Annotated in this window: 47 protein-coding genes; 37 read left to right on the plus strand and 10 right to left on the minus strand. The window is 54.5% G+C overall.

The window, feature by feature from the left end; genetic code table 11:
* Window positions 1-172 precede the first annotated feature (172 nt).
* Window positions 173-541, plus strand: a complete 369-nt coding sequence (locus ACNQ6O_RS15420) for a PilZ domain-containing protein (RefSeq protein WP_418054073.1) — start codon at window positions 173-175, stop codon at window positions 539-541.
* 62 nt (window positions 542-603) lie between these two features.
* Here the strand turns inward: ACNQ6O_RS15420 and radA are convergent, their stop codons facing one another.
* Together radA and ettA are read right to left on the minus strand one after the other, a co-directional pair.
* Complete coding sequence (radA, locus tag ACNQ6O_RS15425; protein WP_418054074.1) at window positions 604-1,983, minus strand: DNA repair protein RadA; 1,380 nt, start codon at window positions 1,981-1,983, stop codon at window positions 604-606.
* A complete protein-coding gene (ettA, locus tag ACNQ6O_RS15430) occupies window positions 1,983-3,644 on the minus strand; it encodes an energy-dependent translational throttle protein EttA (protein WP_418054075.1) in 1,662 nt (553 codons plus the stop codon). The genes radA and ettA overlap by 1 nt, the downstream gene beginning before the upstream one ends.
* 296 nt (window positions 3,645-3,940) lie before the next feature.
* Between ettA and glyA the strand changes: the two genes are divergently transcribed.
* From glyA to ACNQ6O_RS15470, 8 genes are all read left to right on the plus strand, one after another.
* Window positions 3,941-5,194 (plus strand): serine hydroxymethyltransferase, encoded by a 1,254-nt coding sequence (gene glyA / locus ACNQ6O_RS15435; protein ID WP_418054076.1) that lies wholly within the window; start codon window positions 3,941-3,943, stop codon window positions 5,192-5,194.
* Window positions 5,195-5,266: 72 nt separating this feature from the next.
* Window positions 5,267-5,782 carry a transcriptional regulator NrdR gene (nrdR, locus tag ACNQ6O_RS15440; protein WP_114335882.1) on the plus strand — a complete coding sequence of 172 codons (516 nt, stop codon included), beginning with the start codon at window positions 5,267-5,269 and terminating at the stop codon, window positions 5,780-5,782.
* Complete coding sequence (ribD, locus tag ACNQ6O_RS15445) at window positions 5,779-6,894, plus strand: bifunctional diaminohydroxyphosphoribosylaminopyrimidine deaminase/5-amino-6-(5-phosphoribosylamino)uracil reductase RibD (RefSeq protein WP_418054077.1); 1,116 nt, start codon at window positions 5,779-5,781, stop codon at window positions 6,892-6,894. The genes nrdR and ribD overlap by 4 nt, the downstream gene beginning before the upstream one ends.
* Before the next feature lie 63 nt (window positions 6,895-6,957).
* Window positions 6,958-8,073, plus strand: coding sequence for a bifunctional 3,4-dihydroxy-2-butanone-4-phosphate synthase/GTP cyclohydrolase II (ribBA, locus tag ACNQ6O_RS15450; protein WP_418054078.1), 1,116 nt, complete (start codon window positions 6,958-6,960; stop codon window positions 8,071-8,073).
* Between the two features lie 49 nt (window positions 8,074-8,122).
* Complete coding sequence (gene ribE, locus ACNQ6O_RS15455) at window positions 8,123-8,599, plus strand: 6,7-dimethyl-8-ribityllumazine synthase (protein WP_418054079.1); 477 nt, start codon at window positions 8,123-8,125, stop codon at window positions 8,597-8,599.
* Window positions 8,599-9,075, plus strand: coding sequence for a transcription antitermination factor NusB (gene nusB, locus ACNQ6O_RS15460; protein WP_114335886.1), 477 nt, complete (start codon window positions 8,599-8,601; stop codon window positions 9,073-9,075). Before ribE ends, nusB begins: the two co-directional genes overlap by 1 nt.
* Before the next feature lie 3 nt (window positions 9,076-9,078).
* Window positions 9,079-10,029, plus strand: a complete 951-nt coding sequence (thiL, locus tag ACNQ6O_RS15465) for a thiamine-phosphate kinase (protein WP_418054080.1) — start codon at window positions 9,079-9,081, stop codon at window positions 10,027-10,029.
* Window positions 10,030-10,043: 14 nt separating this feature from the next.
* A complete protein-coding gene (locus ACNQ6O_RS15470) occupies window positions 10,044-10,553 on the plus strand; it encodes a phosphatidylglycerophosphatase A (protein WP_418054113.1) in 510 nt (169 codons plus the stop codon).
* A 34-nt stretch (window positions 10,554-10,587) separates the two neighbouring features.
* On the opposite strand, the gene ACNQ6O_RS15475 is transcribed toward ACNQ6O_RS15470, so the two are convergent.
* Entirely contained in the window at window positions 10,588-10,788 is a 201-nt protein-coding gene (locus tag ACNQ6O_RS15475; protein ID WP_418054081.1) for a DUF6316 family protein, read from the minus strand.
* Window positions 10,789-10,900: 112 nt separating this feature from the next.
* Between ACNQ6O_RS15475 and ACNQ6O_RS15480 the strand changes: the two genes are divergently transcribed.
* Window positions 10,901-11,542 (plus strand): DUF2057 family protein, encoded by a 642-nt coding sequence (locus tag ACNQ6O_RS15480; RefSeq protein ID WP_418054082.1) that lies wholly within the window; start codon window positions 10,901-10,903, stop codon window positions 11,540-11,542.
* Between the two features lie 30 nt (window positions 11,543-11,572).
* Here ACNQ6O_RS15480 and ACNQ6O_RS15485 read toward each other — a convergent pair whose 3' ends face one another.
* Window positions 11,573-13,099 carry a WS/DGAT/MGAT family O-acyltransferase gene (locus tag ACNQ6O_RS15485; protein ID WP_418054083.1) on the minus strand — a complete coding sequence of 509 codons (1,527 nt, stop codon included), beginning with the start codon at window positions 13,097-13,099 and terminating at the stop codon, window positions 11,573-11,575.
* A 155-nt stretch (window positions 13,100-13,254) separates the two neighbouring features.
* Window positions 13,255-14,223 (minus strand): octaprenyl diphosphate synthase, encoded by a 969-nt coding sequence (gene ispB / locus ACNQ6O_RS15490; protein ID WP_418054084.1) that lies wholly within the window; start codon window positions 14,221-14,223, stop codon window positions 13,255-13,257.
* Between the two features lie 241 nt (window positions 14,224-14,464).
* Here ispB and rplU point away from each other — a divergent pair, with 241 nt between their 5' ends.
* The 4 genes from rplU to proB all read left to right on the plus strand — a co-directional run bounded on the left by rplU (window position 14,465) and on the right by proB (window position 17,553).
* Window positions 14,465-14,776, plus strand: a complete 312-nt coding sequence (gene rplU / locus ACNQ6O_RS15495; RefSeq protein ID WP_114335893.1) for a 50S ribosomal protein L21 — start codon at window positions 14,465-14,467, stop codon at window positions 14,774-14,776.
* 35 nt (window positions 14,777-14,811) lie between these two features.
* The gene (rpmA, locus tag ACNQ6O_RS15500) at window positions 14,812-15,072 is read left to right on the plus strand and encodes a 50S ribosomal protein L27 (protein ID WP_305897896.1); all 261 of its coding nucleotides are present in this window, start codon (window positions 14,812-14,814) and stop codon (window positions 15,070-15,072) included.
* A gap of 135 nt (window positions 15,073-15,207) precedes the next feature.
* Window positions 15,208-16,398 carry an Obg family GTPase CgtA gene (gene cgtA, locus ACNQ6O_RS15505; protein WP_418054085.1) on the plus strand — a complete coding sequence of 397 codons (1,191 nt, stop codon included), beginning with the start codon at window positions 15,208-15,210 and terminating at the stop codon, window positions 16,396-16,398.
* Between the two features lie 30 nt (window positions 16,399-16,428).
* Window positions 16,429-17,553 (plus strand): glutamate 5-kinase, encoded by a 1,125-nt coding sequence (gene proB / locus ACNQ6O_RS15510; RefSeq protein WP_418054086.1) that lies wholly within the window; start codon window positions 16,429-16,431, stop codon window positions 17,551-17,553.
* Between the two features lie 74 nt (window positions 17,554-17,627).
* Here the strand turns inward: proB and rpsT are convergent, their stop codons facing one another.
* Entirely contained in the window at window positions 17,628-17,897 is a 270-nt protein-coding gene (rpsT, locus tag ACNQ6O_RS15515; protein WP_418054087.1) for a 30S ribosomal protein S20, read from the minus strand.
* A 265-nt stretch (window positions 17,898-18,162) separates the two neighbouring features.
* On the opposite strand from rpsT, the gene murJ reads away from it, so the two are divergent.
* From murJ to ACNQ6O_RS15580, 13 genes are all read left to right on the plus strand, one after another.
* The gene (gene murJ / locus ACNQ6O_RS15520; protein ID WP_418054088.1) at window positions 18,163-19,752 is read left to right on the plus strand and encodes a murein biosynthesis integral membrane protein MurJ; all 1,590 of its coding nucleotides are present in this window, start codon (window positions 18,163-18,165) and stop codon (window positions 19,750-19,752) included.
* Between the two features lie 117 nt (window positions 19,753-19,869).
* Window positions 19,870-20,838, plus strand: a complete 969-nt coding sequence (ribF, locus tag ACNQ6O_RS15525; RefSeq protein ID WP_418054089.1) for a bifunctional riboflavin kinase/FAD synthetase — start codon at window positions 19,870-19,872, stop codon at window positions 20,836-20,838.
* 34 nt (window positions 20,839-20,872) lie between these two features.
* Window positions 20,873-23,692, plus strand: a complete 2,820-nt coding sequence (ileS, locus tag ACNQ6O_RS15530; protein ID WP_418054090.1) for an isoleucine--tRNA ligase — start codon at window positions 20,873-20,875, stop codon at window positions 23,690-23,692.
* Window positions 23,692-24,216, plus strand: coding sequence for a signal peptidase II (lspA, locus tag ACNQ6O_RS15535; RefSeq protein ID WP_418054091.1), 525 nt, complete (start codon window positions 23,692-23,694; stop codon window positions 24,214-24,216). Before ileS ends, lspA begins: the two co-directional genes overlap by 1 nt.
* 4 nt (window positions 24,217-24,220) lie before the next feature.
* Window positions 24,221-24,673 (plus strand): FKBP-type peptidyl-prolyl cis-trans isomerase, encoded by a 453-nt coding sequence (gene fkpB, locus ACNQ6O_RS15540; RefSeq protein ID WP_418054092.1) that lies wholly within the window; start codon window positions 24,221-24,223, stop codon window positions 24,671-24,673.
* Window positions 24,674-24,684: 11 nt separating this feature from the next.
* Window positions 24,685-25,638, plus strand: coding sequence for a 4-hydroxy-3-methylbut-2-enyl diphosphate reductase (gene ispH / locus ACNQ6O_RS15545; RefSeq protein ID WP_418054093.1), 954 nt, complete (start codon window positions 24,685-24,687; stop codon window positions 25,636-25,638).
* A gap of 179 nt (window positions 25,639-25,817) precedes the next feature.
* Window positions 25,818-26,378: a GspH/FimT family pseudopilin gene (locus ACNQ6O_RS15550; protein ID WP_418054094.1), complete on the plus strand. Its 561-nt coding sequence runs from the start codon at window positions 25,818-25,820 to the stop codon at window positions 26,376-26,378.
* Window positions 26,379-26,419: 41 nt separating this feature from the next.
* Window positions 26,420-26,920 (plus strand): type IV pilus modification protein PilV, encoded by a 501-nt coding sequence (gene pilV, locus ACNQ6O_RS15555; protein WP_305897885.1) that lies wholly within the window; start codon window positions 26,420-26,422, stop codon window positions 26,918-26,920.
* Window positions 26,917-27,939 carry a PilW family protein gene (locus ACNQ6O_RS15560; protein ID WP_418054095.1) on the plus strand — a complete coding sequence of 341 codons (1,023 nt, stop codon included), beginning with the start codon at window positions 26,917-26,919 and terminating at the stop codon, window positions 27,937-27,939. The genes pilV and ACNQ6O_RS15560 overlap by 4 nt, the downstream gene beginning before the upstream one ends.
* A 17-nt stretch (window positions 27,940-27,956) precedes the next feature.
* A complete protein-coding gene (locus ACNQ6O_RS15565; RefSeq protein WP_418054096.1) occupies window positions 27,957-28,571 on the plus strand; it encodes a pilus assembly PilX family protein in 615 nt (204 codons plus the stop codon).
* A gap of 12 nt (window positions 28,572-28,583) precedes the next feature.
* Window positions 28,584-32,324 carry a pilus assembly protein gene (locus tag ACNQ6O_RS15570; protein ID WP_418054097.1) on the plus strand — a complete coding sequence of 1,247 codons (3,741 nt, stop codon included), beginning with the start codon at window positions 28,584-28,586 and terminating at the stop codon, window positions 32,322-32,324.
* Window positions 32,325-32,343: 19 nt separating this feature from the next.
* Window positions 32,344-32,871 carry a type IV pilin protein gene (locus ACNQ6O_RS15575; protein WP_418054098.1) on the plus strand — a complete coding sequence of 176 codons (528 nt, stop codon included), beginning with the start codon at window positions 32,344-32,346 and terminating at the stop codon, window positions 32,869-32,871.
* A 91-nt stretch (window positions 32,872-32,962) separates the two neighbouring features.
* Window positions 32,963-33,571 carry a GspH/FimT family pseudopilin gene (locus ACNQ6O_RS15580; RefSeq protein WP_418054099.1) on the plus strand — a complete coding sequence of 203 codons (609 nt, stop codon included), beginning with the start codon at window positions 32,963-32,965 and terminating at the stop codon, window positions 33,569-33,571.
* Between the two features lie 33 nt (window positions 33,572-33,604).
* Here ACNQ6O_RS15580 and ACNQ6O_RS15585 read toward each other — a convergent pair whose 3' ends face one another.
* Both ACNQ6O_RS15585 and ACNQ6O_RS15590 read right to left on the minus strand, forming a co-directional pair.
* On the minus strand, window positions 33,605-34,984 hold the full coding sequence (locus tag ACNQ6O_RS15585) for a sigma-54-dependent transcriptional regulator (protein ID WP_418054100.1): 1,380 nt from the start codon (window positions 34,982-34,984) through the stop codon (window positions 33,605-33,607).
* Window positions 34,985-35,036: 52 nt separating this feature from the next.
* The gene (locus ACNQ6O_RS15590; RefSeq protein WP_418054101.1) at window positions 35,037-36,680 is read right to left on the minus strand and encodes a sensor histidine kinase; all 1,644 of its coding nucleotides are present in this window, start codon (window positions 36,678-36,680) and stop codon (window positions 35,037-35,039) included.
* A gap of 93 nt (window positions 36,681-36,773) precedes the next feature.
* On the opposite strand from ACNQ6O_RS15590, the gene ACNQ6O_RS15595 reads away from it, so the two are divergent.
* On the plus strand, window positions 36,774-38,438 hold the full coding sequence (locus tag ACNQ6O_RS15595) for an NAD+ synthase (protein ID WP_418054102.1): 1,665 nt from the start codon (window positions 36,774-36,776) through the stop codon (window positions 38,436-38,438).
* Window positions 38,439-38,449: 11 nt separating this feature from the next.
* Here the strand turns inward: ACNQ6O_RS15595 and ACNQ6O_RS15600 are convergent, their stop codons facing one another.
* Entirely contained in the window at window positions 38,450-39,283 is an 834-nt protein-coding gene (locus tag ACNQ6O_RS15600; RefSeq protein WP_418054103.1) for an outer membrane protein assembly factor BamD, read from the minus strand.
* Window positions 39,284-39,454: 171 nt separating this feature from the next.
* Here ACNQ6O_RS15600 and rluD point away from each other — a divergent pair, with 171 nt between their 5' ends.
* From rluD to clpB, 3 genes are all read left to right on the plus strand, one after another.
* Complete coding sequence (gene rluD, locus ACNQ6O_RS15605) at window positions 39,455-40,432, plus strand: 23S rRNA pseudouridine(1911/1915/1917) synthase RluD (RefSeq protein WP_418054104.1); 978 nt, start codon at window positions 39,455-39,457, stop codon at window positions 40,430-40,432.
* Window positions 40,422-41,177 carry a peptidoglycan editing factor PgeF gene (gene pgeF, locus ACNQ6O_RS15610; RefSeq protein WP_418054105.1) on the plus strand — a complete coding sequence of 252 codons (756 nt, stop codon included), beginning with the start codon at window positions 40,422-40,424 and terminating at the stop codon, window positions 41,175-41,177. Before rluD ends, pgeF begins: the two co-directional genes overlap by 11 nt.
* Window positions 41,178-41,335: 158 nt before the next feature.
* The gene (clpB, locus tag ACNQ6O_RS15615) at window positions 41,336-43,912 is read left to right on the plus strand and encodes an ATP-dependent chaperone ClpB (protein WP_418054106.1); all 2,577 of its coding nucleotides are present in this window, start codon (window positions 41,336-41,338) and stop codon (window positions 43,910-43,912) included.
* Between the two features lie 94 nt (window positions 43,913-44,006).
* On the opposite strand, the gene ACNQ6O_RS15620 is transcribed toward clpB, so the two are convergent.
* The gene (locus ACNQ6O_RS15620; protein WP_418054107.1) at window positions 44,007-44,462 is read right to left on the minus strand and encodes a DUF4124 domain-containing protein; all 456 of its coding nucleotides are present in this window, start codon (window positions 44,460-44,462) and stop codon (window positions 44,007-44,009) included.
* A 471-nt stretch (window positions 44,463-44,933) separates the two neighbouring features.
* Here ACNQ6O_RS15620 and ACNQ6O_RS15625 point away from each other — a divergent pair, with 471 nt between their 5' ends.
* The 6 genes from ACNQ6O_RS15625 to ACNQ6O_RS15650 all read left to right on the plus strand — a co-directional run bounded on the left by ACNQ6O_RS15625 (window position 44,934) and on the right by ACNQ6O_RS15650 (window position 50,814).
* Window positions 44,934-46,652, plus strand: a complete 1,719-nt coding sequence (locus ACNQ6O_RS15625; protein ID WP_418054108.1) for an acetolactate synthase 3 large subunit — start codon at window positions 44,934-44,936, stop codon at window positions 46,650-46,652.
* A gap of 2 nt (window positions 46,653-46,654) precedes the next feature.
* A complete protein-coding gene (ilvN, locus tag ACNQ6O_RS15630) occupies window positions 46,655-47,146 on the plus strand; it encodes an acetolactate synthase small subunit (protein ID WP_114335918.1) in 492 nt (163 codons plus the stop codon).
* Between the two features lie 67 nt (window positions 47,147-47,213).
* The gene (gene ilvC, locus ACNQ6O_RS15635; protein ID WP_418054109.1) at window positions 47,214-48,230 is read left to right on the plus strand and encodes a ketol-acid reductoisomerase; all 1,017 of its coding nucleotides are present in this window, start codon (window positions 47,214-47,216) and stop codon (window positions 48,228-48,230) included.
* Between the two features lie 90 nt (window positions 48,231-48,320).
* On the plus strand, window positions 48,321-49,133 hold the full coding sequence (pssA, locus tag ACNQ6O_RS15640; protein WP_418054110.1) for a CDP-diacylglycerol--serine O-phosphatidyltransferase: 813 nt from the start codon (window positions 48,321-48,323) through the stop codon (window positions 49,131-49,133).
* Between the two features lie 92 nt (window positions 49,134-49,225).
* Window positions 49,226-50,197: a protein-methionine-sulfoxide reductase catalytic subunit MsrP gene (msrP, locus tag ACNQ6O_RS15645; RefSeq protein WP_418054111.1), complete on the plus strand. Its 972-nt coding sequence runs from the start codon at window positions 49,226-49,228 to the stop codon at window positions 50,195-50,197.
* Window positions 50,197-50,814 (plus strand): sulfite oxidase heme-binding subunit YedZ, encoded by a 618-nt coding sequence (locus ACNQ6O_RS15650; protein WP_418054112.1) that lies wholly within the window; start codon window positions 50,197-50,199, stop codon window positions 50,812-50,814. Before msrP ends, ACNQ6O_RS15650 begins: the two co-directional genes overlap by 1 nt.
* Window positions 50,815-50,940 lie beyond the last annotated feature (126 nt).

The raw sequence follows: 50,940 nt of genomic DNA on the forward strand, positions 1-50,940 counted from the left end.
CGGCCATCCATGGCCTCCGAAATTTTTTGGAGGCCGTCCCCCCAAGCCACTTCATGCCCCGTAGCTTTTGTCCGCCATAAGGGAATTGGTTTCTCGTGGCTCTGTGTGATGGATTCCACTTTATGTCCGGTCTATAGTCATAGCAGATCTATTCAAGACTCGGAGACATGCCTTGGCTGCCCAGAATCCCGAAAATCGCCGTTTCCACCGTATTAGCTTTGATGCTCCCTGTGAGCTGCATTGGCAGGAACAGGTGTGGTTAACGGAGGTGTTGGATATCTCCCTCAAAGGGGCGCTTGTTGAGCGGCCAGAAGGCTGGGGCGTGCCACTCGGTGAGCCCTGTGAGCTTGTTGTACAGCTGAATGGCCACGAGGCCGGTATTGTTATGGCGGTGGAGTTGGTGCACGTTGAAGGGCATCGTCTGGGCTTTAAGTGCCAGTACATCGACATCGAAAGTGCAACGCATTTGAGGCGGTTGGTGGAATTGAACCTAGGAGATCCAGAGCTTTTAGAACGGGAGCTTTCGCACCTGATTGATTGAAGATTGCTTATTTAGAGAGCCTGATTGCACCAAAGTCCGCAGGCTAGGCTGGTGGGGGTAGATTAAAGCTCCTCCAGAGCCGAAAGCGCATCCGACAGTTTTGTCACAGGAATAACCTTCATCCCGTCGATTGGCTTGCGAGGTGCATTGCCTTTCGGAACCAGCGCCCGGGTGAAGCCATGCTTGGAAGCTTCGTAAATCCGCTCTTGCCCGCTGGGCACAGGGCGAATTTCACCGGAAAGGCCGACTTCCCCGAAAATCACCAAATCCTGCGGCAAGGCTCGATTCCGGAAGGACGAAACAACCGCAGCCAGCAAAGCCAAATCAGCACTGGTTTCGGCAACTTTCACCCCACCAACCACGTTCACAAACACATCCTGATCCGCCACATGCATACCGCCATGCCGGTGCAGAACCGCTAACAACATCGCCAAACGATTCTGATCTAGGCCAACCGCAACCCGCCTTGGGTAACTGCCCTGAGCCATATCCACCAGTGCCTGAATTTCCACCAGCATCGGCCGGGTGCCTTCCCAAACCACCATAACAACACTGCCCGGAGCCGCTTCCTCGCCCCGGTTCAGGAAAATGGCGCTGGGATTCTTCACCTCTTTCAGGCCTTGTTCCAGCATGGCGAAAACGCCTAGCTCATTGACTGCACCAAAACGGTTCTTGATGCCCCGCAGGGTGCGGTAACGGCTATCGCTGGAGCCTTCCAGCAGGATCGAGCAGTCGATCATGTGCTCGAGTACTTTCGGGCCAGCCAGACTGCCGTCTTTGGTAACGTGGCCTACCAAAAATAGAATGGTGCCGGTCTGCTTGGCGAAGCGGGTCAGGTAAGCGGCGCTTTCGCGCACCTGAGAGACCGAGCCGGGTGCGGATTCAATGTCGGCAACGTGCATGACCTGAATACTGTCCACCACCAGAATGCGGGGCTTTTCAGTTTCGGCCACCTGCATGACCCGCTCGACACTGGTTTCGGACAGCATTTTCAGGTCTTTGGTGGGCAAGCCGAGGCGCTTGGCGCGCATGGCAACCTGTTGCAGCGATTCCTCGCCGGTCACATACAGGGCAGGGTGCTGGGCTGCCAGTTGGCACACGGCTTGAAGCAGCAAGGTGCTTTTACCGGCGCCCGGGTGGCCGCCCATCAACACTGCCGAGCCTTCGATCAGGCCGCCACCGAGCACGCGGTCAAACTCCTGCATGCCGGTGCTGATGCGTGCCTGTTCGGCGAGGCTGACCTCGTCAAGGCTCTTAACCTCCGACAAGCTGCCCGCGTAACCCTCAAATCGGATGCCGCGAGCGCCTTTGGTGCTGTTGCCGGATATACCACGCATTTCGCTGACGGTGTTCCACGCTTGGCAGGCCGTGCATTGCCCCTGCCATTTGGAATAATCAGCGCCGCACTCCGTGCAGACGTATGCGGTTTTGGCTTTGGCCATTACGCCAGCTTCTTATACTTCATACGCTTAGGCTGCATTGCAGAGTCGCCCTTACGTTTCTTGAAGTCGGCGTCGTATTCCGTGAAGTTGCCATCGAAATAGACCACTTCACCATCGTCTTCGAACGCCAGAATGTGTGTTGCGACACGGTCCAGGAACCAACGGTCGTGCGAGATTACCAGCGCGGAGCCCGGGAAGTTCAGTAGGGCTTCTTCCAGTGCGCGCAGGGTTTCTACGTCGAGGTCGTTGGTGGGTTCGTCCAGCAGCAACACGTTGCCGCCTTGTTTCAGCAGCTTGGCAAGGTGCAGGCGGTTACGCTCACCACCGGACAAATCGCCAACGCGTTTTTGCTGGTCTGTGCCCTTAAAGTTAAAGCGGCCCACGTAGGCGCGGGACGGGGTTTCGTAGTTGCCGACTTTGATAATGTCGTTGCCGTCGGACAGCTCTTCCCAAACGGTTTTGCTGCCATCCAGATCGCGCATCTGATCGACATACGCAAGCTCAACGGTCTCGCCAACGGTGATGGTGCCGGAGTTCGGCTGGTCCATGCCGGCGATCATCTTGAACAGCGTGGACTTACCGGCACCGTTACCACCGATAATGCCGACAATGGCTCCGGGAGGTACAGTCAGTGAAACGTTCTCGTACAGCAGGCGGTCGCCAAAGGCTTTGCTGATGCCTTCGATTTCAATCACCTTGTCGCCCAGACGCGGTCCGGGTGGGATGTACAGTTCGTTGGTTTCGTTGCGCTTCTGGAACTCTTGAGAGCTCATTTCCTCAAAGCGAGACAGGCGGGCCTTGCTCTTGGACTGGCGGCCCTTCGCATTCGAGCGAACCCATTCAAGCTCTTGCTTAACAGCCTTCTGATGAGCGGCTTCCTGTTTGGACTCCATCTCCAGACGCTTTTCTTTGTTCTCCAGCCACTGGCTGTAGTTACCTTCAAACGGAATGCCTTGGCCGCGGTCCAGTTCGAGAATCCAGCCCGCAACGTTGTCCAGGAAGTAACGGTCGTGGGTAATCGCAACCACGGTGCCTTCGTAATCGTGGAGGAAGCGCTCCAGCCAAGCGACGGACTCTGCGTCCAGGTGGTTGGTAGGCTCGTCGAGCAGCAGCATGTCCGGGCCGGATAGCAGCAGCCGGCACAGGGCTACTCGGCGGCGCTCCCCACCGGAAAGAACTTTTACTTTCTGATCCCAAGCCGGAAGGCGCAGCGCGTCGGCGGCGACTTCCATCTTGCGCTCGATGTCGTGGCCGTCGGTGGCTTGGATGATAGCTTCCAGTTGGCCTTGCTTCTTGGCCAGTTCATCAAAGTCGGCGTCGGGCTCGGCGTACGCCGCGTACACTTGATCGAGCTCGGCTAGCGCGTTGTGTACGTGGGCGACGGACTCGTCCACGATTTCTTTGACAGTTTTCTCTTCGTCCAGCTCTGGTTCCTGTGGCAGGTAGCCGACATTGATGCCGGGCTGCGGGCGGGCTTCGCCAATGTAATCCTGGTCGACGCCGGCCATGATGCGGAGCAGGGTAGATTTACCTGAGCCGTTCAGGCCGAGTACGCCAATTTTGGCGCCCGGAAAGAAGCTAAGAGAAATGTCTTTCAGGATTTCCCGCTTGGGCGGTACCACTTTGCCCACGCGGTTCATGCTGTATACGTACTGGGCCATATCGGCTGAAACCTCTGGTAAGAAATAGGTTTATGAATTCTGGTGTCGGTAACGCGGGCAGTGTGTTTCTGTGCCGCGCCCGATCTGACTGCGTAGTTTTGATTCGGTAAGGTATCGAAACCGGTCGGGGATAGCAATTGAGTGGAAACCGGGATTGCCGGCGTGTCGGTATCTGCGGACGGTATAAAGGATGATTTTTGACCCGCATTCGAGATAGAATGACGGCCCAATTTTTCAGGGGTTGCGGCATACACAACGGTAAGCCGGACCAGCCATTCAGACAGGGGCAGCACTCCATGTTTAATCGTGATATGAAAATCGCCGGTTTCGATGACGAACTGTTGAACGCAATGCAGGCGGAAGAAAAACGCCAGGAAGCGCACATCGAGCTGATCGCGTCCGAAAACTACACCAGCCCCCGGGTCATGGAAGCCCAAGGCAGCGTGCTGACCAACAAGTACGCCGAAGGCTATCCCGGTAAGCGTTACTACGGTGGCTGTGAGTTCGTAGACGTGGCGGAACAGTTGGCGATCGATCGCGCCAAAGAGCTGTTTGGTGCTGCCTACGCTAACGTGCAACCGCACTCTGGTTCTCAGGCCAACTCTGCCGTGTTCATGGCGCTGGTTCAGCCGGGCGATACCGTTCTAGGCATGAGTCTGGCTCACGGTGGTCACCTGACTCATGGTGCCAGTGTAAACTTCTCCGGCAAGATCTATAACGCCGTGCAGTACGGTCTGAACCCGGAAACTGGCCTGATCGATTACGATGAAGTGGAAGCTCTGGCGGTTGAGCACAAGCCGAAGATGATCATTGCCGGCTTCTCTGCCTACTCTCAGGAACTGGATTTCGCCCGCTTCCGTGAGATCGCAGACAAAGTAGGCGCATACCTGTTTGTCGATATGGCGCACGTAGCTGGCCTGGTTGCCGCAGGTGTATACCCGGACCCGGTTCCTCACGCTCACGTAGTGACCACCACCACTCACAAGACTCTGCGCGGCCCCCGTGGCGGCCTGATTTTGGCTTGTGATGACGAAGCCCTGCAGAAGAAGTTGAACTCTGCTGTGTTCCCGGGCGGTCAGGGTGGTCCTTTGATGCACGTGATTGCGGCTAAGGCCATCTGCTTCAAAGAAGCCATGAGTGACGAGTTCAAAGCCTACCAGCAGCAAGTGGTCAAGAATGCTGCCGCTATGGCCGAGGTGTTCATCGATCGCGGCTACGACGTGGTATCCGGTGGCACCAAGAACCACCTGTTCCTGGTTAGCCTGATCAAGCAGGACATCACCGGTAAAGATGCGGATGCAGCGCTGGGCCGTGCCCACATCACTGTAAACAAGAACGCGGTTCCTAACGATCCACGTTCTCCGTTCGTGACCTCTGGTCTGCGTGTTGGCACTCCGGCCGTGACCACTCGTGGTTTCGGTGAGCAGGAATGCCGTGATCTGGCAGGCTGGATGTGTGACATCCTCGACAACCTGGAAGACGAAGCGACCATCAACCGTGTGCGCGAGCAGGTTGAAGCCGTGTGCGCGCGTTTCCCGGTTTACGCTTGATTTGCACTGAGTGAGTCTGCCCGGAAGTCCTTTTGGGGCTTTCCGGGCCCTTTTTTTCGGAGCGTCTGAACTATGCATTGTCCTTTCTGTGGTGAAGCCGATACCAAGGTGATTGATTCGCGCCTGGTGGCCGAAGGTGATCAGGTGCGCCGCCGCAGGGAGTGCTTGTCCTGCCATGAGCGGTTTACCACGTTTGAAACGGCAGAATTGGTGATGCCGCGCGTGGTCAAGCAAGACGGTACCCGGCAACCTTTCGATGAAGAAAAGTTGCGGGCCGGTCTGATGAAAGCTCTGGAAAAACGCCCGGTCAGTATTGAATCGATCGAAGCCGCGCTCAACAGAATTAAGTACCGACTGCGCGCTACCGGCGAGCGAGAAGTGAAGTCGATGCAGTTGGGCGAAGAGGTGATGACTGAACTGCGCCAGCTGGATAAGGTGGCTTACGTGCGTTTTGCCTCGGTTTATCGCAGTTTTCAGGACATCAACGAGTTCAAAGAAGAGATTGAACGCTTATCCCAGGGTAACGGCGATGCCGCGGACGTGGCTCGCGCACTGGCTGAAACCCCTACAGGGAAAGGTAAGGTATGATTTCAGACCGCGACAGGGCAATGATGGCTCGGGCTATCCAGTTGGCCTGGCGTGGTCGTTACTCCACTCATCCGAATCCGCGAGTGGGGTGTGTGATCGCCCGAGGCAACCGTATTGTTGGCGAAGGCTGGCATGAGCGAGCGGGAGAAGCGCACGCAGAAGTGCATGCGCTGAGCCAAGCGGGTCAAGAAGCTCGTGGTGCAACGGCATACGTAACACTGGAGCCGTGCAGCCATTATGGCCGTACACCGCCTTGCGCGAAGGCTTTGATGGAGGCCGGTGTCGCGCAAGTATTTGTCGCCACGAAAGATCCGAACCCTACGGTCTCTGGCCGGGGGCTTGATATGCTGCGAGATGCGGGCATAAGGGTAACCGAAGGCGTGCTGAGTGAAGAAGCTGCGCGCCTGAATCCCGGCTTTATGAAACGCATGAATACCGGACGACCCTGGGTGCGACTGAAAATGGCCGCCAGTCTGGATGGTCGTACGGCGATGGCGTCCGGTGAAAGCCAGTGGATTACTGGCCCTGAGGCTCGCCGGGATGTACAGCGGTTGCGGGCCATGAGCGATGCTATTCTCACAGGCGTGGGTACAGTGTTGGCGGATGATCCGTCCTTGACCGTGCGCCTGGATGATATGGGTGACCTGGGGGATGCTGCGGCACCTTCGCGCCAGCCGCTAAGGGTGATTGCTGACCGTGATGCGCGAACGCCAACGTCGGCCCGAATCCTTCGCGGCGGTAATGTTCAGGTATTCTGCGCCAGTTCCACTCAGCCAACGGCACCGGCACAGGATCTGGCCGCGCTGGGTGTGAGTATTGCCGGCGTTGCCTGGAGAGATAACGGGGTAGACGTAGCTGAGTTGCTGGACGCCCTTGGCGAAAAAGGTATTAACGAATTATTGGTGGAGGCGGGGCCAACGCTGGCTGGCACCTTTATCAACGAGAATTTGGTAGATGAGCTCTGGTTATACCAAGCCCCGGTGTTTTTGGGGAGTACAGGGCGCCCAACGGCTCATCTGCCCATTGAAGTTATGGCAGACAAAGTGCAATGGAAGGTGCTGGATCGCCGTCAGGTGGGCGAAGATCAACGATTGATCCTCGCCCGCAGTTAATCATTCAATTCATTCCTCTGGGCTGTGATTGCGAACAGCCGGGGTGACAGGGTGCAGAACCGTATGGCACTGAACAGCATTGAAGACATCATCGAAGATATTCGACAGGGTAAAATGGTCATCCTGATGGATGACGAAGACCGCGAAAACGAGGGTGATCTGGTGATGGCTGCAGAACATTGCACGCCGGAAGCGATCAACTTTATGGCGCGCTTTGGCCGCGGTCTCATCTGCATGCCGATGACCCGGCAGCGCTGCGAACAACTCGGCTTGCCGCTGATGGTTCAGCAGAACGCATCAGGCTTTGGTACCAAGTTCACCTTGTCGATTGAAGCCCGTGAAGGTGTGACCACCGGCATTTCGGCAGCGGACCGTGCCCGTACCGTGCAGGCTGCGGTGGCACGCGATGCCAAAGCCGCTGATCTGGTTCAGCCGGGCCATATTTTCCCGTTGATGTCTGACCCCGGTGGCGTCTTGAGCCGAGCGGGTCATACGGAAGCTTCTTGTGACCTGGCGTCTCTGGCCGGTTGTGAGCCCGCGGGTGTCATCTGCGAAATCATGAACGATGATGGCTCGATGGCCCGTCGTGAAGATCTCGAAAAGTTCGCGGAAGAGCATGATCTCAAGATTGGCACCATTGCCGATCTGATTCACTACCGCACCATGAATGAAAAGACCGTAGCCTGCGTGGAAGAGAATGATCTGGATACCGAATACGGTGTCTTCAAGCTGCGCACCTACCGGGACAATATTCAGGGTTCAACCCACCTGGCCATGGTAATGGGTGACATCAGTGCGGATGAGCCGGTATACGTCCGTGTTCATATTACCGACACGCTGCGCGATCTGTTGGGTGCTCGTCGCAAGGATTCCCGAAGCTGGCCTCTGCATCATGCCTTGGAGAAGGTTGCCAATGAAGGCAAAGGCGTGGTCGTGCTTTTGAACAGCGCAGAAGACAGTCGCAATCTGGAAGATCGCATGCAGGAGTTTTTTGATGAAGGTCGTGGATCTTCAGGCAAAGGCAGCTCCGGTGTGTACTTTACCGTAGGCACGGGCTCTCAGATTCTGCGCGACATTGGCGTAGGCAAGATGCGTTTGCTGAGCCCGCCCGTAAAATTCTCGGCTATCTCCGGTTTCGACCTGGAAGTTGTGGAATACGTACCTTATACCCCCGAATGATAAACCTGGTTGCAGCCTGAATGTGCTGCAGCCCGAGAAGGAGCCCGAGATGGCAGATATCAAAGTAATTGAAGGTGATTTTACCCACTGCAGCGGACGTTACGCGCTGGTGGTTGGCCGTTTTAACGGTTTTGTAGTTGAGAGCCTGGTTGAAGGCGCGATCGATACACTGCGTCGCCATGGTATTTCCGAGAGCGATATCACCGTGATTCGCGTACCGGGTGCTTATGAAATGCCGCTTGCGGTTAAGCGTGTAGCAGAAACCTCTGACTACGACGCCATTATAGCGCTGGGTGCGGTGATCCGTGGTGGTACGCCGCACTTTGAGTACGTGGCTGGTGAAGCGTCCAGTGGTTTGGGCGCAGTGAGCCTGGAAACAGACGTGCCAGTAACCTTTGGTGTGCTGACCGTCGATTCTATCGAGCAGGCGATTGAGCGTTCAGGAACGAAGGCTGGCAACAAAGGCGCGGAAGCAGCAATTACTGCCCTGGAAATGGTCAGTTTGTTCAAGAAGTTGGGTGAGTAATGAGCGAAGCAGGCGATAGCAGTCCCCAACCGGGGAATACGAGTAAGCCCAAAGCCGGCGACCGTCGTCGCGCTCGGGCGTTAGCAATGCAGGGGTTGTACCAGCGGCATTTCAGCAAAACCCCTATTTCGGATATTGAAGCCGAGTTCATGGTCGATAACGACATGAGCAAAGTGGATATCATGTATTTCCGGGACGTTTTGAGAGGTGTTCATCGTGAGCAGGCCGAGCTGGATCGGCTGCTGGAACCGTTCCTGGACCGCCCCATGAAAGAGGTGGACGCGGTTGAGTTGGCTATCGTTCGCTTGGGTGCCTATGAACTGAAGCACCGTATTGATGTGCCCTACAAGGTGGTGATCAACGAAGGTGTTGAAATGGCCAAGCGCTTTGGCGGCACAGAAGGTCATAAGTTCGTGAACAGTATTCTGGACAAACTCAGTCGCCGCCTGCGGTTGGCTGAAACCCGTCCACGCTGATTTATGGGTGAATTTGAGCTGATCCGCCAGTATTTTCAGCCGCTGGCTGACAACGCACGGCAAGGTCAGCTCATTCTTGGTCCCGGTGACGACTGCGCGATTCAGCGCATCCCACCGGGACGAGATTTGGTGTTTTCAGTGGATACCCTCGTAGAGGGTGTCCACTTCCCTCCGAACTATCCCCCTGAATATCTTGGTTGGCGCTCGTTAGCGGTGGCTGTTAGTGATTTGGCTGCTATGGGAGCTGATCCTGTCTGCTTTACCTTGGCGCTATCACTTCCACGCGCGGAACCTGAGTGGCTGGCAGGCTATTCCCGAGGCTTGGCTCGGGCCAGTGACGCTTTTGGTATCGCTCTTGCGGGTGGAGACACGACACGCGGCCCACTGACGATTACACTTCAAGTGCATGGTACGGTTCAGGAAGGGTTGGCCCTGCAACGCTCTGGTGCGCGCGCAGGGGATCTTGTGTGCGTTACCGGACCGTTAGGCGATGCGGGTGCTGCTCTGGACTTCCTTGATACTGCAGCGCCCACAGACGACCAGCAGGCAGTGCTTGCACGTTACCACTATCCCGAACCCCGGTTGCAGTTAGGTGCTGTCTTGGTCGGTAAAGCCTCAGCGGCAATCGATATTTCTGATGGCTTGCTCTCTGACTTGCAGCATATTCTGGATGCGTCCGGAGTGGGGGCCGAGGTTGATGCCGGCAAGATTCCATTGTCTCCCGCCTTGGTGGCACTGAAGGGGGGCGAAGCGTTAGGCTTGGCTTTGAATGCCGGCGACGATTATCAATTGTGTCTGACCATTGCTGAAGAGGTGCTGGCGGAACTGGACTCTCATGTTCGCAGTCAGCTAACCGCTATTGGGCGCATAAGCCCTAAGCTCGGTCTAAATGTGGCAAATGCAGAAACCGTTGGCCGCCGCCAGGGGTATGATCATTTTGGGAGGTCTGTTTGACGGACAATAACGTGATGCAAGAGCCAGATAACGTGAAGGCAATTCTGCCGCCGGGCTTTTTGCGCAATCCGGTGCATTTGCTGGCTTTCGGTTTTGGCAGCGGAGCAGCACCAAAGGCGCCCGGCACTTGGGGAAGTCTTGCCGCCATTCCGTTGTGGTATGGCATTGCTTGGATGCCGCCGGTTGCCTACTGGCTGGTTGTTCTAGCGGCTTTTGTTGTCGGTATCTGGTTATGCGGAAAAACCGCCGAAGATTTGAAGGTCCACGATCATGGCGGCATCGTCTGGGACGAGTTCGTTGGCATGTGGATCGCTCTGGGCCTTTTTCCGGATCAGGTATACGGAGTGCTGATGGCGTTCATGTTATTCCGGCTGTTTGATGTGCTGAAACCTTGGCCCATCAGTTGGTTGGATGCTCGTATGCCCGGCGGCCTGGGGATTATGTTTGATGATGTCGTTGCTGGATTTATGGCGCTAGGCTGCCTGTCTGCTATAGACCGCTGGGTAATGCCGTTCATGGTTTGAGGGGTGCAGGAAAAGGATGGTGCGGAGATCGTCGTTAGTGGAGTTGTTCCTCTGGCAATAGCTTAACGACGTGAAGAAAGCGTTTCAGGCCAATTTCAGCGCGTTCTTTTGAGGCAAAGGGGCCGCTGTCGAAGCCTTCACGCGTGGTGAAGTACCATTTGCTCCCTACACAAAAGAAGCGGCTGCTTCGAAAGGGTGGGGGAGTGTTTTCGCCGGCCCGTTGTTGAGTATCCATATTTCCTCCTTCCGCTATTTTTTGGTTCGGGCATCGAATTGTTTGGCGTATCCTGTTTAGAATTAGCTTAAATGCGGCCGAATTCAATGTTTTTCTTAAAAAGGATGTATAAATGAGTATGTGTCACGTTGGTGGTTTTTTCAAATTAGCGGTGGGTGTGCTGAGTTTGTTGGTAGCAGGGTGTGCCTCCTCTTTGGCCACGATTGATACGTGGGAGGGCGATTTGCCGGCTGCGACTGAGCCTGCCGTGCTGAAAGCACCCGGTACCATTCAGGTGACTGACGTTAACGGCAAGGCTATGACCAATTTCCTTATGGACGACTTGGCGCTGGATTACGGCCTGCTTCCGGGGCGCAATGAAGTAGTATTCACCTATAAGACCATTTGGGCCAAGTCTGGTGTGGTCGATAATGGTGAATCGAAAGTTCATGTCATCGAAACTGACCCGCAGGTGGTGCGTTTTGATGCCGAGCCGGGCATGACCTATCAGTTTGCGTTTGATAAGCCCGCAACGCGCCGTGAAGCTGAAGCCTTTAGCAAAAACTTCTCCGCAGTCATTGTAAATGCCGCGGGTGACGCGGTTGCTGAGGCAGATGTCTGGACGGAACCGACCAAAATGCGGACTCCGGTTTCAGGAGTTAGCGCAAGCGCCTACGCAGCAGGTTCTGACAATACGCTTGATAAGCTGAAGCTCTTGTGGGGCGAGGCCACGGACGAAGAGAAGAAAACCTTCCTACGCTGGGCTTTTGAATAACAAGAGTGGTATTAGCGCTAGCCGAACTGGCTAGCGCTTAAAGCGAAGCGGGCGTTTTTTTAATAGACCTTCAAGGTAGCTGAAGATTTCATTGGTCAGGCCTTTTGAATTGAGGCTCGCTTCGTCATCGATGATGGCTTCCCCAGCGGCTTCTGCCCGCATTTCAATAGCTTCAAGGCTGTCATGTACCAAGCCTTCCAAGCTCTCTCCGCCCGGGACGACGTCCGGACATAGGGTGAAATTGAGCGTCACCATGCCCTCGTAGCTTACCGCAACAATCACCAGTCCCATACTGTCGAACAGCGGCGCGCTGTTGTGCTGTTGGACCAGCTTGGCACCTTGCAGGTACATGGGAACTTGTGGTCCGGGCACGTTGGTAATCGGAAGGTTGAACAGTGGTTGATACCGCTGGGCGACCCGGAATTCCGAATAAAGCCGAGCTGACAGTGCCAGTAGCGTGGAGGGTAGCAGCTCTGTCAGGCGGTCGGCGGCAATGGCTTCCCGGTAAGGTTCTGTTTCAACGGCATTGCGGTGAATGTGTCGGATCCTGAGTGCTGGATCGGCTTCGTTTGTCGCGAGGTTAAGCAGCATCGCAGACATTTGGTTACCCGTAGCATGTCGTAAGCTACTGGATCTCACTGAAATCGGGGTCATCGCTACGAGAGATTTGGTGGCTTTCGCGCCTTGCGTAATCAGGTATCTGTTCAGGGTTTCCGCGCAAATTCCAAGCACCACGTCATTCAGTGTGACGTCGCCCAACTGTGCCTTGATGGTTTTCAGGCGAGCAAGATCGACGCTGGCAGAAACAATGTTTCGATTGCCGGTGATCTGCCTGTTGAACGGAGAGTGCGGAGCCGTAAAGAGTGAGGCGGGCAGTGGGAGCTTGTGAATCTGTTTTTGAATAAGCCCGCGAGCCGTGGCTTCAGCCGTATTGTAAGCGAGGGATGCGAACTGCATCGGTGCCTTCAGTATGTTCGCGCCGGCTTGCAGGAAAACACGTTCTTCCGAAGGTTCCGGCTGCGGTTGCCATGGGCGCGGCGGGTTAATCTCTCTGGGTACCGGAGAATATTCCAGTAGCTTGCCCATGATTTCCTCGCCGCTGAAGGCGTCAATAGAAGCGTGGTGCAGTTTAACGATCAGGGCGAACCCGTCTTTGTCACCTTCTGGGGTGTCGAGTTTAAAGCCATCCACAAAGGTGATGTGCCACAGAGGGCGATCGCGTTTGAGGGGTTCTTCCAGAATCTTGGCGGCAAGGGCGTTGATGCAGGTTTGTTTGCCGCTTTCCCCAAGCGATACGTACGCGAGATGGCGCTCGATGCTGAATTCGGCATCGTCCACCCAGTAAGGTCGGCCTAAGCGTAGAGGGATCTCTTTGAGTTTCTGTCGAAATATAGGCGCAACGTGCAGACGGCTGCAGAGGTAATTGACAAAGGTGGCGTATGAAACGGGGGTTTCCAGGCCGCTGGCATCGAAAAGGTAAACGCCACCGATGTGCATCGGCGTAGTTTCTGATTCAAGGTACAGAAACGAAGCGTCCAGTTCCGACAGCTGCTGCATGCAGAGAGCTCCCTTATAGGTGGTGTGTGACCAAGTGGGCGGCAGTATAGCGCAAAGAGTATTGCACCTTGGTTGGCCCGAAGGCCAATCGTCATACTGCTTTCCGGTCAGTTCTTCAGCTCTGTATGCGCGAAGCGGGCTGCCGGTTTTTTGCTTCAGCTTACGCGCGCGACAGCAACTTCAGTGAGTAACTCCAAGGCTTCACGATAAGGTGATTCCGGCAAGCAATCTAATCGGTTGCGTGCGGTCTCTGCTTCTTCTCTTGCCTTGTTCATGGTGTACTCAATAGCACCAGACGCTTTAACAATCTCCAGAACTCTCGGGAGGTCGTCCAACCCGCCTTTGCGAATCGCCTGGCGAATCAGTTGGCGCTCGTCTTCGCCGCTGTTTGCCATGGCGTGAATGAGCGGAAGAGTGGTTTTGCCTTCAGCCAGATCGTCACCGACGTTTTTGCCCATGGTCTCGGCGTCACCTTGATAGTCGAGTACGTCATCCACCAGCTGGAATGCCAGCCCCAAGTGCTTGCCGTAATCTTTCAGTGCCGCTTCTTGTTCAGCGCTAGCGCCTGCCAGTAGAGCCCCGGTGTGGGATGAGGCCTCGAAAAGCATAGCCGTCTTGTTGTGGATGACGACCATGTACTGATCTTCCGTCAGATCAGGGTTCTTCACGTTCATCAGCTGCATCACTTCACCTTCGGCAATCACCGCGGTGGCGCGAGACAGAACGTTCATAATAGGAAGGCTTTGAAGCTCCACCATCATCTCGAAAGCGCGGGCGTAAAGGAAATCACCTACCAGCACGCTCGGAGCGTTGCCCCATTTTGCGTTGGCGGTGCTGCGGCCTCGGCGCATGTCGGACGTGTCGACAACGTCATCGTGCAAAAGCGTGGCTGTGTGCAGGAATTCGATCACGGCAGCCAGCTTCAGGTGGTCGTCCTTGGTGTAGCCCGCGGCTTGGCTGGCGAGCAAAACCAGTAAGGGTCTCAAGCGCTTACCGCCGCTCTCGATGATGTATTGGGCGATTTTCTCGACCATCGGGACATCCGAGGCAAGCCGCTGGATAATAAGGTCATTCACGCGGCTGAAGTCGTCCGCTACGGTGTCATGGATGCGCTGGGCTGTCATGGGGCTGGTAAGTCCCTTGCTGGTATGTTCGTTGAGTTTTCGGGCAGGACGCGGCAATGCTAGGTATTGCTGCCTAGAGTGTCAACTTGAGTCGTAAACTCCCTTGTATTGGTCGGCGGCTTTTCGTACAATCACGCGCCCAACTCATCCCAACCTGCGCTCCCTGCAATAGGGTTGCCAAAGCGCTTCCCTTAGAACCAGGTGGATAAGAGCAGGGATGGGTCAATCGCGGAGACAGAAAATGTACGCAGTTATTGTTAGCGGTGGCAAGCAGCACCGTGTAAAAGAAGGCGAAACACTGAAGCTGGAAAAGCTCGAAGTTGAAACTGGCGGCTCTGTTGAGTTCGATCGTGTTCTGCTGGTAGCCAATGGCGACGACGTTAAAGTCGGTGCTCCAGTTGTTGATGGTGCTAAAGTGACTGCGGAAGTGGTAAGCCACGGTCGTCACGACAAGATCAACATCATCAAGTTCCGTCGTCGTAAGCATTCCATGAAGCGTCAGGGCCACCGTCAGTGGTTTACTGAAGTCAAGATCACGGGCATTCAGGGCTAAGCTCTGAACATACCCCTTAAAGAAGGAGGCTGGTAATGGCTCATAAAAAGGCAGCAGGTAGTACCCGTAACGGTCGCGATTCCGAGTCGAAACGACTTGGTGTCAAGCGTTACGGCGGCGAGACTGTAACTGCAGGTAGCATCATCGTTCGTCAGCGCGGCACTCGTTTCCACGCTGGCAACAACGTAGGCCTTGGCAAGGACCACACCCTTTTTGCGAAAGCAGAAGGTCAGGTGAAGTTCGAAGTTAAAGGCCCGCAGAACCGCAAGTTCGTGAGCATCGTTCCAGCTGCGTAAGCAGCGGCGATCCGGTTCTGTCGAACCTTGGATTTCCTGATATGCTGATTTGATCAGTTCTCAGGTGAATCCGGAGCCCCGCAAAGCTTCCATGAGGCTGCGGGGCTTTTTAGTTTATGCAAAGGCATTTGACGTATGAAATTTGTAGACGAAGCCACCATCATTGTTGAAGCGGGAAAGGGCGGCCATGGCTGCTTGAGTTTTCGGCGTGAAAAATACGTACCCAAGGGTGGTCCCGACGGCGGTGACGGCGGGGATGGCGGTTCCGTCTATCTGGTAGCAGACGGTAACCTGAATACCTTAATTGACTATCGTTTTCAGCGCAAACATAAGGCGCCGAACGGTCAGCCAGGTTCGGGTCGGAACTGTACCGGTATCAAAGGTGATGACCTAGAGCTGCCAGTACCTGTTGGTACCACGGTGGTGGATATGGACACTCATGAGGTGTTGGGGGATCTGACCAAAGAAGGTCAGCGCCTTAAAGTGGCTCAGGGTGGTTTTCACGGCCTTGGGAATACCCGCTTTAAGTCATCGATCAACCGTGCGCCACGCCAGACCAGTAAGGGTTCTGACGGCGAAGCTCGAAACTTGCGCTTGGAGCTGAAAGTGCTGGCGGATGTGGGGCTTCTGGGTATGCCCAACGCCGGTAAGTCCACCTTTATCCGTTCAGTGTCTGCGGCGCAGCCAAAAGTGGCGGATTATCCGTTTACCACTTTGGTGCCTAATTTGGGTGTGGTGAGTGTTCAGGCCCACCAAAGCTTTGTGATCGCGGATATTCCGGGGTTGATTGAAGGTGCGGCAGAAGGTGCGGGTTTGGGGATTCGCTTCCTGAAGCACTTGGTTCGTACTCGGTTGTTGTTGCACCTCGTGGATGTAGCGCCGTACGACGGCTCTTCTCCTGTGGAGGCGGTTAAGGCGATTGCTTACGAGCTGGAAAAATTCAGTGAAACCTTGGCGAATCGTCCTCGCTGGCTGGTGCTTAACAAGGTCGATATGGTGCCTGAAGAGGATCGAGAGGCGCATTGTCAGGCGATCGTGGATGAGCTCGGCTGGGAAGGTCCGGTTTTTGTTGTGTCCGCGCTTACCGGTGAAGGTACCAAACCGTTGGTTCAGGCTGTAATGCGCTGGATTGAAGAGCAGGCCGAAGAAGAGGCTGAAAATCCTGAAATTGCCGAGCAGGAAGCAGCTCGTCGTCGCCGGATGGATGAAGAGGCGCGCGCCAAGATTGAGGCTGATCGCAATGCTCGTCGGGCTTCTCGTGAAGAAGACGACGATGACGATTTTGATGACGATGATGATGTCGAAGTGGTTTACGCTCCCGAATAACGTGCAACCCAAAGAGATTCTGCTGCTGTCATGAGTGAACGCATCCAGCTAAAGAAAGCCCGTCGATTGGTGGTGAAAATTGGCAGCGCTTTGTTAACCAATGATGGTGAAGGGCTGGATGTCTCCGCGCTGGGCCAGTGGGTTGACCAGATCGCTGCCTTGATCCGGAGCGGTGTTGAGGTTGTGGTGGTGTCTTCAGGGTCGGTAGCTGAGGGTATGAGTCGACTCGGATGGAGTGCTCGGCCTGAGCATCTGCACGAGTTACAGGCCGCGGCGGCGGTTGGTCAGATGGGGTTGGTGCAAACCTGGGAGGCCCAGTTCAAGCGCCATGGCATTCATACCGCACAAATTCTTCTGACTCATGATGATCTTTCCGATCGAAAACGCTACTTAAATGGCCGCAGTACGCTGCGCACGCTTCTGGATTACGGTGTTGTGCCAATCGTTAACGAGAACGACACCGTGGTCACCGATGAAATTCGGTTTGGCGATAACGATACGCTGGGAGCGCTGGTCGCGAACTTGGTAGAGGCGGATGGCCTCATTATTCTGACTGACCAGTTGGGCTTGTTCACCAAAGACCCGCGTAAGCACGAAGATGCTGAGCTGGTGACCGAGCGTAAAGCTGAAGATCCTGAGTTGGATGCGATGGCTGGTGGTGGTGCTGGCGCGTTAGGCCGTGGCGGTATGCTGACCAAGTTGCGGGCGTCCAGATTGGCGGCGCGTTCTGGTGCCTTCACCGTAATCGTGGGTGGTCGTATCGAGAGTGCGATTGATCGCTTGCGGCAAGGGGAGGTCATTGGCACCTTGTTGTTGCCGGAGCAGGGCAGGTTGGCGGCTCGAAAGCAGTGGATCGCCAGCCATTTGCAGACCCGTGGCACGCTGGTTTTGGATGATGGTGCAGTGAAGGTCTTGCGTCAGGGTGGGCGCAGCCTGCTGCCGGTTGGAGTTAAGGCGGTAAGCGGAAAGTTTCGTCGCGGTGAGATGGTGATGTGCGTAGATTTGGCTGGGCGTGAAATTGCTCGTGGGTTGGTCAACTACGATGCGGACGAAGCAGGCAAAATAGCCGGTCATTCCAGTGATCGTATTGCTGAACTGTTGGGGTATGTGTCCGATGAGGAGATGATTCATCGGGATAATCTGGTGGTTGTCTAGCGCCAAAGTAGGTTTTGACAAATTTCAGACATAAAAAAACCGGCTAGAAAGCCGGTTTTTTTATGTTCGCAAAATTAGGCAGTTTTCAGAGCCTTGATTTTTGCGTTCACGCGGCTCTTATGACGAGCAACTTTGTTCTTGGCGAAGATGCCTTTGTTGACCATGCTGTCCAGAATCGGCTGAGCCTGCTTCATGGCTGCTTGGGCTTCTTCGTAGTTGCCGGCCTTGATCTTGGCGTCGACCTTTTTCATGTAGGTACGTGCCATGGAACGCAGGCTGGCGTTGTGCTTGCGGTTTTTCTCGTTTTGACGAGCGCGCTTTTTGGCTTGCGGGGAATTTGCCACCGTAAAACTCCTGAATTCGTTGCTATAAAAACGGAATATGTTTAGATCGCGGGCGCGCCATAACGAGCGCGTCGATATAAATGACGCGGAACTATGCCGCCGTAAGCTTGAAATGTCAAGGTTGTCGGCGCAGTAATCCCCGCGTGCTAAAGGCCTGTGCTACACTCGCGCATCGCTGCACGGGGCATACTGCGGCGCCTAGGCCCGCCCTGTGGAATACCGAAACGCCGCTCAGGCGTGAACTCTGGATTTGGATTCTCGCAACATGTCCTCGGAACCGCAACCAACACAAGCGCTGTCCCCCAAAAAAGAGCCGCCTAAGCCGCCTGGATTGCTGAGATCGTCGGGCTTGGTCGGAGTTATGACCATGCTGTCTCGAGTGCTGGGATTGGTGCGGGACATGGTGATTGCTCGCTATTTCGGTGCCGGGACCGCTGCGGATGCGTTTTTTGTGGCATTCAAGATTCCCAATTTTCTGCGTCGGCTTTTTGCAGAGGGGGCGTTCTCTCAGGCGTTTGTGCCAGTGTTGTCATCCTACCGGGAAAATCGTGACATCTCTGACGTAAAGCGTTTGGTGGATGCGGTCGCCGGCTCACTCGGTTTGGTGCTTTTAGCGGTGACGCTGGTGGCTATGTTGGGCGCACCAGTGCTGACGACCATCTTTGCCCCCGGGTTTCTCGGGGATGAGGTGAAGTTTGCGCTGGCCAGCGACATGCTGCGAATCACCTTTCCCTATCTTCTGCTGATATCACTCACTGCGTTTGCGGGCGGTATTCTGAACAGCTATGACCGCTTTGCTGTGCCAGCGTTTACGCCAGTACTGCTGAATCTGGCCATGATCGCGGCGGCTATTTTTCTTTCGCCGTTGATGAGTGAGCCAGTCATGGCGCTGGCTTGGGGTGTGTTTATTGCGGGCGCTTTGCAGTTGTTCTTCCAGCTGCCTTTTCTCATGCGGCTTGGCTTGATGCCGCGGCCCCGGGTGGATTACCGGCATGAAGGTGTCAGTCGTATTTTGAAGTTGATGATGCCCGCGCTCTTTGGTGTGTCGGTGAGTCAGATCAACCTGTTGCTGGATACCGTACTGGCTTCGTTCCTGCAAACCGGCAGCGTGTCCTGGCTGTATTATTCCGATCGCTTGTCTGAATTACCTTTGGGCGTGTTCGGCATTGCCATTGCGACGGTTATTCTGCCGAGCCTGTCCCGCAAGCATGCGGCGGAATCAAAAGATCAGTTTGCCGCCACGTTGGATTGGGCGGTTAGGGCGGTGCTGTTGATTGGATTGCCGGCCGCGTTGGCACTGGCGCTGCTGGCCGAGCCTTTGATTGCCACGCTGTTCCATTACGGCGAAGTGACGGACCGAGATGTGGCTATGTCAGCCCAGAGTTTGCGGGCGTATTCTGCCGGGCTTTTAGCGTTTATGTTGATCAAAGTGCTGGCCCCCGGCTTTTTTGCTCGGCAGGACACCAAGACGCCGGTGAAAATTGGCATCATCGCCATGGTGGCCAATATGGCGTTTAACTTGGCGTTGATTGTGCCGCTAGCTCATGCCGGGCTGGCTTTGGCAACCTCCTTGTCGGCTTGGTTGAACGGCTACCTTTTGTGGCGCGGCTTACGCAAGGATGGTGCATGGCAGAGTCAGTCGGGTTGGCCTAAGTTCCTGATTCAATTGGCTGTAGCTAACTCGGCGTTAGCCGCTGTGGTGCTTTGGTTGAACGCCCCTGTGGCCGATTGGCTAGGCGCGGGGGGGCTGCAAAGAACGACTGATATGGCGGTGATCGTATCGGCTGGCGTAGCGGCGTATTTCGTGACTTTGGTCCTGTGCGGTGTGCGCCTTCGCCAGTTCCGACAGAAGTAAGCGTCTTCACGATTTTTACCATACTCGCGACTGGGGTATAATCGCGCGTTTTCTCACCAGTGCATGTTCCGTAGGGAGTGCACCCAAAGCCAGTTGGCAAGTAAAGGTTCGCAGTACATGCGTCTGATTCGAGGCCTCACCAATCTTAAGCGCCTGTCCGCGGAAGCGGATTCTCCGCTCGCCGGTGGCTGTGTCGCAACCATCGGGAACTTCGATGGTGTGCACTTGGGCCACAAAACGATTATCGAACAGGTGCGGCAAAAGGCTGTAGAACTGGGTGTGCCCTCTGTGGTGATGTTTTTTGAGCCCCAGCCTCGGGAATTTTTTCAGGGTAACGAAGCGCCTCCCCGGTTGATGCCATTCCGTCAGAAGTTCGAAGCGCTGTTGAGTGAAGGCATCGACATAGTGCTGTGCATCCGTTTCGATGACACCTTCCGCAGCTTTTCGGCCATGGATTTCATCGAAAACGTGCTGATCCACGGCTTGGCGGTGCGCCATCTGGTGGTGGGTGATGATTTCCGTTTCGGTTGTGATCGAGCGGGAGACTTCCGTCTACTGAAACAAGTGGGGCAGGAGCACGACTTCACCGTCGAGAATACTCGCACGGTAACGGTTGATGGTGAGCGGGTTAGCAGCACTCGGGTTCGTAAGGTTCTGAATGTGAACGGCCTTGAGGAAGCGGAGCGCCTTTTGGGGCACCCTTACCAGATTCATGGTCGAGTGGTGTACGGCCGGCAGCTCGGTCGTCAGCTGGGCGCGCCCACAGCGAACATCTTGCTGAACCGGATGCCCGCCTTGCGTGGTGTTTATGTGGTACGTGCCCGCCTTGAGACGGGTGAATGGCAAGATGGCATTGCAAACATTGGCCTTCGGCCAACGGTGGACGGGAAACGGCCAGCGCTGGAAGTGCACCTGTTCGACTTTGCTGGCACACTCTACGGCCAGCATTTGAGTGTTGTGTTCCGTCACGGCCTGCGGGACGAAGTGAAATTCGATTCTGTTGACGAGTTACGGCAACAGATCGCCCGGGATTTCGAGCATGCCCGGGCCTGGCTGGCGGACAACCCCGCCCAGCCCATCAACTGATTTAACTGACCAACCAGAGAGTGCGCACACAAACATGAGCGACTACAAGCATACCCTGAATCTGCCGGAAACCGCCTTTCCGATGCGCGGTAACCTGGCCAAGCGTGAGCCGGATATGCTCAAACGCTGGCAGGATCTCGACGTTTACGGCAACCTGCGCAAGCAGCGCGAAGGCCGGGAAAAGTTCATCCTGCACGATGGCCCTCCTTATGCGAACGGCAGCATTCATATCGGGCATGCGGTCAACAAAATTCTGAAGGACATGATCGTTAAATCCCGTAGCTTCATGGGGTACGACGCGCCCTACGTGCCGGGCTGGGACTGTCACGGTCTGCCCATCGAGCACAAGGTTGAGCAGGAAATCGGCAAAGCCGGCGTGAAAGTGGACTACAAAACCTTCCGCCAGGCCTGTCGCGATTATGCGGCGAAGCAGATCGACGGCCAGAAAGCCGACTTCATCCGTTTGGGTGTGATGGGTGAGTGGGACAAGCCCTACCTGACCATGGACCCGAAAGTAGAAGCCGGCATTGTTCGTGCTCTCGGCAAGATCGTGGCCAAAGGTCATCTGGTTCGTGGCTTCAAACCGGTTTACTGGAGTGTGGTTGGTCAGTCCGCACTGGCAGAAGCCGAGGTTGAGTATCAGGACAAAACCTCTACCCAGATTGACGTGCGTTTTACCGCGGTTGATCAGGCTGGCGTGCTCAAGTTGTTCGGTACCGACGAAGGTGAAGGTGACGTTTCAGTGGTTATCTGGACCACCACGCCGTGGACCATCCCGGCCAACCAAGCAGTTTCTCTAGGCGCTGATCTGGAATACGCCTTGGTCCAGGTGGATGCCGGCAACGGCCCGGAGCGCATGATTCTGGCTACCGATATGGTTGCAGGCATCATGGCTCGCTGGGGCGTAGAAGATTTCCGCGTGTTGGCCAACGTAACCGGCTCCGCACTCGAAAACCAACTGCTGCAGCACCCGATCTACGACAAGCAAGTGCCCGTGCTTCTGGGCGATCACGTATCGCTGGATGCCGGTACCGGTGCAGTTCACACCGCTCCAGACCACGGTATGGAAGACTTTGAAGTGGGCAAAGCCTACGGCATTGACACCATCAACCTGGTCAAAGCAGACGGCACCTATACCGATGCAGCAGGCGAATTCGCCGGTATTCACGTGTATAAAGCCGACGAGCCGGTCAGCGCTGCGCTGGAGCGTGAAGGTAAGTTGGTGCGTGCCGAGAAATTCCGCCACAGCTACCCGCACTGCTGGCGCACCAAAACACCGCTGATCTACCGTGCAACGCCGCAATGGTTCATCAGCATGGACAAGCTCAACCTGCGTGACGATGCGCTGGAAGCCATCAAAGGCATCCGCTGGGTGCCGAGCTGGGGCCAGAACCGCATTGAAGCCATGTTCCAGCAAAGCCCTGACTGGTGTATCTCCCGTCAGCGCACCTGGGGTGTTCCGATCACCTTGTTCATTCACAAGGAAACTCAGGACCTGCACCCGAACACTCAGGAACTGATCGAAAAAGTGGCGCAAGCGGTTGAAACCGATGGTATCGACGCTTGGTACGATATCGATCAAAACGAACTGCTGGGTGACGACGCTGACCAGTACGACAAGGTGCTCGACACCCTGGACGTTTGGTTCGATTCCGGTGTCACTCACGAGTCTGTACTGCGAGCACGGGAAGAATTAGGGCAGTTCCCTGCGGACCTTTACCTGGAAGGCTCTGACCAGCACCGCGGTTGGTTCCAGTCGTCACTGAAGACTTCCATCGCCATGAATGGCGTAGCGCCCTACAAGCAGGTGCTGACCCACGGCTTCACCGTGGATGCCAAAGGCTACAAGATGTCCAAATCCATGGGCAACGTGATTGCGCCTCAGGAAGTGATGAATGAGCTTGGTGCTGACATCCTGCGTTTGTGGGTATCGGCCACCGATTACAGCGGCGAGATGTCAGTCTCCAAAGACATCCTGCGCCAGACCGCAGACGGTTACCGCCGTATCCGGAACACCGCCCGCTTCCTGCTCAGCAACCTGAACGGTTTTGAGCCGGAGCAGCACATGGTGGCGCCGGAAGATATGATCGCCCTCGACCGCTGGATGGTAGATCGTGCCTTGCAGCTGCAAAACGAGCTGCAAGAAGACTACGAAAACTACGCCTTCCTGCGCATTTACCAGAAAGTGTATAACTTCTGTGAAGCGACGCTGGGTGGTTTCTATCTGGATATCATCAAAGATCGCCAGTACACGACTCAGGCCGACAGCTTGGCTCGCCGTTCCTGCCAGACCGCGCTGTACCATGTGGCAGAAGCGCTGGTGCGCTGGATTGCCCCGATCCTCAGCTTTACCGCTGACGAGATCTGGCAGCACCTGCCGGGACAGCGTGGCGAAACCGTGTTCTACGAAACCTGGTACGAAGGCCTGACCGCACTGCCGGAAGACGCAGAGCTGGGTCGCGACTACTGGCGCGAAATCTATAGCGTGAAAGAGGCCGTCAACAAATGCCTCGAAGATGTTCGTGCCCGTGGTGACATCAAAGGCTCCTTGAGTGCCGAAGTTACCTTGTACTGCGAAGGCAGTTTGGCCGAGCGCCTGAACTTCCTGGGCCAAGAGCTGCGTTTCGTGTTGATCACTTCCGAAGCTACGGTTAAGCCAGTCAGCGAAGCGGAAGGTGCCGAGCAAACCAGCCTTGAAGGCTTGATGGTGAAAGTGACTCCGGCCGCTCACGCCAAGTGCGAGCGCTGCTGGCACCACCGTGAAGACGTTGGCCAGAACGAAAACCATGCGGACCTGTGCGGCCGCTGTGTCAGCAACGTGGAAGGCCCGGGCGAAACCCGAGCCTACGCTTGATGGACACCGTCATGGTTGATGAGCGGGAAGGCAGCAAGCTGAAGTGGTTATGGCTGGCCGTCTTGGTGATTGCGGTGGACCTAGGTACCAAATACATGGCCACCGCCATGTTGACCTACGGCAACCCGGTGCCGGTGATCCCCAGCTTTAACCTGACCTTGCTGCACAATACCGGCGCGGCCTTCAGCTTTCTGGCCGACGCCGCCGGTTGGCAGCGCTGGTTCTTCGTAGCTCTGGCCTTGGTTGTCAGCGTGGTTCTGACCGGTTGGCTGAAAAAGCTCAAAGCCAACGAAACCTGGACCGCCATCGCCATTGTGCTGATATTGGGTGGGGCCATTGGTAACGTATACGACCGTGTGGTTCATGGCTACGTGGTCGATTTCCTGCATTTTTATTGGCAGGACTGGCATTTCCCCGCCTTCAATCTGGCCGACACCGCCATCACCATCGGCGCTGCCATGATGGTGCTCGACGTATTCCGCAAACCCGCTGAAGACAGCGGGGATGCCGACAGGAGTAAATGATCCTATGAACGACCTGCCAATCGACAAGGGAACTCGTGTAACCCTGCATTTCGCTCTCAAGTTTGAAGATGGCGAAACCGTGGATACCACCTTCGGCAAAGAGCCGGCTACGCTGGAAATCGGCGATGAAAACCTGCCGGAGAATTTCGAAGCTTACCTGATGGGCCTGAAAGCCGGGGACCACAAAACCTTCGAAGTGCCGCCCGAAAAAGCGTTCGGTCAACACAACCCCAATAACCTTCAGACCTTCAAGCGCCACGAATTCAGCGCCGATATGGTATTGGAGAAGGGCGTGGTGATTTCTTTCGCCGATGCCCGGCAGCAAGAACTGCCCGGCGTGATCAGTCGGGTGGAAGGTGATGAAGTTGAAGTCGACTTCAACCACCCGCTGGCAGGGCGTACACTGAGTTTTGAAGTACAGATCATCGATGTGGAGCCCGCTGGGCAAACACACTGAAGGGCAACGATATGCAAATCCGATTAGCAAATCCTCGTGGCTTCTGCGCCGGTGTAGACCGAGCGATAGAAATCGTAAACCGCGCGCTCGACGTATTCGGTGCGCCCATCTACGTGCGCCACGAAGTCGTCCACAACAAGTTTGTGGTTGATAACCTGCGCAATCGGGGAGCCGTGTTTGTTGACGAACTGCACGAAGTACCTGATGACACCTTAGTGATCTTCAGCGCCCACGGCGTATCCCAGGCCGTTCAAAACGAAGCCGCTCGCCGTGGCCTTAAAGTCTTTGACGCCACCTGCCCGCTGGTCACCAAAGTTCATATGGAAGTCATGCGCAACAGCCGGGACGGCCGTGAATGCATCCTCATCGGCCACCATGGCCACCCGGAAGTCGAAGGCACCATGGGCCAGTACGACCACAGCAACGGTGGTAACATCTACTTGGTCGAAGACGACGGGGATGTTGAAAAGCTGGAAGTGAAAGATCCTGAGCGCCTCGCCTACGTGACCCAAACCACGCTTTCCATGGATGACACCGCCCGAGTGATTGACGCACTGCGCGCCAAGTTCCCGAAAATCGAAGGCCCACGCAAAGACGACATTTGCTATGCCACCCAAAACCGCCAGGATGCGGTAAAGCAATTGGCCGGCGACTGCGACCTGATGCTGGTAGTGGGCTCCCCGAACAGTTCCAACTCCAACCGCCTGCGCGAGCTGGCGGAACGTATGGGCACCCCCGCTTTCCTGATTGATGAAGCCTCCCAAATCGACAAACAGTGGCTGGAAGGTAAAAAATCGGTGGGTGTGACTGCCGGTGCCTCTGCTCCTGAAGTGCTTGTGGCTGATGTGATTAACCGCTTGAAGGAATTAGGTGGGGAAGAGCCGCAGGAGATTGCTGGGCGGGAGGAGAATATTGTGTTCTCTATGCCTAAGGAATTGCGAATTGATGTGGTGAATGTTCAATAGCGAGCATTGGCCACCAAGGGCAAGTGATTTGTCCAGACAACAAAAAAGCGTGATTTCGATCACGCTTTTTTGTTGTCTGGTTACCGCTCACGCGCGGTTTCTCACCGTTTGTCGTTTAGCGGTAGGTGTTCTCAACAGAGTTTCGTAAGCTGAAATTGAGATAATAAGAGGTTTGCTTTATGCGTGTCCGGAGCGACAGCGGTTTTACGTTGGTTGAGTTGATGATTACTTTGGCGGTGGCGGTGATATTGGTAACCGTTGCTATCCCGAGTTTTCGGGACCTGCTCGCGCGTAACGAGTTGGTTACCGCGACGAATGCGTGGGTTGGAGCGATCAGTTCAGCCCGTGCAGAAGCCGTTAAACGCAACCAGTCGGTGGCGTTGTGCGGGGAGGATAACGCACCGACGAGCGGGATCGGCTCTGGTTGCACCGCTGCACTCGCCGGTGAAGTGCGGTATTTGCCGCGAGATGGTGGTGCTGCTGAAGCCCTCCATTCTGCGTTAGCTGATTCGATCGACCAGCCATTGGTCGTTGTTGCTTCCACAACCGTGCGTTTCCGGGGGGACGGAATGGGCTACCTGGGAGATAACATGATGACCCCGTACAACACAGCCGGTGGAGACCCGTCAGTGGTCGTGTTGTGCAGTTCTGCGCTCACGAGCGATAACGCTCGGCGTGTGGAGTTGATTGCCGGCAGTACGGTGCAGGTCGTCACCGAAACGCGAGCAAATTGTCCATGAACCGATTGATGAACGATGCCCGTCAGAGTGGAGCTATACGCATGGCCAACCTCCAAGTAAAACAACCGTTAACGGTTTTTCCGGGTCGCCAATCAGGAGTTGGCTTGATTGAAGTGTTGATCGCCGTACTGGTGCTGTCGATTGGCTTTCTCGGCATGGCTGCGCTGCAATCAAAGGCTCTCAGCAATAACAACAGTGCGATGGTGCGCAGTATCGGAACGATTGCTAGTTACTCTATTCTGGATGCTATGAGGGTTGATTTAACAGGCGTTCGAGCCGGTGATTACGATAATTTGAAGGTGACGGTGCCTAAGGACTGGGCGGCTCCGGGTGATTGTTCCGGAGCGACGAAGGGCAGCGCACTGGCCCAAGCCAATCAAAATCAGTGGTGTGATGATCTCGGCAGTTTGATGGGGCCGGGAACGCAAGGTGATATCACGGCTAATGGAGGGGGTAATTACACGATTACCATCACCTTTAACGACGAGAGGGCGACTGGCGGTATTGCCGGCCAAACCATGATCACGCGAGCGAAGTTATGATGTCTAGCAAACGATACAGTCAGATTTTGGTTCAGCCACGAGCAGCCGCCGGCTTCACGCTGGTCGAGTTAATGATTGCTCTCGTGCTGGGTCTGCTGGTTATCGCCGGGGTCGGCAGTGTATTTCTGGCTAACCAGAACGCTTACCGCAGTAATGTGGCCTTAGGAGAAGTTCAGGAGGGCGCGCGCACTTCTTTTGAGTTCCTGGCAAGGGAAATTAGGGCCGCAGGCGCTAATCCATGTGGGACGGCTAACGTGGATAGTGTGCTCAACGCCGCGGGCGATCAGATGCTTGATAACAATACGCCAATCCAAGGTTGGGACGACGCAACGACGGTTGCGGGGCTTCCCACTAGCGGCGCAGGACAGCCTGTGGCAACTGGTGCGATTCGTTTGGCGAGTGCTAGGAACACCGGGCTGGCTATTGACTCGATGGATGGTCCTCAAGCCAGTGTCACGCTCCAAAATGAAACAACGGCCATCAGCAAGGGCGATGTTCTAATGCTCTGCGATGTCGATAAGGCCACAATGTTTCAGGTGACAAATTTCAACTCAAAGAAAACGTTAGTGCACAACTCGGGAAGTTCGGAAAAACCGGGAAACCAAACAAAGTGCTTGAACCATCCCGTGCCTCAAACTCCTGCCGGTGGGTCCTGTAATACGTTTAGCCCAACGTCATATCTTGCTCTACCTACTAACTATATCTGGTACATAGGGGTCAATGATGCCGGAGGTCGCTCGCTATACCGCTTCGGTCGTGGCCAAAGCACAACTTCTGCAGCGGCGGAAATGGTGCGAGGAGTTTGGGATATGACGGTGAGATATCATGAGCAGGGTGGAAACTCTTTCGTTACAGCTGGCGGTGTGGGTAACTGGGAAAATGTGGATGCAGTTCGGTTTGCGTTAACAGTCCAGAGTGGGGGAACTCAACCAGGAGCCGCTGCAGGAACGGATAATCAGCCACTTCAGCGGGTTTTTACGTCGACGGTGGCACTTCGTAACCGGCTGAATATTAATTGAAAGTTGAGCGGTCAATCATGATGTCCGAACGAAGAAGCAGAATCGTAGAGGTGTGGAGCCAACGCCAACAGCAAGGAATGGCTCTTGTGGTTTCGCTGGTGTTGCTGATTGCAGTGACTCTTGTTGGTCTCGCCGGAATGCGAGGCACAATACTCCAAGAACGCATGGCGGGTGGTGCCTATGATCGTGAGACGGGCTTCCAGGCGGCTGAGGCAGCGTTAATCATGGGAGCGCGTGATTTCACCAGCAATCGGCAGACATGGGAAGCACTGATAGCAGCCAACTCGGCTTCGCTGGATTGCAGCGATAAAAGCTGTGCCTCCAACCCCAGTGGCCAAATTGCTAATAATTTATGGCAATCAATTCCCAATGGGACTGGCCAAACGGAATTTACTGCTATCGACTCGGCTAGCCCGCCACAGTTCGTCGTGCAACTGCTAGGTGACTGTTCATCCACAGGGGTTGGAGCGGGGTATACCGGAACCACTGATCAGAACGAAGGGGGCCCGGGAGGCACCCAGCTCACGAACCAAGGTACTTGTTACCGCATCACCGCGCGGGCGCTAGATCCCACTGCGGCGATAAACGCTGAACGCGCGCAGGTCGTCCTTCAAGCGACCTACCGGATGTAGGAGATGTCCGTTATGAAAACCTTTAACAAGAATGTGGTGGCCACTTCGGCGGAGATGGGTAAAGTTTTCCATCTGTCGCCTTCTGGGAGCAGGCGCGCCATGGTTCACCGGTTGATGGTGGCAGTGATATTGTTGTTCGTTGCGCCGATGAACGGTGTTCAAGCTGCCATCGATAGTGTGAACGTTGACCAAAGCCCGCTGATCGTTAGCGAACCCTTACCGCCAAATATCGTCCTAATGTTGGATGACTCCGGTTCGATGGCGTTTGATTACATGCCGAATTTGAGCGGAGACTCATCTAGTAAAAACTGGCGAGCACCATCAGTAAACAGAGTTTACTACGACCCTGCAGTTACGTACCTTCCGCCGTTTAAAGCTGATGGTACCCGGTATCCGATCGTAACGACATTTCCTAATGCTCCTTTAAATGGGTATGACAAATCTTCTGAAAGTAAGTTTATTCCAGCATGGCAGTCGCCCTTTAAGTCTTTCTATTTTGGCAAGTTCGGTGGTAAAAGTTGCCCTAGTGGCACAACCGAAAGTGGCTGGGACGATGACTATTGCTACTCCAGTAGCGAACGAACTGATTTGGCTCATCTCTTCTATACGACCCGTCAGGTTAACGGAAGAACTTATTATTACTATGAGAAAACAAGGTTCGGTGCTTTCGCGTATACAAAAAATAATGGAAATGAGGTTTTGGTATCGGATAAATGTTCAGAGAAGCCAAGTAGTATGAGTGGCGTTTGCGTGGATGCCAGCGATACGTCAGGGGCTGCTGCGCCATCTGGGGTGGAGGCAGGTGAGAACGTTGCGAACTGGTTTGCTTATTATCGAACAAGGGTGTTTGCATCTAAGGCTGGTGTTATGAACGCTTTTGTTACTCTCGATCCAGCATTTAGAGTGGGGTTTGGCTCAATAAATGGCGGAACCTATGGATCTAATAATAACGACGATTACCTAACCAATCCAATCTATGGTGATAGCCACGCGTACATCAGTAAAGTAAAACCTTTCGGGGATGCGGCTTCGCCCGGTAGTCGGTCGGGTTTGTATGGTTGGCTCGAGAAGCTAAGAGCAAATAGTAGTTTTTATAATGGCTCTTCGTTCGGTGGTACGCCGTTGAGAAGGGCGTTGGTTTCTGTTGGGGAGTACTTTAAAAACGAAAATCAGCCATGGGAAGTCGGCTACGATGACCAGGGAACCTATGATAGTAGCCAATATTCTTGTCGCCAATCATTCTCAATCTTGATGAGTGATGGTTACTGGAATGGGGATAGTCCAAGTGTTGGTAATCAGGATAACAGTGAATCTAAGCCGTTCAATGGGAGCGACCAGTCCAACTACTTAGCTGACGTAGCTTTAAAATACTGGAAATCGGATTTAAGGCCGAATCTGAAAGATGATGTGCCGGTGACCAGTCGAGATGGCGCCAATTGGCAGCACATGAGCACCTTCACGATTGGGTTAGGTGTCGAGCCCGTATTAGCGGACAATGGCGGAGGGAGCTTAGCGGATATCTTTAATTGGGCTCGTACCGGAAACGTGGGCTCGATTGATAAAAGCAAATTTGACTGGGGAAGCGATAAGATCGCTGACTTAGCGCACGCGGCGGTTAATGGTCGCGGCGACTTTTTCTCCGCTCGTAATCCTCAGCAATTCGCGGATGGACTTAAGAAAGCTTTAGCCGATATAGCAGCAGCACCGGGGGCGGGCGGCTCGCCTACCTTTAGTGGTGGAGAAACGTTGACCTCAAATACTAAACAATACACGTCTAGCTATATGACAGGCTCTTGGACAGGAGACCTGAAAGCAGTGGGCTATGATTCTGCTACTGATTCATTCAGCGTTGATGTATGGAGAGCATCAGAACAGCTACCTGTGGCGGCGGATAGAAATATTTGGACCGTAGATGCTAGTGGCGCTGCAGTAGAGTTCAAATCAGCAACGTTAGGCGATTATTTAGGAATATTGGGTGACAATCTTTATCCTTCAGACCCGAAAGGAGCTGCATGGGGCGCTCATATTGTCAATTATTTGCGTGGTGACCAGTCGTATGAGGACTCAGCTAAACAGCCGCTTACTTCAGCGTTGCGCAAGCGTGATACGGTATTAGGTGACATCGTAAACTCCACTCCTGTTTTGATTGGTGATCCGAAGCCCAATCTTTATAAGCATGTTCTCGACGAGACTTATTTCGATGGTTTGAGTGGTACGAATGACTATAAAAAATTTGTTACCGACAATTCGGGCCGTACGCCTGTCGCATACGTTGCAGCTAACGATGGAATGCTACACGCTTTTAATGCTGAAACAGGTAAAGAGATCTTTGCCTATATTCCTGGAGCAGTTGTTGGCGGCACAGGGGATGCGTCTTTAGCTAGGATTGCAAATCCCGAGTATGGTGTATATAACCCGGTTGATGGTACCCAACCTATTCCGCATCAGTTTTATAATGACGGTAAATTGACGACCCAAAACGTCTATATCGATGGCGCGTGGAAGACCATTTTGGTAGGGACAACCGGGCGAGGTACGTCGCGTACTGTCTATGCGTTGGATATAACAAATCCGGCCGATCTTGCAGATCCCCAAAAAGCCGACGATGCGATTCTCTGGGAACGTTCCGCGGGGGATGGAAAATCTAACGATGAGTGGATTGGCATGGCGTTGGGGCGCCCTACGATTTCTTTGATTGAGGAAAGTACTCAAGGCAACAAAGGTACGGGAAAATGGGTTGCCCACTTGGGTAATGGCCCAAATAGTGAAAACGGGCGAGCCGCTCTGTTGCAGTTCGATCTTAAAACTGGGGATCTCAAAGTCTACCCTGCAGGTACTGCGGTGGAGAATGGGCTTTCAGCGCCATACGTTATCCAAAAGAATGATACTGATGGTGTGAGTGAATATGCCTTTGCTGGTGATCTTCAGGGTAATGTTTGGCGGTTCGAGTTAAGTGCTAATGGAGGAAGTGTTAGTCAGCCGATTTATGTCGCCAAGGATAGCAACGGCAATCGTCAGCCTATTACCGCAGACATGTACGCCACTCAGAATCCAGATACGGGTGCTATATGGGTGTTCTTCGGGACAGGGCGTTATTTGACCAAATCCGATATTCTGGAGAGCAGCCCGAAGGTACAAACTTGGTATGGATTGCGTGCTTTAGCTGGCCCTTCAGGTTTCGCGGAAGCCAAAGCAACAAGTTCACGAAGCAATCTGCAAGAGCGTAAGATCATCGTTGAAAAGAGCACCACTGGCGGTGTGTTTAGGGTCACGAGTGTTGGTGAGTTTTCAGATCTAACAACAGACGGTGATGTTGGTTGGTATATGGACCTTGTCTCGCCTGAGAACGGAAGGGAAGGAGAAAGGGTTGTTTATCAGACGCAATTGATCGCAGGTAGGCTTGTCGTCAATACACTGATACCTAAATCAAGCAGCCCATGTGATACATCGCCAGCGGGAGCGACATTAATTGTCGATCCATTCTCGGGTGCGAATCCAGAAGAGCCTGTTTTGGATGCTGATGGTGACGGATCAATAGACTCCAACGACACTGTAACTATGGGCGGTAAGCTTTATCACTTTAACGGTGAACGATATAAAGTTGGGATGGCCGGTGTGTTTTCAGCGTTGAGAACGAGCAATGGTAATGTTCGACTGTTTGGCTCCGCGCTCGATTCAAGTGATGTGAGCAAGGAAACGACCATAGGCACGAGTGGATCCCAACGTTTAAACTGGCATGAAATCATTAATTAAGGCAGGAACGGAGAGTCACATGCAGTTGGAAACAGTAGAAAACAGCTCCACTCCTGCTCGCTGTGGACTGGATCTCCATATCGCTAAGGTACCGAATCTCGGGCACCGCGGCGCTGAGTCCGGATTTACTTTGATTGAACTGATGATCGTGGTGGCGATCATTGGGATTATCGCAGCGATTGCTTATCCTTCGTATACACAGCAGGTGGTCAAAACCAAGCGAGCGGCTGCTGCAGCTTGCTTGGTAGAGCAAGCGAGTTATATGGAGCGGTTCTACACCACTAATATGCGGTACGACAAAGACCTAGCCGGAAAAGACAATCCTTTTAAGGCGGCCAAAAACCCGCTGGAGCTTGCTTGCATGACTCAGGCGCAAACAGGAGCTGATTACACTTATGAAATCAAACCACTAACAAGGACCGGATATACTATCAGTGCAGCTCCTAAGGGTGCGCAAGCCAGTCATGACAGCGGCAAATGCGGTACGTTGACGCTTGATCAAAAGGGTACGCGTGGTGCTGGTGGTAGTGTTGATAAGTGTTGGTGATTGGTTTTTGAGTTTGTTAATTGATTAATTAGATGCGCGGATTTCCAAAGGAATTGGGCTGCGTATTTTCAGGAATAACAGGGAGTTCTTCATGCTCAAGGATGAGCGAAATGCCCGAACTCGGGCGGTTTCTTTTTACGATGTGCATGGCCGGCCAGCAGGTTTTTCTCTGATTGAGCTGATGGTAACCATGGCGGTTGCGGCGATCCTGCTAGCAACAGCTATTCCTGCATTTTCCAATATGATGGCTCGAAACGAGTTGGCTGTGGCGACCAATGCTGCGCGAGGTGCGCTGATGGTCGCCAGAGAGGCATCGGTGATGCGGGGGCACCCTGTCTCGCTATGCGCTGGTGAACCTGCAAGTGGTTGCAGTGGCGACTGGTCCAGCGGCCAGTGGATTGTATTCCGAGATTCTAATCATAGCGGTGATATCGACAGTGGTGATACGGTATTGCAGCATGGGCGCGTTCCTGGCGCCGGTCGCAATGTGTCGATGAGCGGTAATGGGCCGCTGCGGTCTGCGTTGGTTTATACGCCGTTAGGTCATGCCGAGCGTATCAGTGGAGCCTTTGGTGCTGGCCGCTTGAGGGTATGTGTGAAGCGGGAAATAGCGCCGAATGCGCGTGAACTCGTTATTTCAGTCAGTGGCAGGGTTCGTATGCAGCGTGTTGATTTCAACGGAGCTTGCCCTCCACTGTGATGGTTCGGAGGAGATGGAGTGAGTCTGAAGCGGTCACTCCATCCCCAACTTCTTCAGCCGATACCGCATCGCTCGAAAACTAATCCCTAGCCTTTTTGCAGCAGCTGTCTTATTCCACCGTGTAGCCTCAAGCGCCTTCTCAATGGCCTGCCGTTCAATCGTCTCAAGATAGCCTTCCAGATCAATCTCACCTTCAGGTACTAAAGCCGACAGCCCTTCGCCACCGTGTCCGGGCCTTCGGGCGGCGCTGCCGTGGGCCACGCCACCGCCAAGGTGCAAATCTTCCGCATCAATACGGTCTTCGTCACACAGTGTAAACGCCCGTTCTAGAATGTTCTCCAGCTCACGCACGTTACCCGGGAAGTCATAACTCTTCAGTCGGTCAATCGCGGCCGTGGTTAGTGTGGCTGGGTCACACTCATACTCGCGGGCAATGCGCTCAAGTATGTGTTCGGCCAGCATGGGAATGTCATCTCTTCGTTCTCGAAGTGCGGGTACGGCCAGCTCGATGACGTTGATGCGGTAGAACAAGTCTTGGCGAAAGTCTCCGGACAGCACCAATTCGGGCAGATTCTTGTGGGTGGCGCTCAGCACGCGAATGTCCACGGGAGCCTCTTTAGCATCGCCAACCGGTCGCACGGCTTTTTCTTGAATGGCGCGCAGCAGTTTTACCTGCATGGCGAGTGGCAAGTCCGCGACTTCGTCCAAAAATAGGGTGCCACCGTCGGCACTTCGGAACAGGCCCTCTTTGCTCTCCACGGCGCCGGTGAAGCTGCCTTTTTTATGCCCGAAGAATTCGCTTTCCATCAGCTCTGACGGAATCGCGCCACAGTTAACAGCGACGAACGGCGCTTCAGCGCGAGGGCCCTGCAGGTGGATCATCCTAGCAACCAGTTCTTTACCGCTGCCGGATTCGCCGCTGATAAACACCGGTGCCTGGCTGCGGGCCAGCTTTCGGGTTTGGTTACGGAGTTTGCGAAGTTCCGGTGAATTGCCCAGCAGCAGGCCGGGTTCGTCCACCTCGGTTCTTGTCTGGGCTTTGGGTTCCGACAACCGCAAAGCGCTGTTCACCAGTTCGCGCAACCTCGGCAGCTCTACCGGTTTGGACACGAAGTCAAACGCGCCGGCTTTCAGGGATTCAATGGCGGTATCCATGCTGCCATAGGCTGTGATGACAGCAACCGGTGTGGCCGGGGCGTGTTTCTGGATCCACTGCACCAGTTCAATGCCGTTACCATCTGGCAGGTTCATGTCCGTCAGGCAGAGTTGGGGTTTATGTTCTTCCAGTATGGCGCGCGCGCTGGTCAGATCGGCTGCGGTGTAGGTGGTGATGCCCATACGCCCCAGAGTGATCTCCAGAAGGCTCCGGATGTCTGGTTCATCGTCTACGATCAGCGCTGTGTGCTTGCTCATGGTCTGTTGCCGGTTCCCTGTTGAATTGCTAACGCCCGATGGCTGTGGTGGCTTAGATCATCCGCCCTGGGTGAGCGAAAGTAATGCGGAAGCGGCACCCTTGCTGGCTGTCCTCAACCAGTGACAGGTGCGCCTGATTTGCTTCACACAACTCTCTCGCAAGATAAAGCCCGAGCCCGGTTCCGTTTTTATCCGTGGTAAAAAACGGTTCGAATATGGAATTGCGATACTCCGGGGCAATGCCGGCACCGAAATCTCGAATATCGACGCGGGCCCGCTCGCCGTCTGCGGTTGTCCCAATCAGTAATTGTATCTTTTTTTCACCGGTATTCTGTTCGCTGTACCGCAGGCCATTGTCGCACAGGTTTACCATGACTTGTTCAATCTGGCTTTTATCAAAGCGGGCTCTGGGAACATCTCCTTCGATCAGTAGCTCAATAGCAGCGGGCGTGTTGTCGCTCTGAGTGTGCTGGAAGTCGTTACAAAATTCCGTTAACCAAGCCTGCACATCAATAATTTCAGTGTTTGCGATACGGCGGCGAGACAGGTCAAGAACGTTCTCGATAATGCCGTTTACCCGCTTGGAGTGCCGGCGGATGATGTCCAGCATTTGCTGGTCACCTTGGTCGAGATGTGGGGACTCTTCCATTAATTGAGCCGCATGACTGATTGCGCCCAGAGGGTTGCGGATTTCATGGGCGATACCAGCGGTTAGCCTTCCCAGCGAGGCCAGCTTCATTTGTTGGGCCTGCTGGGTGACTTTGCTCATGTCTTCAATGAAAACGAGAATTTGATCGCCGCGATCCTGATCAAGCTGGGTGAAGTTGGCTTGCAGTAGCGGGGAAGTCGGAGTCGCTTGGAACGGCTCGATTTTGGCGTAGTGGTCGTTCAGCCAAGTGTCCAGTCCGTCCCGCAAAGGGGGGGGCAGTACTCGCGTTTGGCGCATGCCGTAGGGATGAAGAGAGGTCTCTTCGAATAGCATTTCTTCGGCCGCTGCGTTAGCCAAGCGAATGTGGCCGAATCGGTCCAGCACCAGAATACCGGTGCGCATGCGTTGAATGATCTGTTGGTTGATTTGCTCAAGCTCGGCAATGCTCTTGGCCCGGCTGGTGGCCAGTGCTTCGCTTCGGATCACTCGTTTGGAAATGCCCTGCAAAACAAAGGCCGCGGCAAAATACAGTATGCCCAAGGAGCCCGCGCGAACGATATCGTCAGCAGGAGCATTGAGGGTCAAGGTGGCCCAACTGGAAATGCCCAGTGAACAGATCGTCGCAAGCGCGGCATAAAAGGTACCCAAACGGTTGGGTGCCAGGATATTGCCCGCAGCGACAGAGACGATGACCAAGTTGGCCAAACCGCTAGTAATGCCGGAACTGGCCAGCAACAAACCGTGGATGATCAGGATGTCGGCCAGTACTGAGAGTGTGATGTGCCGCTGGCGTGGATGAAAACCTGCCACAAGTACCAAGGCAATGAAACTGTTTACAGCCAAGTAAGATAGGGCGCCGACCTGGTAAGAATTCAGCCAACGAAACTTGGCTTCCGCCATGAAGGGTTCAACAAACAACAGGCCAGCCAGCAAGAGGCTGATCACGAGTCGGTAGTGGTTATAGATCCGAAATAATCTGGCTTGCTGATATTTTGCAAGAGGCCCGAAGGGCGAGCGCGCAGTGCTTGTGAGGGAGTCTGAAGCCATATCGGAAGTTATCTGTTGTCAGCCAGGAGGATTCCTCGTCAGTGCGTGGTTATAATAGCCTTTTAACGGCAATAAGTTACAGGAGCCTTTTGCATGTCGGCACCCGGTAAAACATCCGAGGCGTCTACCACCGTCAAAAAGTTACGGGTGGTGATGGCCCAGTTGGATTTTCTGGTAGGGGATATTCCAGGTAATACAGAGCGGGTTATTCAGGCCGCACGAGACGCCTGGCAAGAGCATCAGGCCGATATTGTGGTCTTCCCGGAGCTATGCATTACCGGCTATCCGCCGGAAGATCTTTTGCTGCGCCCCAGTCTCGGAATTCGAGTGTCGGAAGCGCTGGAGCAATTGAAGCAGGCAAAGCTGGAGCCCGCGATTGTTATCGGTGCTCCTGTGCGTTCAGGCGGTTTGCTCTATAACGCAGCCCTTGTCATCGAGGCCGGCGAGTTGGTGGGGCAATACTTCAAGCAGTGCCCGCCGAATTATCAGGTGTTTGACGAGAAGCGATATTTTGCAGAAGGCCAAGAGGCCAAAGTGTTGAACATCAAGGGCGTGCCAGTCGGCATCACCGTGTGTGAGGATATCTGGGCCGATGGGCCGGTGGAAGACGCCGCAGCTGCAGGCGCTCAGCTGATCCTGAACCTGAACGCCTCCCCCTACGACATTGACAAACAAGCCCGCCGCAAAGCGCTGCTGGAGCGCAAAGCTGCAAATAACAACGTCAGCATTGTTTACGTGAACCTGATGGGTGGGCAAGACGAGTTGGTGTTCGACGGTGGTTCGATGGTGGTTGACCACTCGGGCACGCTTGCAGTGGAAGTGCCGCAATTTCAAGAGGGTTTGTTTCCGGTTGAGTTTTTGTGCGAGCACCATTGCCAGCCAGTCTCGCAGCTGCCGTGCCCAGTGCCTTCGCTCGAGGCCAATGTGTATAACGCATTGGTAACCGGCGTTCGCGATTACGTTAATAAAAACGGTTTCAAGTCCGTTGTGCTCGGCCTGTCCGGGGGTATCGATTCGGCATTGACCTTGGCGGTCGCTGTGGATGCACTAGGGAAAGAGCGTGTCAGGGCGGTCATGATGCCGTTCCGCTACACGTCCAGTGCCAGCTTGGAAGACGCGGAAGCTCAGGCCACTGCGATGGGCGTGCAGTACGATGTATTTTCCATCGAGCCGATGTACGACGTGTTCATGCAAACTCTGGAAGCGCCCTTCGAAGGCACTCAGCCTGATACCACCGAGGAAAACTTGCAGGCCCGTTTGCGTGGTGTACTGCTGATGTCGCTGTCTAACAAATTTGGTTCACTGGTGTTAACCACTGGGAACAAGAGTGAGCTTGCGGTGGGGTATTCCACGTTATACGGTGATATGGCGGGCGGTTTTGACGTACTCAAAGATGTGCCCAAAACTTTGGTGTTTCGTCTTGCTCGTTATCGAAACAGTGTCGCACCGGCGATTCCGGAGCGAGTGATTACCCGTCCACCGTCTGCCGAGCTGGCCCCGGATCAGAAAGACGAAGACAGCCTGCCAAGCTATGACACGCTGGATGCCATTCTAAACCTGTACGTTGAGCGGGATTACAGTGCCGAAGCCATCGTGGCGGAGGGGTATGAGCGTGCCGACGTGGAGCGGGTCACTCGATTGGTGGATATCAACGAGTATAAACGCCGGCAGGCTCCGATTGGTGTGCGTATTACCGAGCGGGGGTTTGGTAAAGACCGCCGGTATCCGATCACCAACGGCTGGAAAATAGGCAAGTAAGGCTTTGCGCCTTACTCGTCGCCCAGTAAGCCGAATGTGACCACGTTCAGGAGCGAGCGGTTTTGCCGCTCGAACTGGTTCGCTTGGAACTTGCCGTTGGGGCCGAAGGCTTCACTGTTAGGGAAGTTTTTGCGCAGCGTAGCGATGGCATCGCTGGCACCTTTCCTCAGATCCATAAACAGGAAGGTGTCAGCCAGAATAATCAGCGCATCTTCAACCGCCGGTGACGACGGGTAGTTCTCGACGACGTAACGCGCCCGGTTGTTGGCCGCAACGTAAGCTTCCCGCTTGATGTAATAGCGAGCGGCGTGGATTTCCAGCTCGGCCATGCGGTTGCGAATAGAGATCATGCGCTGGCGGGCATCCGGCGCGTATTGGCTGTCAGGGAACCGGCTCAGCAATTGTGAGAAGTCGCGGAAAGCCTGCAGTTGTTCGCCTGGGTTGCGGGCGGCCACGTCAATCGGGAAGTAGCGGGCGGCGAGGCCTAGGTCTAGATTGTAGGAAGCCAGGCCGCGCATATACATGGCGTAGTCCAGCAGCTCACTTTGCGGGTTCAGGCGCATAAAGCGGTCTGCGGCTGCTCGGGCGCCTTCCAGATCAAGGTTCTGATAGCGGGCATAAATCAAGTCCACCTGAGCCTGTTCTGCATAGCGGCCGAACGGATAGTAGGTTTCGAGAGCGTCCAGGCTTTGTTCGGCTTCGTTGAAGTTGCCGGCGTTCATGGCCTTGCGAGCGTTCTCGTAGTAGGTTTGTTCCGGTAGCACTTCCACGTCTTTATTGGAGGCGCAGCCGGCAGCCAGCGCTATGATGGTGGAAAGTAGCAGTAATCGGACAACTGATCTCATGCCGGAATCCCGTATAATGGTCAGACTTATGATTGGATTGGCCATTGTAACGGGGAAGACTGCCCATGTGCAGTGCTAACAGAAGTATCTCTGGTTAATCTGACTGAAACGTAACATCGGTGTGAAGCCGGTGTCCTCACATTTGAAAGCATAGTGGCGAAGCGAGGCTTGATGTCTTCCGAAAACAGAATCACCGGCCAGTTCAAAATTCCACCGGGTTTGAGCGATAAACGACTCGATCAGGCGGCGGCCGAGTTGATGCCCGAGCATTCCCGCTCCCGTCTGCAGTCGTGGATTAAAAGCGGCGTGCTGACGGTCAACGGCAAAACCTGTAAGCCCAGAGACAAGGTGATGCTCAACGATGTGCTTGAGCTGGATGCCGAGCCGGAAGTGAAAGTGACCTGGGAAGCAGAGCCCATCACGCTTGATATTGTTTATGAAGACGAGCATTTGCTGGTCATTAATAAACCGGCTGGCCTGGTGGTTCACCCGGCGGCGGGTCATGCCGATGGTACCTTGGTGAATGCGCTGCTGAACTACGCGCCGGAGGTAGAGAACCTGCCTCGCGCCGGCATTGTGCACCGTCTGGATAAAGATACTTCCGGCATTATGGTGGTGGCGAGAAGCTTGATTGCTCACACCTCGTTGGTGAATCAGCTTCAGGAACGCACCATGGGCCGAGAGTACGAAGCGGTTGTGGTGGGTTCCTTGACCGGTGGTGCAACGGTGGATGCGCCGATTGGCCGTCATCCGCAGGATCGCAAGCGTATGGCGGTGGTGTCGTCGGGCAAGCCCGCGGTGACCCATTATCGGTTGATTGAGCGCTTCGCGGCTCACACCCACGTGCGCTGTAAATTGGAAAGTGGCCGTACTCACCAGATTCGTGTGCACCTGACCCACGTTCGTCACCCGTTGGTGGGTGACCCGGTTTACGGTGGCCGGTTGCGCTTGCCCAAGGGCACAACGGAAGAGTTGAGGGCCGAGCTGGCGGCATTCAATCGCCAGGCGCTGCATGCTCGCCAGTTGACTCTGGAGCACCCAGAGACCGGTGAGACCATGAGTTGGGAAGTGGCTTTGCCCGAAGATATGGTTCAACTCATAGCAGCATTGCGTAAGCACGCGCGCGAGCTGGAAGAAAATGATTTCTGAGAGCGATGTGCTCCGGCCTGATTGGTCTGCACCGTCGCGTGTGCGGGCATTTAGCACCACGCGTTTAGGGGGTGTTAGCCAACCGCCATGGCAATCACTGAATTTGGGTGGTCATGTTGGTGATAACCCGGAGAGTGTGACGCAGAATCGCCGGCGTTTGGCGAAGTTCATCGGCATCGAAGCCGGTCATATTGGCTGGCTGAATCAGGTGCACGGCACCCATGTGTTAGAGCTTACGCTCGAACGCCTGAAAGAGTGCCCCGATGCCGACGCCAGCTTCACCCGCGAAAAAGGCGTCGCTTGCGCCATTCTGACGGCAGACTGTCTGCCCGTGATCCTCGCTGATCGTAACGGTGAGGTGGTTGGTGCCGCTCATGCAGGTTGGCGTAGCCTTTGCGGCGGTGTGCTGGAAAATCTGATTCGTGCCATGGCGGTGGAGCCATCGGAGCTGATTGCGTGGTTCGGGCCATCTATTGGTCCCGCGAATTTCGAAGTGGGCCCCGAGGTTCGAGCGGCGTTCGTTGAACAGCAGGAAGAATCGGCCAGCGCTTTCTCCGAACAAGGTGCGCGCTCCGGGCATTTTATCGCGGATATCTATGAGCTGGCTCGTCTGCGTCTGTCTCGTGCGGGCGTTTCCGATATCTTCGGCGGAGGTCTATGCACCGTGGAGGATAGCGAGCGGTTTTACTCTTATCGCCGCGACGGCCAGACCGGCCGTATGGCAACATTGGTCTGGCTAGACTGACGGGCGTCAATTTTCTGACATTATTTCTTTTTGTTTCCTTGAACTCTCTTCTTTAGCCCCTACATTAGTTATCAAGACATCGCGAACGCCACTCATGCCAAGTATTAACCTATGTGTGGAAATGTTGGCGCGCTTTACCTATTCGGGGAAGAATTGTTATGAGAATCGATAAGTTGACCAGCAAACTGCAGAGCGCCTTGGCAGACGCTCAGTCCATTGCTGTCGGAAAAGACCACAACTTTATTGAGCCCGTACATTTGATGCAGGCCTTGCTCGATCAGCAGGGTGGTTCGATCAAACCGCTTTTGCAGCAAGTGGGTGTTGAATTTGGCCGAGTTCGGCAGGCTGTTGCCAGTGAGATTGAAACTTTGCCGGAAGTACAAGGCAATGGCGGCGACGTGTCCATGTCGAACGACATGGGACGCTTGTTCAATATTTCCGACAAGCTGGCCCAAAAGCGTGGGGACCAATTTATTTCCAGTGAGTTGATCCTGCTGGCAGCGGTTGAAGACCGCGGCTCGCTGGGGCGGATTCTGCGTGAGCACGGATTGGACAAAGCGGCTTTGGAAAAAGCCATAGATGAAGTGAGAGGTGGTGAAGCTGTGAATGATCCCGGTGCTGAAGAAAACCGTCAGGCGCTGTCGAAGTACACCATCGATCTGACTGAGCAGGCGGTCGCGGGCAAGTTAGACCCGGTGATTGGCCGGGATGATGAGATTCGCCGCACGATTCAAGTGCTGCAGCGCCGCCGCAAGAATAATCCGGTGCTGATTGGTGAACCGGGTGTTGGTAAGACCGCCATTGTTGAAGGCTTGGCGCAGCGTATTGTGAACGGTGAAGTGCCGGATAGTCTGAAAGAGAAGAAGGTGCTGTCACTGGATATGGGAGCTCTGATTGCCGGAGCCAAGTTCCGCGGTGAATTTGAAGAGCGCCTGAAGGCGGTTCTGAACGAACTGTCGAAACAGGAAGGCCAGATCATTCTATTCATCGATGAACTGCATACCATGGTTGGAGCGGGCAAGGCTGAAGGCTCGATGGACGCAGGCAATATGCTCAAACCTGCGCTCGCTCGTGGTGAGCTTCACTGTGTTGGTGCCACGACCCTGAACGAATACCGCGAAAACATTGAGAAAGATGCCGCCTTGGAGCGTCGATTCCAGAAAGTGTTGGTCAGCGAGCCCAGTGAAGAAGACACCATTGCGATTCTGCGAGGACTGAAGGAGCGTTACGAGGTTCACCACGGCGTGGAAGTGACAGACGGCGCTATTATTGCGGCAGCCAAGTTGTCCCACCGGTACATTACCGATCGCCAGCTGCCGGATAAGGCCATCGATTTGGTCGACGAAGCGGCGAGCCAAATCCGAATGGAAATGGATTCCAAGCCCGAACCGCTGGATCGTCTTGAGCGGCGTCTGATTCAGCTCAAGATTGAGCGAGAAGCATTGAAGAAAGAAACCGATGCCGCGTCTAAAAAACGCTTGGAAGAGCTGTCTTCTGTTATCGGCGGTGTTGAGCGTGAATACGCGGATCTGGAAGAAGTTTGGAACACGGAAAAAGCCGCCCTGCACGGCTCCCAGAAGATCAAGAGCGAACTCGAGCAGACCCGAATCGATCTGGAAAACGCTCGCCGCAGTGGCGATCTGGGCAAAATGTCGGAGCTGCAGTACGGCAAGATTCCAGAGCTTGAGCGCCAGTTAGATATGGCCAGCCAGGCTGAAATGATGGAAATGACGCTGCTGCGTAACCGGGTCACCGAGGAAGAGATCGCCGAGATTGTCTCCAAATGGACCGGTATCCCTGTCTCCAAGATGATGGAGGGGGAGCGGGACAAGCTTATGCGAATGGAAGAGGCGCTGCATGGCCGGGTGATTGGCCAGAACGAAGCGGTAGAAGCGGTTTCCAATGCGGTGCGGCGTTCCCGTGCCGGCTTGTCTGATCCGAATCGGCCTAATGGTTCCTTCTTGTTCCTTGGACCGACTGGCGTGGGTAAAACCGAGCTGTGTAAAGCGCTGGCGGCGTTCCTGTTCGACACCGAGGACGCCATGGTGCGCATTGATATGTCCGAGTTTATGGAGAAGCACGCCGTGGCTCGTTTGATCGGTGCGCCTCCAGGGTATGTGGGCTATGAAGAAGGTGGCTATTTGACCGAGGCAGTTCGTCGCCGGCCATACTCTGTGCTCTTGCTGGATGAGGTGGAGAAGGCGCACCCGGATGTCTTCAATATCCTGTTGCAAGTGCTGGATGACGGTCGCCTGACCGACAGTCAGGGCCGTACCGTAGACTTCCGCAACACCGTGGTGGTGATGACCTCGAACCTAGGCTCTCACATCATTCAGGAAAAAGCCGGCGAAGAGAATTACGAAGACATGAAGTCTGCCGTTATGGAAGTGGTCGGCACGCACTTCCGGCCCGAGTTTATCAACCGGGTGGATGAAGTGGTGGTGTTCCATCCGCTGGCGGAAAGTCAGATTCAGGGCATTGCGAGCATCCAGATTGAGAATCTTGCGAAGCGCCTGAAAGAGCAGGATATGAACCTGGAGTTGGGTGAAGATGCTCTGCAGTTGCTGGCCGAGGTGGGCTACGATCCGGTGTATGGAGCGCGTCCTCTGAAACGAGCGATTCAGCGTTTGATCGAAAACCCGCTGGCGCAGAAGCTCTTGCAAGGTGAGTTTGTGCCTGGTGACACGGTAAAGGCTACGGTTGAAGGTAGTGCTTTGGCATTCAGCAAAGGCTAACGGTCGCGGTTAGCGATGTACAAAAAGCCAGAGGGTGAGAGCTCTCTGACTTTTCTGATGTTTTCTTGGTTTTTTAGCGTTCAGCGCTGTCGTTTTAGGCGGCTCCGCAGTTTTCGTTAGCGATATCTTCGAACTTCTGACGCTGTTCTTCGATTTCTTCCGGGCTCAAGTAGCGCTGCTCGCCATCTTCTTCCACTCGGATTCGCGCATTGCTGCCGATAACCTTCAGGTTGGCCTTGGCGGTCTCGCAGTTGGCTTCACGCTGCTTGCGGTTGGCCTCTTCGACGGCGGTTTCTTTCTTGCGCTGGGCAGTCGCTTGCTGCTGCTCTTCAATTTGGCTAAGGCGTTCTTGCGGTGTAACACGGCTTGAACTCGCGTTACGGCTGGTGCCCGAGCGGACATTGACCTGCTCAGCTTTTTTGCCGGTTGGTTGCCGATCGCCAAAATGCGTTACGCCGTTGTCATCGGTCCATTTATATACTGAACTATCAGCGGCCAGGCCGGGAGTTGCGGCCATCAGAATAGAAAACATCAGTATTTTTCGGTTCATGTCGTTGCCCGTTGTTCGTTTATCGCCTGAAGAAATAGTGCCACCAGAACAAAGGTTTTTCTTTCGTCTGGTTCAAAACTCTAGCATTGTTATTTGCGCAGTATGGCAGAGAAGAGCATAAAATGGTGCCAATTAAGCCACAACGGCTATTGACAGCGAGTTTCCCGCTGTCAGAATTACCGACTGCCTGAAGATAGGGGTAAATACGGCCGGCAATCCCGAGCAAGTATCCCCCGTTAATCACCACACCGAGTGCGCCATTACTAGGCGGGCGATGGTTGTTGCTAACGTTGCAACCCGTTGCCGGCCGTTCTCCGCAACCCTCAGGAGTGCGGCTGGCCAAGAGACAACCTCTAAAGAATTGGTGTGGAGGAGTACGCCGGTACCGCTTTCACAAGAAGCTGGTAAACCGTGGATCCAGGCAACCGGGACGAATCCCGGCTCATTCACTTGTAAAAGAGGGTAGAAAACGTGGAGTTATTGTCTGGTGCCGATATGTTGATCCGGTCCCTTCAAGATGAAGGTATCGAACACGTATACGGCTATCCGGGTGGCGCAGCCCTTCATATTTATGATGCGCTGTTCAGGCAGGATAAAGTCAAACACATTCTGGTGCGGCATGAGCAAGCAGCGGTCCATATGGCCGATGGTTATGCCCGTGCAACCGGAAAACCAGGCACTGTCCTGGTGACCTCTGGCCCTGGCGCTACCAACACGATTACTGGCATTGCCACCGCATTTATGGATTCAATTCCTATGGTGGTTCTATGTGGCCAGGTTGCATCCACATTGATTGGTGAGGATGCCTTCCAGGAAACCGATATGATCGGTGTCTCCCGCCCTGTGGTGAAACATAACCTCAGCGTCCGGCACCCGGAGGAAATCCCGGAAATTATCCGCAAGGCCTATTACATCGCCTCAACTGGCCGCCCTGGTCCGGTTGTTGTGGATATTCCGAAGGATATGACAGCGCCCAACGAGCGTTTCGAGTATTCCTATCCGAAAAAGGTCAAGTTGCGTTCATACAACCCGGCCGTTCGCGGTCATGCTGGGCAGATCAAGAAAGCCGTCGATATGCTGATGGCTGCCAAGCGCCCGGTGATCTACGCCGGCGGTGGTGTCATTCTTGGCAGGGCCTCCGATCAGTTGACCGAACTGACCCGAAAGCTTGGCTTCCCGATTACCAACACCTTGATGGGCATTGGCTGTTATCCGGCAACCGACAAACAGCATTTGGGCTGGCTCGGCATGCACGGTACCTATGAAGCCAACATGGCCATGCACCACTCAGACCTGATCCTCTGCGTAGGCGCTCGTTTCGATGACCGGGTAACCAACGCCACAGAGAAGTTCTGCCCGGGTGCTCGAATTATCCACATCGATATTGACCCAGCGTCGATCTCCAAAACGATCGATGTTGATGTGCCGATTGTCGGCCCGGTGGATGCAGTCCTTAAAGAAATGCTGACTTTGGTGAAAGAGTCCAAAGAAAAACCAGAAGCCGAAGCCTTGGCAGCCTGGTGGAAGCAAATCGGTGAGTGGCGCGCTTTCCACGGCATGCGTTACGAAACCAGCCCGGATGTGATCAAGCCGCAAGAAGTGGTCGAGATGCTCTGGAAGCTCACCAACGGTGATGCTTACGTGACCACCGATGTCGGCCAGCACCAGATGTTTACTGCGCAGTACTACAAGTTCGACAAGCCGAACCGTTGGATTAACTCCGGTGGTCTGGGCACGATGGGCTTCGGTTTGCCGGCGGCTATGGGGGTCAAACTGACCCATCCGGATGAAGAAGTCTTGTGCTTTACCGGCGAAGGCAGTATCCAGATGAACATTCAGGAACTGTCTACCTGTAAGCAGTACGATCTGCCGGTCAAGATTATTAACCTGAACAACCAGGCGCTGGGCATGGTTAAGCAGTGGCAGGACATGAACTACGAGTCCCGCCATTCGCAGTCCTACATGGAATCTCTCCCGGATTTCATCAAGCTGGCGGAAGCCTACGGCCACGTTGGCGTGCGCATTGATCGCAAAGAAGATCTTGAGCCCAAGCTGAAAGAAGTTCTGGCGATGAAAGACAAGCTGGTGTTTGTGGATATTTATGTCGACCGTTTTGAGCATGTGTACCCAATGCAAGTTGCCCGTGGTTCGATGAAAGATATGTGGCTCAGCAAGACGGAGAGGGTGTGATCATGCGTCGAATCATTTCTGTGTTGCTGGAAAACGAGCCGGGCGCACTGTCTCGAGTGGTTGGGCTGTTTTCCCAGCGCAACTACAACATTGAGACACTGACGGTAGCTCCTACGGAAGATCCTACTTTGTCACGACTGACTGTCACCACGTCTGGTTCCGACAAGGTTATCGAGCAAATCACCAAGCAGTTGAACAAGCTGATTGAAGTGGTAAAGCTGGTGGACCTTACTGAAGGTGCCCACATCGAGCGTGAGATGATGTTGGTGAAGCTGAAGGCGACTGGCTCTCAGCGTGCCGAGATCAAGCGCACTGTGGATATCTTCCGTGGCCAGATTGTTGATGTCACCAGCTCCGTCTACACCGTTCAGTTAGCGGGTGATAGCAGCAAGCTTGACGGCTTTATTCAAGCGGTTGGCACGTCTGGAATCTTGGAAGTGGTGCGTACCGGTGTATCCGGTATTGCTCGAGGCGAAAAGGTACTCAGTCTCTAAAGTCGGCTGAAAAAATTCGAATACCATGGCCGTTAGCGGCTATTACCTATAAAAGTTGAGGTTTGAAATGCAGGTTTATTACGATAAGGATTGTGATCTTTCCATCATCCAGGGCAAGAAAGTTGCCATTCTTGGTTTCGGTTCTCAGGGCCACGCCCACGCGTGCAACCTGAAAGATTCCGGCGTAGACGTGGTTGTTGGTCTGCGTGCAGGTTCTGCTTCCATTGCCAAGGCTGAAGCATACGGCCTGAAGACCAGCGACGTAGCCTCTGCGGTTGCTTCTGCTGACGTTGTTATGGTTCTGACCCCTGACGAGTTCCAGGCTGAACTGTACCGCGACGAAATCGAGCCGAACCTGAAGCAAGGTGCCACTCTGGCCTTCGCTCATGGTTTTGCAATCCACTACAACCAGATCGTTCCCCGTAAAGATCTGGACGTAATCATGGTTGCTCCAAAGGCGCCTGGTCACACCGTACGTACCGAGTTCACCAAGGGCGGCGGTATCCCTGACCTGATCGCGATCTTCCAGGACGCGTCTGGTAACGCCAAGAACGTTGCTCTGTCCTACGCCAGCGGTGTGGGCGGCGGTCGTACCGGTATCATCGAAACCACATTCAAAGACGAAACTGAAACCGACCTGTTCGGTGAGCAGGCTGTTCTGTGTGGTGGTGCGGTTGAGCTGGTTAAAGCCGGTTTTGAAACCCTGACTGAAGCGGGTTACGCTCCGGAAATGGCGTACTTCGAGTGTCTGCACGAGTTGAAGCTGATTGTTGACCTGATGTACGAAGGCGGTATCGCCAACATGAACTACTCCATCTCTAACAACGCTGAGTACGGCGAGTACGTAACCGGCCCAGAGGTGATCAACGATGAGTCCCGTGCAGCAATGCGTAACGCTCTGAAGCGCATCCAGAGTGGCGAATACGCCAAAATGTTCATCTCTGAAGGCGCGCTGAACTACCCGTCAATGACAGCGCGTCGTCGTGAAAACGCGGCTCACGAAATTGAAGTGGTTGGTGAAAAGCTGCGTTCCATGATGCCGTGGATTTCCGCGAACAAAATCGTGGACAAAGATAAGAACTGATCCGGAATTTCCGGTACGGTTTTAAAGCGCGGCCCTAGTGGCCGCGTTTTTCGTATATACTCCGCACAAATGCTTTCCGGAGTTGAAGGAATGACAGAACAGAACACGTCGATAAACAAGACCGACCCGCACTATGTCGCTGAAGCTGAGATTGAGGCGGGAGAAGTCATAGAAGAAGAAGTGGTTGAGGGTGCAAAAGTAAGGCGGAAAGGCATCTTTCTGCTGCCCAATGCGCTGACGACCGCATCGTTGTTTTCAGGCTTTTACGCGATTGTGTCGGCCTCGAACGGGGTATTCGATAACGCAGCCATTGCGATCTTTGTGTCCATGATTCTGGATGGGCTCGATGGTCGGGTAGCGCGTATGACCAACACCCAAAGTAAGTTCGGTGAAGAATACGACAGCTTGGCGGATATGGTTGCCTTCGGGGTAGCTCCGGGGTTGGTGGCCTTTTTCTGGTTGCTGAACGGAATGGGCAAGCTCGGTTGGGCTGTTACCTTCATCTACGTTGCCGGCGCTGCGCTGCGCCTTGCGCGCTTCAACACCCAGATTGGCTCGGTAGATAAAAAGTACTTTGTTGGCTTGGCGAGTCCTGCTGCAGCCGCCTGTGTTGCAGGGTTGGTCTGGAGTTTTCACACGTTTGAGCCGGCGGTCTGGTTAACTGCGCTGACCATGGTTGTCGTCGGCGGGACGGGTGTGCTGATGGTCAGCAACATTCTGTACCGGAGTTTTAAGGATCTGGATTTGCGGGGAAGGGTGCCTTTTGCCGCAATCCTGCTGGTAGTGCTCATCTTCGTGGTGATTGCCCTTGATCCGGCTACCGTATTGTTCTCTGCGTTTTTGATCTATGCGGCCTCTGGCCCCGTGCGAGCCTTGTTCCGTCGTAAGGGCAAGCGCGCCTGATTAATCAATAGTTCCTGCCCAGTACCGCTGGGCGGGAATTTCTCCAGCAAACTGTGGTCTACTGATAGAACCACGACAGCTGGAGCCTGCCAATGCATATCAAGAAACGCCCATCCTGGGCTATCTCCGAATCCGAAGTCACGCCTGAGTCTGTCTACCTGAACCGACGTAAATTTATGTCCGGCGTTGCCGCGTCAGCTGCCGCGATGGCTGTTCCGGGGCTAGTTCTTGCCAACCAGCATGAGAAGCTACCCACCTTGGATTATAAAAAGGCGGGCAAATACGTTCCGGACGAAGAACTTACGCCCTATAAGGACATTGCCAGGTACAACAATTTCTATGAATTCGGGCCGGGTAAGGAAGATCCGTCACGTCACGCCGGCCAGCTGGTGGTTGAGCCGTGGTCAATCGATGTTGAGGGTGAATGTGCACGGCCGGGCCGCTATCCGTTAGAGCAGCTCCTTAAGCCTCACAGCTACCAAGAGCGTATATACCGGCTGCGGTGTGTTGAGGCTTGGTCGATGGTGATTCCGTGGGTGGGCATTCCGCTGGCTGATGTGTTGAAACAGTTGGAGCCGACTTCAAAAGCCAAGTACGTGTATTTTGAAACTCTTGAGCGTCCGGAGCAGATGCCCGGCCAGAGGTCTTTGTTCAGTACAATTGACTGGCCCTACCGGGAAGGCTTGAGGATGGATGAGGCCATGAACGAGCTATCTTTTCTAGCGGTCGGTTTATACGGGCGAGGGCTGCCGAATCAGAACGGTGCACCCATTCGATTGGTGGTACCGTGGAAGTACGGGTTCAAAAGCATCAAGTCGATCGTCCGGATCCGGTTTATGGAAGAGCGGCCGAAGACCAGTTGGGAAATGATTGCCCCGGATGAGTACGGTTTCTACGCAAACGTAAACCCAGAGGTCGATCACCCGCGCTGGAGTCAGAAGCGAGAGCGCAGGTTGCCGTCCGGCATTTTCAGTCCGAACTGGCGAGAGACTGAAAAATTTAACGGTTACGGTGAGCAGGTGGCTCAGTTGTACAAAGGTATGGATTTGGCGAAGTTCTACTGATGTTGGCTAAATGGAATAAGGTGACCACCCTCCGAGTGGTCAAGGTCGCGCTTTTCATCGTGGCGTTGATCCCTCTGTACATGTTGGTCCAGCGAATTGCTTTGGGGGGGCTGGGGCCTGATCCGGCTCAGGTGATTACCGAGAGTTTGGGCAAGGCTGCACTTCAGCTTTTGTTGGCCACGTTATTCATGACGCCGTTACGAAAACTGACTGGTTGGACCGGGTGGGTACGTTGCCGGCGGATGCTTGGCTTGTTTGCCTTTTTCTATGCCGTGCTACATGTACTGGCTTTCCTGCAGTTGATATTGGGGTGGGGGGATTTGTGGGCAACCTTCACTCGTCGCCCTTACATCATTATGGGGGCGGTAGCGTTCCTGTTATTGGTGCCTCTGGCGCTGACCTCGACTCAAAAAATGATGAAGCGAACTGGGCGTATGTGGAAGCCACTTCATCGTCTTATCTATCTATCGGCGTTCTTTGCGTGGCTGCACTTTCTTTGGCAGGCAAGAAGTGACGTATTAGAAATGGTTGTTTACGGTGTCGTCTTGATTGCTTTACTGGCGATTCGAGCGTACTGGTTTGGGGTGTCATCACTGGTGCCACTGAAAAAGGTCTGAGTTAGCCTGTATTTTGATCGTTTTGATGGTGTTTTGATCGGCCGAATAAGTGGAAACCGAGGGGTTGGTTAAATTCTTCAGAAAGCCTGTTGACTCCTCAGTGGGGGTCTGTAGAATGCGCATCTC

This window comes from Marinobacter sp. SBS5 (genome assembly GCF_048285575.1).
GTDB lineage: Bacteria > Pseudomonadota > Gammaproteobacteria > Pseudomonadales > Oleiphilaceae > Marinobacter.

Coding starts and splice junctions, on each gene's coding strand:
- radA (WP_418054074.1), bottom strand. CDS start 1,983: ATGGCCAAAGCCAAAACCGCATACGTCTGCACGGAGTGCGGCGCTGAT.
- ettA (WP_418054075.1), bottom strand. CDS start 3,644: ATGGCCCAGTACGTATACAGCATGAACCGCGTGGGCAAAGTGGTACCG.
- glyA (WP_418054076.1), top strand. CDS start 3,941: ATGTTTAATCGTGATATGAAAATCGCCGGTTTCGATGACGAACTGTTG.
- nrdR (WP_114335882.1), top strand. CDS start 5,267: ATGCATTGTCCTTTCTGTGGTGAAGCCGATACCAAGGTGATTGATTCG.
- ribD (WP_418054077.1), top strand. CDS start 5,779: ATGATTTCAGACCGCGACAGGGCAATGATGGCTCGGGCTATCCAGTTG.
- ribBA (WP_418054078.1), top strand. CDS start 6,958: ATGGCACTGAACAGCATTGAAGACATCATCGAAGATATTCGACAGGGT.
- ribE (WP_418054079.1), top strand. CDS start 8,123: ATGGCAGATATCAAAGTAATTGAAGGTGATTTTACCCACTGCAGCGGA.
- nusB (WP_114335886.1), top strand. CDS start 8,599: ATGAGCGAAGCAGGCGATAGCAGTCCCCAACCGGGGAATACGAGTAAG.
- thiL (WP_418054080.1), top strand. CDS start 9,079: ATGGGTGAATTTGAGCTGATCCGCCAGTATTTTCAGCCGCTGGCTGAC.
- ACNQ6O_RS15470 (WP_418054113.1), top strand. CDS start 10,044: ATGCAAGAGCCAGATAACGTGAAGGCAATTCTGCCGCCGGGCTTTTTG.
- ACNQ6O_RS15475 (WP_418054081.1), bottom strand. CDS start 10,788: ATGGATACTCAACAACGGGCCGGCGAAAACACTCCCCCACCCTTTCGA.
- ACNQ6O_RS15480 (WP_418054082.1), top strand. CDS start 10,901: ATGAGTATGTGTCACGTTGGTGGTTTTTTCAAATTAGCGGTGGGTGTG.
- ACNQ6O_RS15485 (WP_418054083.1), bottom strand. CDS start 13,099: ATGCAGCAGCTGTCGGAACTGGACGCTTCGTTTCTGTACCTTGAATCA.
- ispB (WP_418054084.1), bottom strand. CDS start 14,223: ATGACAGCCCAGCGCATCCATGACACCGTAGCGGACGACTTCAGCCGC.
- rplU (WP_114335893.1), top strand. CDS start 14,465: ATGTACGCAGTTATTGTTAGCGGTGGCAAGCAGCACCGTGTAAAAGAA.
- rpmA (WP_305897896.1), top strand. CDS start 14,812: ATGGCTCATAAAAAGGCAGCAGGTAGTACCCGTAACGGTCGCGATTCC.
- cgtA (WP_418054085.1), top strand. CDS start 15,208: ATGAAATTTGTAGACGAAGCCACCATCATTGTTGAAGCGGGAAAGGGC.
- proB (WP_418054086.1), top strand. CDS start 16,429: ATGAGTGAACGCATCCAGCTAAAGAAAGCCCGTCGATTGGTGGTGAAA.
- murJ (WP_418054088.1), top strand. CDS start 18,163: ATGTCCTCGGAACCGCAACCAACACAAGCGCTGTCCCCCAAAAAAGAG.
- ribF (WP_418054089.1), top strand. CDS start 19,870: ATGCGTCTGATTCGAGGCCTCACCAATCTTAAGCGCCTGTCCGCGGAA.
- ileS (WP_418054090.1), top strand. CDS start 20,873: ATGAGCGACTACAAGCATACCCTGAATCTGCCGGAAACCGCCTTTCCG.
- lspA (WP_418054091.1), top strand. CDS start 23,692: ATGGACACCGTCATGGTTGATGAGCGGGAAGGCAGCAAGCTGAAGTGG.
- fkpB (WP_418054092.1), top strand. CDS start 24,221: ATGAACGACCTGCCAATCGACAAGGGAACTCGTGTAACCCTGCATTTC.
- ispH (WP_418054093.1), top strand. CDS start 24,685: ATGCAAATCCGATTAGCAAATCCTCGTGGCTTCTGCGCCGGTGTAGAC.
- ACNQ6O_RS15550 (WP_418054094.1), top strand. CDS start 25,818: ATGCGTGTCCGGAGCGACAGCGGTTTTACGTTGGTTGAGTTGATGATT.
- pilV (WP_305897885.1), top strand. CDS start 26,420: ATGGCCAACCTCCAAGTAAAACAACCGTTAACGGTTTTTCCGGGTCGC.
- ACNQ6O_RS15560 (WP_418054095.1), top strand. CDS start 26,917: ATGATGTCTAGCAAACGATACAGTCAGATTTTGGTTCAGCCACGAGCA.
- ACNQ6O_RS15565 (WP_418054096.1), top strand. CDS start 27,957: ATGATGTCCGAACGAAGAAGCAGAATCGTAGAGGTGTGGAGCCAACGC.
- ACNQ6O_RS15570 (WP_418054097.1), top strand. CDS start 28,584: ATGAAAACCTTTAACAAGAATGTGGTGGCCACTTCGGCGGAGATGGGT.
- ACNQ6O_RS15575 (WP_418054098.1), top strand. CDS start 32,344: ATGCAGTTGGAAACAGTAGAAAACAGCTCCACTCCTGCTCGCTGTGGA.
- ACNQ6O_RS15580 (WP_418054099.1), top strand. CDS start 32,963: ATGCTCAAGGATGAGCGAAATGCCCGAACTCGGGCGGTTTCTTTTTAC.
- ACNQ6O_RS15585 (WP_418054100.1), bottom strand. CDS start 34,984: ATGAGCAAGCACACAGCGCTGATCGTAGACGATGAACCAGACATCCGG.
- ACNQ6O_RS15590 (WP_418054101.1), bottom strand. CDS start 36,680: ATGGCTTCAGACTCCCTCACAAGCACTGCGCGCTCGCCCTTCGGGCCT.
- ACNQ6O_RS15595 (WP_418054102.1), top strand. CDS start 36,774: ATGTCGGCACCCGGTAAAACATCCGAGGCGTCTACCACCGTCAAAAAG.
- ACNQ6O_RS15600 (WP_418054103.1), bottom strand. CDS start 39,283: ATGAGATCAGTTGTCCGATTACTGCTACTTTCCACCATCATAGCGCTG.
- rluD (WP_418054104.1), top strand. CDS start 39,455: ATGTCTTCCGAAAACAGAATCACCGGCCAGTTCAAAATTCCACCGGGT.
- pgeF (WP_418054105.1), top strand. CDS start 40,422: ATGATTTCTGAGAGCGATGTGCTCCGGCCTGATTGGTCTGCACCGTCG.
- clpB (WP_418054106.1), top strand. CDS start 41,336: ATGAGAATCGATAAGTTGACCAGCAAACTGCAGAGCGCCTTGGCAGAC.
- ACNQ6O_RS15620 (WP_418054107.1), bottom strand. CDS start 44,462: ATGAACCGAAAAATACTGATGTTTTCTATTCTGATGGCCGCAACTCCC.
- ilvN (WP_114335918.1), top strand. CDS start 46,655: ATGCGTCGAATCATTTCTGTGTTGCTGGAAAACGAGCCGGGCGCACTG.
- ilvC (WP_418054109.1), top strand. CDS start 47,214: ATGCAGGTTTATTACGATAAGGATTGTGATCTTTCCATCATCCAGGGC.
- pssA (WP_418054110.1), top strand. CDS start 48,321: ATGACAGAACAGAACACGTCGATAAACAAGACCGACCCGCACTATGTC.
- msrP (WP_418054111.1), top strand. CDS start 49,226: ATGCATATCAAGAAACGCCCATCCTGGGCTATCTCCGAATCCGAAGTC.
- ACNQ6O_RS15650 (WP_418054112.1), top strand. CDS start 50,197: ATGTTGGCTAAATGGAATAAGGTGACCACCCTCCGAGTGGTCAAGGTC.